A 57,671-nucleotide genomic window follows, 5' to 3' on the forward strand; every position below is an offset into this window, starting at 1 on the left:
GTAAGCTATTTTGTATATAATGAAATTTTTTATCTTACAAATACAGAAGAGATAGATTACAGATCTAGTCAAATTGCAATCCCAATGATTGTAGGTTTAAAAACTAGACTTTATAGAAACTTTGTTTTGGGAGCAGAAGTAGGAATACGATATACCTTTACAGATAATCTAGATGGAAGCAATCCTAAAAACAATAATTTAGCACCGCTTAGATTTGGAAATCTTAACAGTAAAGACTGGTACGTGTTCTCAGGAATTACGTTAACCTATACTTTTGGACAAAACCCTTGTTTCTGCGCAAATTAATTATGAGTATAAAAGAACAAATAGACAACACAAAACTACCCAGTCATTTAGCCATTATTATGGACGGAAATGGCCGTTGGGCAAAACAAAAAGGTCTATTAAGAACTCTTGGCCACGAAAGCGGTACAAAATCAGTAAAAACAACTGTGGAAATTTGTGCCAAACTTGGAATAAAGAATCTAACACTTTATGCTTTCTCTACAGAAAATTGGAATCGTCCAAAATTAGAAGTAGACACCTTAATGAAACTCTTAATTTCTTCATTAAAAAAAGAATTAAAGACATTATCTCAAAACAACATCCGTTTGAATGCAATTGGGAATTTAACAAATTTACCTCTTAAAGTTCAAAAAGAATTAAATGAAGTAATTCAAAAAACTTCCGAAAACACTAGAATGACATTAACTTTAGCCCTAAGTTATGGTGCTAGAGAAGAACTTATTCAAGCTGTTAAAAAAATTTCTGATAAAGTTAAAAATAATATAATTTCTACTAACACTATTGACGAATCAATTATTAATGAGCATCTTTACACGCACAATTTGCCAGATGTTGATTTAGTGATTCGCACCAGTGGTGAACACCGAATAAGTAATTTCTTACTTTGGCAAATTGCATATGCTGAATTTTATTTTATAGATGTCTTATGGCCTGATTTTAGCGAAGAAGACTTATATAAAGCAATAATAAGTTATCAAAGTAGAGAAAGAAGATTTGGAAAAACAAGTGAACAAATTTCATAAGAAAAAAATGTTAAAAAAAGGTTTACAATTACTTTTTACCATTGTGATTATAGGTAATAGTACTAAATTAGTTGCACAAGAAACAAAACTAGAAAACGGAAAAGAATACATATTAGGAGGTGTAGAAGTAACAGGCAAAATTAAATACAGCGAACAAACTGTTGTTACGTTTTCTGGGCTTGAAAAAGGTCAAAGAATCCTAGTTCCTGGTGAAGACATCAGTACAGCTATTAAAAAATTATGGAAGCTAGGTCTTTTTAGCGATGTTAATTTCTATGTAAACACTATTAAAGGAGACAGTATTTTCTTAGAGTTAAACTTAATCGAATCTCCAAAATTATCTGATGTTAAAATCCAAGGAATTAAAAAAGGTAAAGCCGAAGATTTAATCAAAGAAGTTGATTTAAAGAAAGGGAAAGTAGTCAACGAAAATTTAGTGACTACAACTAAAAATTACATCGAAAACAAATACAAAAAAGATGGCTTTTACAATACCAAAGTATTTATTAGCACCACTCCTGATTCTACAGAAACAGAAGTTAAAATGCTTGTTAATATTGACAAAGGTGATAAAGTAAAAGTTAGAAGTATTGCATTTGAAGGTAATTCTGAAATTTCAGATACAAAACTTAGAAAAGCTTTCAAAAATACGAAACAAAGGAATCCAATTCGAATCTTTAAAGCTTCAAAATACATCAAAGAAAAATACAAAGAAGACTTAGTTAATGTTATTGATAAATACAAAGAAAAAGGATATCGAGATGCTCGAATTATTTCTGATTCGGTGACTTATGACAAAGAAAAAAACCTTATCGATATAAAAGTCAATCTTGAAGAAGGTCGCAAATATTATTTTGGAAACATTAGATATTTAGGTAACACGGTTTATACAGACCAACAATTAGCAAGATTACTGGGTATTAAGAAAGGTGACGTATACAATGGCGTACTTTTACAAAAAAGAATTGCCGACAACACAAAACCAGACGCAGAAGATTTAACCAACCTTTATCAAAACAGTGGTTATTTATTTTCAAGTATCAACCCGGTTGAAGTAAAAACTGTTAATGATACTATTGATTTCGAAATTAGAATTACCGAAGGTCCTATAGCTTATTTTAATAAAATTACAGTAGTAGGGAACGATAAAACAAATGACAAAGTTATTTACCGTGAATTACGTACAAAACCTGGAAACAAATACAGTAAAGATGATTTAGTGCGTTCTATTAGAGAAATCGGTCAATTAGGGTTTTTCGACCCAGAATCTATTAAACCCGACTTTAAAAATGTAGATGCTCAAGCAGGAACTGTTGATATTGAATATAATGTTGTAGAAAAAGGAGCTAGTCAAATTGAACTTCAAGGAGGTTATGGTGGTGGTGGCTTCATAGGTACTTTAGGACTTTCTTTTAGCAATTTCTCAGCTAGAAACATTTTTAACAAAGATGCTTACAAACCCTTACCTATGGGAGACGGACAAAAAATGTCTCTGCGTTTACAAGGTAGTTCTTATTTCCAAACGTATAGCTTATCTTTTTCTGAACCTTGGTTTGGTGGAAGAAAACCAGTAAGTTTCTCAACTTCTATTTCACACAGTAAACAATTTTTATACAACTATAGTACAAGAGATGTAACAAGAAATCAAAGTTTCAACATTACTTCTTTAAGTGTTGGAATTGCGAAACAATTAAATGTACCAGATGATTTCTTTGTATTGTCTCAAAGTATATCATTCCAATATTATGATTTAAACAATTATAATACAGGCTTATTTACTTTTGGTAATGGAGCCTCTAGAAACATTGCTTATACAATTGGCTTAAGTAGAAATAGTAAAGGGGTAAACCCAATTTACCCAACGTATGGTTCTGAATTTAGTGTAACCGGTAGATTTACACCACCTTATTCATTATTCAATGGAGTAGATTATGCTAACTTAAAAAACCAAGAGGAATACAAATTAAAATATACAGAATCTAGTGGTATAGTACCTGTTACAAACCTTAGCACCGGAGAGGTAGTATATGAGGGGGATTATATTCGTTATTCTACTATTGATGGTGGCTATATTAAAGCAACTGCAGAAAATGCAGATTTAGACCAAGGAAAATATGACCAAAAAAGATTCAATTGGTTAGAATATTACAAAATAAAATTCAAAGCCGATTGGTATACAAGAATTTATGACAAATTAGTATTACGTTCTTTAGGTGAGTTTGGATTTATGGGAGCGTACAATCAAGACAGAGGTCTAGTTCCATTTGAACGTTTCTACTTAGGTGGAGATGGATTAGCCAATTTTTCACTAGACGGTAGAGAAGTAATTCAATTAAGAGGTTATCCTAACAACTCTCTATCTTCAACAGATGGAGGTACTATTTATAATAAATTCTCTTTAGAATTAAGGTATCCAATAACACTAAAACAAGCAGCATCCATTTATGGATTAACTTTCTTAGAAGCAGGTGCAGCTTACAATGAATTTAAAGACTACAACCCATTTAAAATGCAACGCTCTGCAGGTTTCGGTTTGCGCGTTTTCATGCCTGCATTTGGATTATTAGGTATTGATTTTGCACATGGATTTGACCCTATTCCAGGACAAGGAGTTAAAAGTGGTTGGCAAACCCATTTTATTATTGGACAACAATTTTAGTATTTTTTACGTTTAGTTTAAAATCAAAAGATGAAAACAAAACTTATAAAAACATTTCTTATCTTTCGGACAGTTTTTTGAGTTACATCTGAAAATTAAAAACTAAAAATAAACAACAGATGAAAAAAATATTTTTTATAACGTCATTGGTAATTTCTCTTACGAGCTTTTCGCAATCTGCTAGCGTTCGCATTGGATATATCGACATGGAATATATCTTAGAAAAAGCTCCTGATTATGCAGAAGCAAAAATGCAATTAGAACAAAAAGCTTCGAAATGGAAAGAAGATATTGAAATTAAAAAAAACGAAATAAAAAAATTAAAAGAAAGTCTAGATACCGAACGCGTATTACTTACTAAAGAACTTATTGAAGAAAGAGAAGAGGGAATTGCTTTTCAAGAGAAAGAGCTATTTGACTACCAAGAAAAAAGATTTGGTGCTCGTGGTGATTTAATTATACAAAAATCCATCCTAGTAAAACCAATTCAAGATCAGGTTTTTACTGCAATTCAAGATATTGCAGAACAAAAAAGATACGATTTTATTCTAGATAAATCTTCCGATTTAACTATTTTATTTGCTGATAAAAGACATGATATTAGCGACTTAGTTGTAAGAGCTATTATGCGATCCGAAAGGAGAGAGCAATTGTCTAAAAAAGAATTAAAAGCACAAGAAGCAAAAGAAGCAAAAGAAGATATTCAAGATGAAAATCCAGCCTTAGCAGAAAGACAAAAAGCTTTAGATGAAAAGAAAGCCGCTAGAGAAAAATTAATGGAAGAACGAAAAGCAGCAAGAGAAAAAATTATTGAAGAGCGAAAAAAAGCAGCCCTAGAAAAAAGAAAACAACTCGAAGCTGAAAAAAATGGCACAGTAATTGAAAAAGATAAAACAGACGAAAAAGAAGATAAATAATAACCTAAATAAATTTAAAATAGAAAAATGAAACAATTAAAAACTTTAGCTATTGCATTCGTACTTTTTATTACAGCTCAAGTATCAGCGCAATCAAAAATGGCTCATATTGATGTTAAGGAATTGATGACGAATATGCCAGAAATGAAAGCGGCTCAATCGCAATTAAAAACTATCCAAGATACTTATGATAAAGAATACAAAGGTATGGTTCAAGAGTATCAAACAAAATTACAAAAGTATGAGCAAGAAGCTCCTACAGCTGGAGAAGCTTTAAACGAAACACGTTCTAAAGAAATGCAAGGAATGGGACAACGTATCCAAGAATTCCAACAAAGTGCTAGCAAACAATTACAACAAAAAGAATTAGATTTATTAAAACCTATTATGGAAAAAGCACAAGCTGCAATTAAAAAAGTAGCTACTGCTAAAGGTTATGATTATGTAATTGACGCAACAGAAGGAAGTGGTTTATTAGTAGCTAATGGACCAAACATTCTTGCGGATGTGAAAAAAGAATTAGGTTTCTAATAAAAAACAAAATAAAAGCGCATTTAACTGTTCAAATTATAATTAATTTGAACAGTTTTTTTTTACATTTGTTTTATGAGTAAGGATTACCCTATAGGCCTTTTTGATTCTGGCATTGGAGGCACTTCAATCTGGAAAGAAATTCACGCGTTATTACCTAATGAAAACACCATCTATCTTGCCGATAGTAAAAATGCCCCATACGGTTTAAAAACCAAAGATGAAATTATAGCATTATCCATGAAAAACACAGAATTCTTATTGAATAAGAATGCTAAAATTATTGTGGTAGCTTGCAACACTGCAACTACAAATGCTATAAACGAATTACGTTCAAAATATAAGGTCCCTTTTATAGGTATTGAACCAGCTATCAAACCAGCTGCTAATCAATCTAAGACACAAACCATTGGCATTCTAGCCACTAAAGGAACTTTAAACAGTGATTTATTTCACGAAAAACTTTCTCACTTTACAAACGTTAAAGTAATAGAACAAATTGGCCATGGTTTGGTACAATTAATTGAGAATGGAGACATCAATTCTCCAGAAATGAATGAACTGCTGGAAAGTTATTTAAAACCTATGATTGATCAGAATATTGATTATTTAGTATTAGGTTGCAGCCATTATCCGTATCTTATTCCTCAAATTAAAAAAATAATTCCCGAACATATCCAAATAATTGATTCTGGTGAAGCCGTAGCACGACAAACTAAAAAAGTATTAGAGAAACATGATTTACTTTCTAAGACAACAGAAGCTAGTTGGCAAAAATTTTATACCAATGCTAATCCTCGCGTTTTAGAAAGCATTTTAAATCACGAATATTCTGTATTTGAGAAGGATTTTTAAGTCCAAAAAAACACGAAACTCCCCCTTCTAACCCTGATGGAAGTGATAGCTTTCTAAAATTTATTTTAGAAACTAAAACGCACAGCAGGTACAAGGTCATAAAGTAAGCCCAAAGACTCGTTTCTATTCTTCTTCTTTAAACCACCCGGAATACATTACATAATTATTAGAAATGCGTTCAATTTCACCTGCAAAATCGCTTTCATCGATTGCTTTTACTTTTTTAGCAGGCACACCCGCATAAATGGTTCCCGATTCCACAATGGTATTTTGAGTAACTACAGAACCCGCTGCAATAATTGAATTACTATTTACGACACAATTATCCATCACAATTGCTCCCATTCCAATTAAAACATTGTCTTTAATTTCACAGCCGTGAACGATTGCATTATGACCAATAGAAACATTGTTTCCAATTTTAGTAGGATGCTTTAAATAGGTACAATGAATTACGGCACCATCTTGAATGTTCACCTTATTTCCTATTTCAATTCGGTTAACGTCGCCTCTAATCACAGCATTAAACCATACACTGCATTTTTCACCTAATTGTACATCTCCAACTATAGTTGCATTTTCTGCTACATAACAATCTTCAGGTATCTGAGGAAATTTGCCTCTTACTTCTTTAATAATCATAATAAGTTATATAAAAATGTCCCGAAAAATCGGGACATTAGTTATTTTATATTTTAAGGAATTAATTAACCGCAGGACAGTTACAACTCCATTCTTTCGCTTTACAGAATATATCTATACCTAAAGTAATTTGATGGAAACCACCATTATCAAATTTAATATCTCCAATAATATGAGAATACGTATAAGCAAACATAAACTGTTTGTAATTCACTCCTAAAATTGGAGTAATATATTGTAATTTTTGCTCTCCAATTGCATTTCCATCTAAATATTCCGCTCCATCAAAACTTCTTCTGTATGAAAGACCACCCCATACTCTACCGAATTCAACACCTTTGTAAACTTTTAAGTTTAAATCAATTGCTTTTTCAGTAGTTTCTTGCGTATATTGAAACATAAAAGAAGGTTCCCATAACAATCTATCTTCGTCCCCAAATACCGCACCTGCACTCCACAAGAATTTTCTTAAATTATCAGATTCTATTCCTTCTGTGTAAATTTCTCTTCTGTTGGCTAAAAAGTTTTTAACTGTAACGTGAGTAAAGAAATCTAGAAAATGATATGACATCCCTAAATCAACATTAAAATAAGCATCTTTTTGGTAAATTCCTCCAAAAATAAAAGGGTCAAAAGCTTGATTTGTAAAACTAGTCTCATCTAATTGACTTTGAATAAACGCTGCACTTAATCCAAAAGACAATTGATTTAAGTCAGTCGTTCCTCTTGAAAAACGTAAATGGTGTGCATAAGTTAATTTAGCTCCTCTTTGAGAGTGATAACCATTTTTATCATTAAATACAATAGCTCCTATACCTGATTTACCATCTTGATCAATAGATGTATTAAAACTCAAGGTTTGCAACGAGGGTGCGTCTTCTTGTCCAAACCATTGTTGGCGACCTGTTAAACGTATTTTTCCACAATTTGCAGCACCAGCCATTGAAGGGTGAATTAAATAATAATTATCGGATAGATAATCGGAGTAAACAGCAATTCCTTCTTGGGAAAACGAGAGTTGTGTTAAAAACAACACAATAAATAAGTAACTTTTTTTAAAATCCATTTCTTTTATCAAGATTTTATTTGATTAAATGCCTTTTGTCTAATTTTTCAAAGATATAAATTTTATGTTATTATCAATGGTTTTTACTTACAGATTTAAAAGTTAAATTCTTTTTTACGTTATAAGTTCGTTATCTTTGCAAAAAGATTACTAAATAATGTCAAAAATAACCATAAAAAACACCACTAATCCTTCCATTTTAAAATTTGAATTGGAAGAGACCATCATTAAAGGGCAAAATTTTGAATTTAAAAACATTGACGAGACTAAAAATTCACCATTAGCCATGCAACTGTTTTATTTACCCTTTGTTAAAACAGTATATATTTCAGGTAATTTTATTGCCATAGAAAAATTTTCTATAGTAGAATGGGGAGATGTTCAAGATGCGGTAGCCAATCAAATTGAAGAATTTATCAAAAATGGAGGAGAAATTCTGAAACAAGAAGTTACTTCTGTAAAAAAACAACCTATTACGATTTATGCAGAAACCACTCCTAATCCAGCGGTTCAAAAGTTTGTAAGCAATAAATTATTAACCAAAACCTTAATTGAATGTAAAAATATTGATCAAACCAAGGCTTCTCCTTTAGCTAAGGAATTGTTCCAATTTCCCTTTGTCAAGGAAGTTTTTATTGATGAAAATTACATTTCAATTACTAAATATGAAATTGCTGACTGGAGTGAAATTACAATGGAATTACGCTCTTTTATAAAAGAATATATCGAAAACGGAAATCAAGTAGTCGATGAATCGCAAATTGTAAAGACTGAAACGCATCAAAAACAACAGGAAACCTATTTTGAAAATTTAGATGTAACCTCTCAACAAATTGTAAATATTCTAGAAGAGTATGTAAAACCTGCTGTACAAAGTGACGGTGGAAACATTATGTTTGAATCCTTTGATGCAGATTCCAAAAAAGTAAAAGTAATTTTACAAGGAGCTTGCAGCGGATGCCCTTCTTCTACTTTTACTTTAAAAAATGGAATAGAAAATATGTTAAAGCAAATGCTCAACGACAGCGGAATTGTGGTTGAAGCTACAAATGCATAATACAATAAAAAAGAGCCTTTAAGGCTCTTTTTTATTTTTTATTTTCAACTTGCTTGTTAAACTCTTTAAACAGCTCTAGTAAATTCATAGTCGCTTTTACTAAGTCGTTGGTTTCTAAAAGCAATCCAAAATACAATTTACTGTTTTTCGGACTATTTTCTGTCGTTCTAATTCTTATGATTTGTTTCTGAATTAATTCGGAAATAGATTCCAAAAGATTAGCTTTCTCTTTTAATATTTCATCAATTTGAGAAAAATCTTCTTTTTGGAATGTTACAGTAAGTCTATCAAACAAATGTTTCAATTTATTATCAACTGATTTTAAATCTCTAATTTGATTGAACTTTAATTGTTTGTGATTGTTATTAATATGAGAATGACTATTAACTGTAATATACCCAATAGACTGAACCATATCTTGCAAGTAACCTAAAATAAGAACATAAAACTTACTTGCTTCTAATGAGGTTTCATCTAAATTTTTAATGACATAATACACATTACTTTTTAAGTCATCAATATCTTTTTCTAATTTCTTAAGTTTCTTTTTATTTTCTTTTAGTTTCGCTAAGTCTTGCAATCCTAAGTTATTGATAACATCGGTATACAGTGCATTCGTTTTACGAATCACTTTACCTACTTGAGAAGAACTTTCAGAAATAACTTCTTTAATAGAAAAAATATCTTCTTTCTTTAACTTTATTTCTTCTTCTTTTTCTTTTGTTTTCTTCATGTGTTTTCTAGCACTTCTATACAAAAGAATTCCCACAGTTACCATTAAAGCAAAGAAGGCAAACACTTTCCCAAAGGTTAATAGTACGGCTATGGTTCCTGCCATTAAAAAAGCCACAAATGCCGTTACAAACCAACCTCCAATAACATTGATAACTCCTGCCACTCGATAAACTGCACTCTCTCTGTCCCAAGCTCTATCTGCAAAAGAAGTTCCCATAGCCACCATAAAAGTTACATAAGTTGTAGATAATGGTAATTTTAAAGAAGTACCTATGGCAATTAAGATACTCGCAACCATTAAATTTACTGATGCTCTCACCATATCAAAAGCAGGTTGCTCACTCTTTTTAGAAGTAGGTACAACTTTGGTAAACTGCTTGTCTATTTTAACTTCTAATGATTTTGGTAAAAAACAATTTAATACTTGACCAATATACATAACACCTCTCACAATAACTCTTGATAAATTATTGGCATCAAAACGTTCCGTTCCTTCACTCTGTCTTGATAAATCTACACCAGTAGCAATTACTTCTTTTGCTTTTTTAGAAGTCCAAAGCGTATATACCATAATTCCACCACCTATCAATAACAGCCAAAAATTAGCTTTTAATTCGGAAGATGCTAAAGCCCCCATCAACATTGTAGAATCACTACCACCTGCGATATAAATATCATAGGATTGTAAAGCGGCAATTGGCACTCCAATAAAGTTTACTAAATCATTTCCTGCAAAAGCAAGTGCTAAAGCAAAAGTTCCTATAATAATAATAATTCTAAAAATGTTTACTTTTAAACTGATTAAAACTTGAGATAATAGCGTCCAAAACACAAAACAAACTGCGATAATTAGCATTTGATTAGATTTCATTAACTCTTTCAAATCCGCAGTCATGAAAGAAGAACTTTTTAGACCTTTGAATAAAATAAAGTAAGTGATAGCTGTAATACCTATACCGCCGAAAATAGCACCAAAGTACTTTACTCTTCTTTCATAGTGAAAAGAAAAAATAATCCTAGATAAGTATTGGATTAAAGCCCCAATCGTAAATGAAAGCGCTACAGAAATTAAAATACTCGACACAATTTCTGTAGCTTTCTCTTGATTGATAAAGTCTAAAATCGTGTTCGTATTATTATCATTAGAAATCATTTTATAAACTCCTAAACATACAGCTCCTCCTAATAAAGAAAAAACAACAGAAACTGTAGTAGAAGTTGGCAATCCTAATGAATTAAAGATATCCAATAATAAGACATCTGTAATCATTACAGCCAAGAAAATAATCATTACATCATTGAAGGTAAACATGCCAGGCACAAAAATACCACTACGGGCAATTTCCATCATACCACTAGAAAACAAGGCTCCCAAAGCAATACCGATACTCGCAACTATCATTAAAGTTTTAAAAGATACTGCTTTAGATCCTATTCCAGAATTTAAAAAATTAACGGCATCATTAGCTACTCCTACCATTAAATCTATTGAAGCCAATAATGCTAATGCTACAAGCATTACAAGATATATTTGTTCCATCTACTCTTAAAGTTTTTTCTTTTGCAAAAGTCCTGCAACTATTTCTTTTCAATGTTAAGTTAATGTTATTAATTTCAATTTATAAAAATATATAATTTGCAATTTCTTGATAATTTAACTACCTTTAAATACATTATTAACAACAAAATAAACAAATTATGGCAGTATTAAAAGTTATAGAAATTTTATCCAGCTCAGAAAAAAGTTGGGAAGATGCTACAAAACAAGCAGTTGAGAAAGCATCAAAAACATTGAACAACATTAGATCTGTATATGTTAAAGAACAAAGTGCAGCAGTAAAAAACAATCAAGTAACTGAATTTCGGGTGAATTTAAAAGTCACTTTTGAATTAGATTAGTTTTAATTCTTTACTTACCTTTTAAGCGTTCCTAAAGAACGCTTTTTTTATCCCTATGAACGAACTCCATTTAGAAACAAGCCCCTATCTCCTTCAACATGCTACAAACCCTATTCATTGGAAAGCATGGCATACAGAAACCCTTCAATATGCTCAAAAAAACAAGCAATTAATCATCATTAGTATTGGTTATGCTGCTTGCCATTGGTGTCATGTTATGGAACACGAATCTTTTGAAGATGAACAGGTAGCAGAAGTGATGAATCGTTCTTATGTATCTATAAAAGTAGATCGCGAAGAAAGACCCGATGTGGACGCCATATATATGAAAGCGATTCAAATTATGAGTGGACAAGGTGGATGGCCTTTAAACGTAGTATGTTTACCGGATGGAAGACCTATTTGGGGTGGCACCTATTTTCGTAAAGAAGAATGGACGAATGCATTGGAACAACTCCAAGAACTTTTTGTAAATAATCCGCAAAAAATGGAAGAATATGCTACAAAATTACATCAAGGCATTCAATTGCTAGGTTTAGTTCAAAAACCTAAAGAAAATATTCTTTTCTCCAAAGAAAACATGAGCCTATTAATCGAAAAATGGCAAAGAAGTTTTGACTTAGAATATGGAGGTTATTCTCGAGCACCAAAGTTTATGATGCCTACAAATTTAGAGTTCTTACAACGCTATGGTTTTCAAAATAAAAACCAACAATTGTTAGACTATGTCGACCTTACACTTACAAAAATGGCTTGGGGCGGTTTATTTGATACCGTTGAAGGCGGTTTTTCAAGATATTCCGTAGATAGTAAGTGGCACATTCCTCATTTTGAAAAAATGCTCTATGATAATGCCCAATTGCTTTCTGTATATGCAGATGCCTACAAACGCACAAAAAACGAGTTGTACACAGAAGTTATTGAAAAAACCATTCGCTTTTGTGATAATGAACTTCTAAATATAAAAAAAGGTTATTTTGCTTCACTTGATGCAGATAGCTTAAATGCAAGTCACCATTTAGAAGAAGGAGCCTATTATAGTTGGACCAAAGAAGAATTACAGAGAATTTTAGGAGATGATTTTGAACTATTTTCAATAGTATTTAATATTAATCCTTTTGGATATTGGGAAGAAGAAAAAAAATACGTCTTGATTCAAAATGAAAGCCTAGAAGCTATTGCAAAAAAAGCTTCTGTTTCTGTTGCTTTCGTCAAAGAAAAAAAGAAAATTTGGGAAGAAAAATTGTTTCACATTCGTAAAGAAAGAAACAAACCTCGTTTAGATGATAAAAGTATTACTTCTTGGAATGCTTTGTTGATTAAAGGACTTATAGATAGCTATATCGCCTTAGGAAACAGAGATTATTTGGATAAAGCGGAAGGAATAGCTGCGTTTATACACAACCAACTCACAACCATAAACGGAAGTCTTTGGCATACCTATAAAAATGAAGAAAGCAAAATCGATGGTTTTTTAGACGATTATGCTTTTACTATTCAGGCGTTTATTCGTTTGTATCAAGTTACTTTTAATTTTCATTATTTATCTCAAGCCAAGCAATTGATGGATTATTGCTTCGAGGACTTTTATAATGAAAACGAACTATTTTTCACATTTACTTCCAGAAACTCTCCTGCTTTAATTGCTACTCATTACGAAATAGAGGACAACGTTATTCCTGCATCTAACTCAGTTATGGGTCATAATCTTTATGCATTGAGTATTTACTATGACAATAGTTATTATGAAAAAGTGTACCAAAATATGTTGGCTCAAATTTTACCAACCATTGATTATGCTTCCGCATTTTCCAATTGGCTCTCCTTATGGATGAATACTTTAGAAGAACAAAAAGAACTTGCTATTTGCGGAAATAATGCTGTTGCAAACACTATTGAAGTTCAAAAAAACTACATACCTCAACTTTTAATTGCAGGAACAACGAGTGTAGTTAACCTACCCTTTTTACAGGATAGATTTGACAAAAACCTAGACTTACTGTATCTTTGTAGTAATAAGACGTGTCAAATTCCCGAGACCGAAGTAGAAAACATTATAAACCAAATAAAAAATGAGTAGCGAACAAATCGAAAAGTACACTGAAATTATTATTAAAACCATTGTTGAATATTCTCCAAAAGTTGTAACGGCAATTATCATCTTATTTTTAGGATTGTGGTTAACCAGCATTATTACGAAAACCATAAAAAAAATACTTCTAAGAAGGGAAGTCGATATTACCCTTTCTAATTTTATTGGCAATTTTATCTTTTGGACGCTACGTGTTCTTGTATTTATAACCGTTGTTTCAAATTTAGGTGTACCTACTTCCTCATTTGTTGCCATTTTAGGAGCCGCTGGTTTAGCTGTAGGTTTAGCCTTACAAGGTTCTTTATCTAATTTTGCAGGTGGTATTTTGATTATCTTATTCAAGCCATTTAAATTAGAGGATGTTATTGAAGCGCAAGGCGAAATTGGTACTGTAAAAGAAATCCAAATTTTTAATACCCGACTTTTAACCGCCAACAACCAAACTGTTTATATTCCAAATGGTGCTTTATCGAATGGTGTTATTAAAAATTATACGCAAGAAGGTATTCGTAGAATTGATTTAACCATTGGTGTAGATTACAATTCCGATTTAAAGCAAGTTAAAGAAGTTATTTTAGACGTCTTAAGTAAAAACGAATTGGTTTTAAAAGAACCTGCACCAGCAGTAGTCGTAATGGCTTTAGCAGACAGTTCAATTAATTTAGCGGTGCGACCATGGGCAAAAGCAGAAAACTTTTTAACCGTTCATAGTCAAACTTTAGAACAATGCAAAGTAGCATTCGACAAAGCAGGAATCGAAATTCCTTATCCACATCAAGTAGAAATTCAAAAGAAATAATATTATCTATTTATTTAAAACAAAGTCTTTTAAATAAAACGGTTCAAAATAAGCGACATCAACAAAGTCGCTTTTTTTGTACTTTTCATAGGACAAACTACTCATTTCATTTGCTGAAGGATAGACAATATCGTCATGAAAAACAAAATTACTTTTGGTTAAAATGGCTTTAAATTTAAGCGCACCATCTCCTACTAAGTGCAGGGTTTCCGCTACAGTATTATAAGAATTCGTATCGATAATTTCAGCTTCAGTAGCCCTAATTCTATTGTAATTTTTATCATAAAAAGCCGTATAAACTTCCATTCTTCTCGCGTCAATCATTGGAATTATTATACCTTCTTCGATGGTAATTTGTTTGGCTAACAAAGCCAACGTATCGATAGCAATCAAAGGAACACCCAAGGCATAACACAAGCCTTTCGCAGACGAAACTCCTATTCGCAAACCCGTGTAAGAACCAGGGCCTTGACTTACCGCTATGGCATGAATATCGTTGAAATTATATTGCGTTTCTTCTAAAATTGTTCCAATAAAAACATGCAATTTTTCAGCATGTGAAAAATTTTCAGTTGCAATTTCTTTACAAAGTAATGTTTTGCCTTCTTTGGCTATTGAAACCGAACAATTTTTAGTTGCTGTTTCTATGTTTAAAATGATGGCCATTGTGCTTTTTATATGATTGCAAAAATACAAACTAGTACTTTACTAAAACAAAAAAAAGACGCAAATAAAATTTGCGTCTCAAAAAAATAACCTTAACTATTAACTACTTTTTTGCTTTATCGTCTTTCTTACTTTGAACTTTCACCTTGTCATTGGTGTTCAAGTCTTTCGAAACCATTAAATAAGGTCCGGTAATAATTTCTTCTCCTTTTTTCAAGCCTTCCATAATTTCGATATTGGTATCGTCTTGAATTCCTGTTTTCACAACTCTTAATTTAGCTTTATCACCTACTTTTACAAAAACACATTCAAACTTTTGATCTGGATTATAAGTGCCTTTGTTTTGTTTTTCTTCCTTTTCTAATTCGGCTACTATGTCTTTTTTAGTAGAAGTGGTATCGTCTTTAACTACTACAGCACTAATAGGCACTCCAATTATATTTTGCTTTTTTGTGGTAATAATATCAACCGTAGCAGTCATACCTGGACGAAAAGGAGAATAGTTAGGTGCTTTTCCTTTTAACAAGTCTTCGTAAGATTCTTTTAAAATTCTAACTTTAACTTTAAAATTAGTTACCTGATCTGCTGTTAATGCAGAACTAGCCGAATTGGAAATACTGGTTACAACTCCTTTAAACTCTTTCTTTAAATAAGCATCCACTTCAATTTTTGCAGAATCACCCACAGTAACTTTTACAATGTCGTTTTCATTTACATCCACTTCAACTTCCATGTTATTTAAATTCGCTACACGAAGAATTTCAGTTCCCGCCATTTGTTGGGTTCCTAAAACACGCTCTCCTAATTCTACTGATAATAAGGAAATCGTTCCGTCAGCTGGAGCATAAATGGTAGTTCTACCTAAATTATCGCGCGCTTCTGTTAAAGTAGCTGTTGCACTTTGTACGTTAAAATAAGCCGATTGTTTATTCGCTTCTGCAACTTCATAAGCCGATACAATTCGATCCCATTCCGATTTTGAAATCACTCCTTTTTCAAATAAAGGTTTGTTTCTATCGTAATTTGCTTTTGCTTCTTTTACTTGTGCTTCTGCTTGGCTATAACCCGCTTTGGTAGTTGATAAACTTGCAGCAGTTCTATTTACTCCAGAAACATAAATATCTGGGTTTATTTTTACCAGTAAATCTCCTTTTTTAACTTGTTGTCCTTCTTTAATAGGCAATTGAATAATTTCACCCGATACTTCAGAAGAAATTTTCACTTCTATTTCGGGTTGAATTTTTCCTGTAGCAGAAACAGTTTCTACGATGTTCATTTGGTCTACTTTAGCAACTTCAACCTCTTTGCTATCATCATTATTACCTATAACGCCTCCTTTTTTTAAGGCAACTAAAAGCACGATTAAACCTACAATGCTTCCTAATAAGATGTATATCGATTTCTTTGACATGGTTTATTGTTTTTGAATTAATGGTATTCCGAAATAAAATTCTAGTATCTTGGTTCTAAAAATATAATCATACTTGGTTCTTAAGACTTCAGATTGTGCGTTAATTAACAGCGTTTGTGCTTGATTGAAGTCAAAAACATTCATTAGACCTACTTCATATCTATCTTTAGCATAAGCAAAAGAAAGCTTTCTCGCTTCAAGTGTTACTAAAGCAGCTTCATAACTTTCTTTAGTTGATTTAGTATCTGTATAAGCAGTATACACATTTCGTTCTAAATCTAATTCTTGTTGATTATATGAAAGCTCCGCTCTTTCCAAAGCAACTTTAGTGCGTTCAACATTATTTCGAGTTGCCAGTCCATTGAAAATAGGAACGTTTAGTTGTATTCCAAAGTTTTGACCTTTATTATTGTCAAATTGATCAAAAATTGGTAAAGGTTTTCCTAAAATTGGAGCATAATTAGGTTGCAATACATTTTGATTTGTACCCTCTACAAAACCTATCGTTGAAAATGGATTGGTCGTATTTGCTTCAACACCTACTATTCTATCCGAATTAGAAGCTCTTGTACTAAAACTATAAAAACCCGTTAAACTTGGTAAATAAGCACCTCTAGCAATTGAAATATCTTTTTTAGCTAGTTCAACATTAGATTCTGCAATTTTTAATTCCGTTCTACTCTCTTTGGCTTTTTTGATAATGACATCTGCACTTTCTGAAAGCACTTCACTTTCGAAAATGTCTATATTTTCATCAGAAATATCAAAATTTTGAAAATCATCTAATCGAAGTAATTGAGCTAAACTTAATTTAGAAATTAACAATGCATTCTGAGCAGCAATTAAATTTTGATTATCCGTTGCCACAGTAGCATTCATATCTAATAAATCACCATTTGGAACCACTCCTGCATCAACTAATTCTTTTGTACGCTCCAGTTGTGCTTTGTTGTAGATAACTTGTTGTTCTTGTACTTTTAAATTTTCTTTATTAAACAAAATCTGCAAATAAGCATTGGCTACATTCAAAGCGATATCTTCTTGCATTTTCTTCAATTGATATTGCGTTGAAATTATACTTAAATTAGACTTTCTTAATTGGTTCTGATTTTGCAAACCTCTGAAAATATCAACACTCACATTTAATCCAGCTGAAGTAAATTGTGTCGTCTGATTTTCCAAAAGACCTGTAGTAATATTTTGGTTCAAACCAATATTCCATGAATGAGAAGCTGAAGCACTAACATTTGGCATAAAATTACCAATAGCATCTTTTTTATTAATTTCTGTTGTTTTTAAATCGAGTTCCGATTGTTTTACTGAAATATTATTCTCAATCGCATAGTTGACACATTCTTGCAAGGTCCATTTCTTTTCTTGTGCAAAAATGGGTATCCCTAGGAGTAAGAAAAAAATAAGTATTCTTTTAGTGATCATTTTGGATGAATTATAAATGAATTTCTTATAAGACCAAAAAAAGAAGTTTTTGTTACACTAATCATATAATATTTTATTTTTGTAATCAAATTCTCTGAAAATGAAATATATCCTTAGTCTTATTCTTTTAGTTTCCATCTTATTTTTGATTGTTTCGTGTAGTTCTGCACAAAAAATTGAAGCTTTAAAACCACCTTTATCAGATGATAGTCCGATGGTTTTTAAAAATAAAACTTCTTTTATTTCTTTACCAACCGAAATTACCTTAAAAGATATTGAAACGCTTTTAAATAAGAATATGGAAGGTTTAATTTATGAGGACAATGAGCTTTCGGATGATAATACTGAGATGAAAATTTGGAAAACCGCTCCTATTCGTTTGACAGAAAAAAACGGTGAGATTCTTTCAGTAATTCCTTTAAAAATATGGACCAAAGTAAAATATGGAACCAGTTTCATGGCTTTAAATGATACTAAAGAAATTAATTTAAATGGAACCATTACTTTAAATAGTAAAGCGCATTTATACAATTGGAAACTTACCACTCAATCCTCTATTACAAATTTTGAATGGAGTGAAAGTCCGAATATTGTTATTGCAGGTAAAAAAGTACCTATTACCTATCTCATCAATCCGACAATTTCTATTTTTAAAAATAAGATTGCCAAAACGATTGATGAAGCTATTGATACCTCTTGCGACTTTAAACCTATGGTTTTGGATGCGATGGAAAAAATCAGCACACCTGTCTTAACGAATGATGCATATGAAGCTTGGTTCAAACTAGTACCTGTAGAACTATATGTTACTGAAGCAGCATTAAAAAACAGTAAAATCACTTTAGACATGGGCTTAAAATGTACCATGCAGACGATGATTGGTCAAGAACCTAAAAATACCTTTGATAAAAACAAATTAGTCTTAAAACCTGTTAAAACCATACCCAACGAATTTGAAGTAGCTGTGGCAGCAGTTTCTACTTATGAAAGTGCTTCTAAAGTTATTACAAAGAATTTTCAAGGACAAGAATTTGGTTCAGGAAGCAAGAAAGTAACTGTTGAAAAAGTGAATTTATGGCAAAACGAAGGTAAATTGATTATTGCTTTAGATTTGTTAGGTTCGGTAAATGGTACGATTTATTTATCCGGTTATCCACAGTACAATTCGGTTACCAAAGAAATCTTTTTTGACAAACTAGATTATGTTTTAAATACCAAGAGCGTCCTTTTAAAATCGGCCAATTGGTTAGCTCAAGGGACTATTTTAAGAAAAATACAAGAAAACTGTAGGTATTCCATTCAAGAAAATATGGATGAAGGGAAAAAAAGTATGGCTAGTTATTTAAACAATTACTCGCCTATGAAAGGCGTTTTCATTAATGGAAACATGAGCGATTTTACTTTTGAAAAAGTAGAATTAACCAATAAAGCTATTATTGCGTTTATTTCCACCAATGGGAAAATGAAAATTACTATTGACGGGATGGAATAACCTAAGGAGTAACTTCTTTTTTCTTGGCAAATTTCATTCTGTAAATCGCATAACCAGCTACTGCAACCAAAATGTAAGGAATAACCATTAGATACACAATTCCATCGTTTATGGCTTCTGCTTGCACGCCACTTTCTTCACTTTCTAAAGCAGCTCTACACATGGCACATTGACCTTGAGAAGAAAGAACATAGAAGAAAGAAAAAAGAATGTAAAATGTGCTTTTACTTCTAAAATTTCTTTGCTCTTTGCTCTTTGCTCTTTGCTCTTTACTAAACATAATAAGGTGAAATCATAAGATATACTATAACGCCAGTGATAGCAACATATAACCATATTGGAAACGTAATTTTTGCTATTCTTTTATGCTTATCAAAACGTTGTGCCAAAGCTTTAACATATGTAATTAAAACTAATGGAATAATAGCTATTGATAAAATGATATGCGTAATTAGAATAAACATATACACATAATAAATGAATCCGGTTTCTCCAAATGAAGCAGTCTCAGCAGACATATGATAGGCCACATACATCAACAAAAAAGCAACTGAACAACCAATAGCTGTTTTCATAAGGTTTTCATGCAACTTTCTCTTTCCGTTTTTAATCGCTATTACAGCAATTACTAACAATATTGCAGTAACTCCATTAATCGTCGCATAAATAGGCGGCAAAAAAGTAAATGGTTTTACATCTAATCCTAAACGTTTAAAACTAACTCCAAAAAGAGCTGCAACTGCCAAGGGTATAGCTATTGACAATACCTTTATTAACTTATTATATTTTGTTTCTATTGTAGTATTATTTTCCATTTATGGAATCTTTAAATTGTAAATTTTATTCTTCTAATAATTTCTTGATATCTTCTTGAATGGCAACTACACCTTCATCGGTAGTACCATCATAATATAAAATTGGGTTCCCAAATTCGTCTTTACGACATCGTATATTACCTTCTTTATCTATTAAAGCAAACAAGCCTGAATGTTCAAAACCACCAGCCACATTTTTATTTTCACCAGTATAAATATTAAAGCCTTTATTCGCTAAATTGTAAATATAGTCTTTATCTCCCGTTAATAAATGCCAATTATAATGCTTTACTCCAAGCAAATCCGCATGATCTTTTAAAACTTTAGGTGTATCAAAAGCTGGGTTGATGGTAATAGAAGCAATACCAAATTTAGGATTTCCGTAGAATTCCTCTTGCAACTTCAACATATTTTGATTCATGATGGGGCAAATCGTAGGACAAGTAGAAAAGAAAAACTCTACTACATACACTTTCCCCAAATAATCTTTATTGGTAATTGTTTTATTGTTTTGATCGGTCAATTCAAATGCGGGAACTTCACCCATAGTATGCAAATCTGACTTTTGAAATTTTGCAATAATTTTGGGTACTGCCCAAATTCCAAAAATTAAAACTATAAAGGTTATTCCTATATACGATTTATTCTTCATTTTTATTACTTTTTATCTTGTGAACTTTTTTCAACACCATCTACAATATGGTCTCTAAATTCATCTTTTCGTTTGTTCTTTTTTAAAGCCAAACGGTATTCTCTTAAAATAATCTTGACATCATCTGTCATTTCATTATGCAAATCGGCTGCTGAAGAAGCGTTATAGCTTTCTCTGTATTCTTCTTCTCCTTTTTTATTCTTGCCTTTTCTACCTCTAAGGTTTTTATTCTTATCCAAAATAAATACCTGAGAAGTTCCTTTCGTAGCATCTAAGTCTGTTTTAAAATGAAAGCTATCATAATACCTTTCAATTTCATCTGAAGTCGTAAAAACAAACTTCCAGCCTTTCATATTCTCTGTAATACGATTTAACTCCACTATCATTTTTTCAATTTCGTTTTCCGTTCCACTAGGCGCTATCATTACCATTTGAAAATCCTCAAATCCAAAGTATTTTTGGTATATCTTTTGATTTAAATTAAACATATTAGCTTTAAACTCCTTCATATCGCTTCCTGTAAAGCCTAATATGGTAATTTTGTCTTTCAGTTGTATCTTTTCTTTACTTAAAGTAGTCCACTCAGATGGAATTTCTGCGTTATTTTCAGACAAAACAGGCAAAAACAATGAATTATGCTTAGCGGACGCAAAAATTAAATAGGTTACTATAGGAAAGATGAATAGAATAATAAGGATTATTTTATTTTTCATTAATTACACTTTTAGATCGTATTGACTAGTACAAAAGTAAAAAAAATCCCGATGAAAATCGGGATTTACTATATCTAAACAAAGGTTAAAATATCCATTTTAAGTGACCGTTTTTAAATACTTCATAAATGTAATCACCTTCTACAAGAACAATAAAACATAGATAAAGAATTAAAAACACTAAAGGAGCTACAACTGACCAACGTAAACTAGCTTTTTCACCTTCTAAGTGCATAAAAGCCCACATAATGTAGTATGCTTTTACTAAAGTTAAAATAATGAAAATCCAGTTCAATAAACTAGTTGATAATAAATGTCCTCTGAATAAAAAATCGGGTTTAATAATACCTAAAGCAACTTCAACAGTAGTGATAACTGAAAGTAAACCAAAAACGATCCAGATTCTTTTTGTATTTGATTCGTGTGCGTGTGCCATAACTTTTCTTTTTATATAATTATACTAAGTAGAAGAATGTGAATACAAATACCCAAACTAAATCTACAAAGTGCCAATATAATCCAACTTTTTCAACCATTTCATAACTTCTTCTCTTTTCATATGTTCCTAAAATCACATTGAAGAAAATGATTACGTTAATGATTACTCCTGTAAATACATGGAAACCGTGGAAACCAGTAATAAAGAAGAAGAAGTTAGCGAATAATTTATGACCGTATTCATTTCTAATTAAATTAGCTCCTTCAACTACATATTTAGCATCATTTATTCTTTTTAATGATTCTTCTCTTGACAAAGCTACTTTTTCTTTGTCATGTATTTTTTCAGACAAAATAACTAAGTCTTTTTGAGTTTTGAATCCTTCGATAACTTCGTTAACCGAGTAAGATGGCAAAGAAGATTCTTCCATAAACCAAAAACCTCTGTTACGTGTTAACTGTTCTCTTTCTTCTGGCAATACCAAAGCAAAATCAGCTAAAGCTACTCTTTCAAAATGACCTTCCTTATCCATTTTACCAAATTGCAAAATAGAACCTCCTTTGGTTTCAACAGCACCATATTCACCTTTAATAAAGTTTTTCCACTCCCAAGCTTGAGAACCTAAGAATATTAAACCTCCAATAATGGTTAAAAACATATAGAAAGCCACTTTGCTTTTCTTTAATTGATGTCCAGCATCTACTGCCAACACCATCGTTACAGAAGAAAAGATAAGTATAAAAGTCATTAATGCCACATAGTACATCGGTGCGTCTACACCATGCAAAAATGGAAAGTGTGTAAACACTTCATCGGCAATAGGCCAAGTTTCGATAAATTTAAATCTTGAAAAACCGTAAGCTGCAAGGAATCCTGAAAAAGTTAATGCATCTGATAAGATAAAAAACCACATCATTAATTTACCATAGGTTGCTCCCATTGGTCCTGGTCCTCCGTCTAGCAAAGCGTGATCGTCATGTATAGTAACTGTCGCTCCCATAAAAATTTAATTGTTAAAAAGTTCCCAAATTTATTACTTTTTTTCTATTTGAAAAAATAGAAAAATAAAAACAAATATACCCAAATAAAATCCATAAAATGCCAATACATTGCACTTAGCTCTATACCAAGGGTTTGAGCAGGATTATACTTTTGTTTATAATGATTATAAATTACTGTAAAAAGTGAAATTAACCCTCCAAAAAGATGTGCTACATGCACAATAACAAAAGCATACAAAAAAGAAACACTAACTGTACTTGATGGTCCTGTAGGTACTAATTGCATACTATATAATTCTGAAAATCCATTAAATTGAAAAAACACAAATAAGATTCCCAAAACTAATGTAGTAATTAAGAAAATCATACCTGTAGAATTTAAACCTTTTTTAATTGACTTTTTAGCAAAATAATACGTAAGACTACTAAGAATAATAATGATTGTACTGATAATTAATGAATTTGGCATATTAAAATCAGCTACCCAATCAGGTCTTTTTTTACTCACTATAAAACCACTTGTCAAACCAGCAAAAATCATACAAATGCTTATCATTCCAAACCATAGCAACATTTTGTATGTTTTACCTTTACGAGCTTGTTCTTCTTCCAATGTCATTCTATTTTCCATAACTATCGTAAAAATTTATCTATAACATATATTATTTGTAACAACGAAATATAAGAAACACTAATAATCATTAGTTTTCTAGCTGCTTTTGCATCCATTTCTTTATACAACTTTACTGCATAAAACAACATCCATAATCCCAAAGTGAATACAATTCCTGCTGAAATTTTAGTTAAGAATAATTTTCCTGTAAACCCAAATGCAGGAAGTATAGAAGCTATAATCATCCAAATGGTATACAAAATGGTTTGCAAAGCTGTTTTCTTGTCTCTTTTACCTGTTGGCAACATAAAAAAACCTGCTTTTTTGTAATCGTCATATAAAAACCATCCAATAGCCCAAAAATGAGGAAATTGCCAAAAAAACTGAATGATAAATAACGTTCCTGCTTCGATTCCAAAATGTCCTGTAGCAGCAACCCATCCTAACATGTAAGGTATAGCTCCTGGAAAAGCACCTACAAAAACAGATAAAGGAGTCATTGTTTTTAATGGCGTATATAAACTTACATACATAAAAATAGAAATCGCACCAAACATAGCGGTTTTAGCATTGACATAATATAAAATTGCCAAACCTAAAACAGTAAGCACCACTCCTAAAATAAAGGCATTTTGTTTGCTAATCGTACCTGCTGGTAGCGGACGATTTTTAGTCCTATCCATTAAAGCATCTAAATCCTTTTCAATAATTTGATTAAAGACATTAGAAGCTCCTACCATACAATAACCACCTACCATTAAGAATAGTAAAGTAATCCAGTTTTGACTAGACCAATTAGAAACACCTAATAAATATCCAGCCAAGGTGGAAAAAACTACACTTAAAGCTAATCTAGCTTTGGTAATAGCAACAAAACTTGAAAAAAGTGATGGTTTTGTGATAGTATGATTTAAAGTATCCAAAATGAACAGATATCCTTGTTTAATTGGGCGCAAAGATACAAATAAGATTTTTGATTTATGTGTAATTTTTAAGAGAAAAAAAACCCAAAACTGTTAATAATCAAAATACCAATTAAATAAATCACTTCTTAAACCAATTGAAAACCAACTTGTGTTCATTTTCTGCAGGGTTTCTGTTTGAAGTTTAGGATTAAAATCGCGAAACATGGCATTCGCAAAAACCTTTAAATTAGAAGCAGGATTAACAACATAACCAATTTGTAATTCCCCAATAATTACTGTTGTTTTATTTCCTTGTGCTATAGCTACACCTGAATCAAAAGGTCTATTCTCTTCATAGCTCAAGTAGATATTTCCACCATAATTATAGGTATCTGTTGCCGAATTAAAATCAAAACCTCTTTGTCCATAAGTAAATTTAGCCTCTCCAAAATACCTTGCTTTAGCATAACGAGCAATTCCAACTAATTCTCTAAAATTAGCACCCCATGCATGCCCCATACTTTGGTTATTGTGTCCATAATTAGTCAGCGGATTACTGTGCGAATACACATAAGGTCTCACTTGATTATATTCCAGTTGCAACATGAAGTTTTTTACTCCAAAGGCATCATAATATTTAGCACCAATTTGATAACCAAACTTATTTCTCCAACTCTTATTCCCTTCTTTTACATCGCCAATTGCAAATTCATCTAATAAAAATTGTCCGTAAAAATTAACACTATTGCTCCATTTGTATTTAGCTGTCGCTCCCAATAATGCATTTCCGCTTTTTGAAGAAGAAGAAAACTCTACTGCTCTGTAAAAAATAATAGGATTTACAAAGTTAACATCGAATCCTCTATCGTTAGTATTCGTCCATACGACATTTTCAAACAACCCTATATTCAATCTTTTAGACACATTATAACTTAAATAATGACTTGCCATATATTTGGTTGCGTAAGTCCCTTCTAAACTTGCTTCGGGTCTAACATCTTTCAACCACATATAGGTATTGGTATATTTAATTTTCCAAAAGGTGGTATTAATTTTAAAATAAGGATACGGACTTGTAGCATCACTCTGTAAAAGCGAACGATATCCATCTCCAATAAAATTTCTTCCATAACCCAATTGCAAATCAATAAAGGAATTGGGCTTATATTTCAAATTGGCTTCTGCCATTGGAAAATCAAAAGCATCTTCTTTAAATAACTTTGCAATTCCTACTCCAGGAATGATTGCAGGATTTCCTCCAGATGGTTTTAAACTCACAGCATACGCATTATAATAATCCGCAAATCGCCCTTGACTTTCGTAAATAGACGAAGAAAAAGTTAACGTTTCCCCTAGAGCTCCTTGTACCTGCACTCCTCTTGTATTTACAAATGTATTAGACAAATCACTTCCTGTATCTTTACCAATTCTAAGATCAAAAATTGGATTTACTGTAAACCAATATACATCGCCTTGTATCGCTATTAAATTTTCATTCCATAGCTTTCTTCCCCACCAAGATTCTTTTTGTTTTAGCAACTGTTTTTGAACTGCCTCGAAGTCATAATATTTAGCCACCTCATTATAAGAATAAGGTTTTGTAGCCGTGTGATTATTACTCCCTACTTGATTTAGTGCTGCCTCAAAATTATAATAACTTAAATGGGTAAAAGCGATATTTAAATTACTTCGAAAATTAGGATTATCGAATGGCTTATACGATTTTTCAACGTCCTCAAATTCTGTCAATTCTTTCTCATTATTTGCAACAAGTTTAACTGAATGGTTATTTTCTGCAACAACCAAATCCTCTTGTTTTAGATTGGGATCTACCAAAGGAATTGCAATTTTTAAAGTAAATTTACTGTAGGTTGGTCTTCCAGAATAAGTAGCCGGTTGAATTAATGGTAATTGCTCGAATACATTTTGCGTTTCTTGTCTCAAATCATTGGAAATTGCATCAATATAAAGTGTTTTAAATTGACCAATTGTATCCACTTCAAACACCACAATAACATCTCCTTTATAATTTTCTTCTACAACCTCTTTAGGAACCTTAAACTTAGAATAGATGAAATTTTGCAAGGTTACATAAAAACAATTTTCCTGATTTTCAGAAAGTTCATTTTTACATTCAGAAAAAACTGGAAAGGTTTGTTTTTCAACTTGAGCCAATGCTTGAAACCCCATTAACAAAATAAAAAGACCTATATATATTTTCATTTTTAATACTCGGAATTAGATTCTTTACCTTCAACTATTGCCTTTGCAGCAGAAGTTCCTATTCTTTTTACACCTAACTTAATCATTTCAACAGCTTCTTCATAATTGCGAACTCCACCAGCTGCTTTAACTGGCAATGGAAAAGCATTCTCCAACATGATTTTAACAGTTTCAACAGTAGCTCCATTTGGCAAACCCTCCTGAGTTTGATAAAAACCTGTAGAAGATTTTACAAAAACATAATCATAAAAAGATTCTTTAAAATTGGCAATAATCACATTCTTTATCAAAACACATAATTGAATAATTTGATGGTGAGACAAAGCTGCCACTTCAATAATCCACTTTACAACTTTATTGCTCTCTAAAGCTAACTTTGTACATATTAAGACTTGCTCTTTAATCATTGTTATTTCACCTCTTTTAAAAGCTTCATAATCCAACACAAAATCCAACTCATCAGCACCATCTAGAATCGCTTTTTTAGCTTCTATCACTTTAAATTCTGTAGCATTATCTCCTTTTGGAAAGTCAATAACAGTACCAACACTTAATTTGGACTTCGCCTCTACTATCATCGTTTTAGCTAATGAAACAAATTCAGGTCGAATCATAATTAACTTAAAATCATATTGAATCGCTTCTTGAATATTTTGCTCCACGATGCGTATGTTTTCTTTTTTAGAAATACCCGCTTGTGCAGCAGTTTTTAAGTAAGTAGCATCTAAATATTGTTCGAGAGACATAGTACTTCATTTTGAATATACGGTAAAAATAAAAAAATCCCATTGATATGGGATTCTTTTTTTAGTATTTATTCCAATTAATTTAATCGAAAGGTAATTGGAATTGCGTATTTAATTTTAACATTTTTAGTTCCTTGTTTTGCAGGAATTAACTGAGGAATTTTTTTCACAGCTTTTTCAGCTGCTTTTTTCATATCTTCAGTAGCACGATTGTTCTCTAAAGGTTTAACATTTGTAATGTTCCCGTTTTCATCAATTATAAATTCAATCAGAGCTGTACCTTGTTTTCTATTATCAAAATCTCTCTCTGGGTATACTAAATTTTTAGAAATTGCTTTAGCCAATTGCTCATCAAAACAAGCTTTTTGTTCTGACCTTGCCAGACCCTTACAGGCTTTAAACATAGGCAATTGCTCAACAGTAACTAGCATCATAGGCTCCGTAGTTCCTCCAGTAGCTGTAGCAGTATTTGAAGCAACAGGATTGGTATCAACTGAAGTTTTATCTACTTCAGGTTCGTCTTGAGTACCTAAATCTTGTTTGACAACTTTCTCTTCATCATCTTTGACATCAAATTTGTCAACCAATTCTACTTTTGGTCTTGGTTCGACACTAGCTATTTTCTTAGGAGCAATAGGCTTCACTTTAGTAGGAGCTTCAGGTTCTGCAGGATTATAAACAAAAGTACTATCATAAACAGGTTCCCAAATTGTACCTGTATCTGATTTTTTAATTACCTCTTTGAAATTAGACTCTAAAATAAAAAGGGTAACGACCATGGCTGCGATTAGACCTAATTGAAAATAGATAAAACTATTTTTTGTCTTTCTTTTAAAATCATCTTTTGCTCTCATAATTATATAGTATTTAATGTTAACAGCTTGTTAACAAATACTACACAAATTATATGCCAAAAAAAAATTCCAATCGAAAAGATTGGAATTTTATATATAAGAATTACGTAATTACTGTAATTTAAATGTAATTGGTAAACCGTATTTTACTCTTACTGCTTTACCTCTTTGTTTACCTGGAGTAAATTTAGGTAATTTAGAAATAATACGTTGTGCTTCTTGCTCTAACAATTCAGCATCTTGTTTAATACCTCTTCCTCTTACTTGAATGTCTTTAACAACACCATCTTTATCAATCATGAATTGAACCGCTACAGATCCTTGAGATCCATTTTCAGCTGCTCTTTCTGGATAACTGAAATATTTCTTAATGTGTGCATTCATTTTTTCGTTAAAGCAATCCATTTGTTTGCTCTTTGCTACACCTTCACATCCAGGGAACATAGGAATTTGCTCAATAATAGCAAACGGCATCTCATCTGGAATATCATCTAAACTAGGTCCTGTTTCACCCACTTCAGAAGCTTCAACCACAGTTACAGGTTTATTTTCTTCAATCTCAGTAGTTTCAATTTTCTTTTCTTCTAATTTGATTTCATTCTTAACCACTTCGATTACTTCTGGAGCTGGTGGAGGTGGTGGAGGTAGTCTTTGTACTGGAGGCATTGTTAATACAACATCTTCTTCTTCCAATACTAAATTATCTGTTAATGCAAATTTTTCGTTTTCAACTCTTGGATCTTCAGATTTCATTTCAATACCCAAGTAGGTAAGTACTAAAACAGCTACAAGTCCTATTTGAAAAAACAGTCCGCTGTTTCTTTTAGGGTCAACATTAGGATTTTTCTTTACTTCCATAATTTTGTTTTTGAGGTCGCTAATATAATTAATAAAAAAATAGTTTTAAAATTTTTTTAAGTTTTATTTATTAACAAATCTTAAAAAAACCAAAGCGGTAACAGCTCCAAGAGCGTTTGCCAAAACATCATAGATGTCAGCATGACGGTCCTTGGTAAACATCCATTGAAATACTTCAATAATTATGCCATACACCACTAAAACAAGAACTAATTTTAATTGTCTTTTAAATTCATACACATTTAAAGCCTTTTTCCAAAAGTAAAACAATACAAAATAAAATATAAAATGTACTATTTTATCTTTATGAGGTATACTGACTAAGCCTGGAGTCCCTTTTATTGTTACTAGACATAAGTACATAATAATAGCACTCCACAAAACAGCCAAATATAGAAACTTACGCTCCAATAAGTGCTGCGTAATCTTCACTAGATAATAGTTTTTCTAATTCACTAGCATCTGTAAATTTCACTTTTACCATCCAACCTTCTCCATATGGATCTGAATTTACTTTTTCAGGCTCAGATTCTAAGCTATCATTAAATTCAATTATTTCACCAGTTAAAGGTAGAAATAAATCCGATACTGTTTTAACAGCTTCAACTGTTCCAAAAACTTCATCTTTATCTAAAGTTTGATCTAAAGTTTCTACTTCAACATAAACGATATCTCCTAATTCTTTTTGTGCAAAATCTGTAATTCCAATAGTTGCTATTTCTCCTTCCACAGCAACCCATTCATGATCTTTAGTGTACTTTAAGTTTGATGGTATGTTCATTTTGTGTTATTTTTTAATCTTTATACAAATGTAGTTTTATTAATTTAATTCTAAAATAACTTCACAAATATTTTTAAAAAGATTCTTTATATAAAAAAATCCGCTTGGATGAAGCGGATTTTATTTATAAATGCATTATAATGAATTAGTTACCAAAGTTATAACGAATAGTAAAACCTGTTCGTACATTTGTAATTGGGAAAGACGTTGAAATTACAGCCTTTGAAAACTGATGATCATAGAAGAATATTGCCGTTAAGTTTTTGCTAAAAGAATAATCTGCAGATAACTTGATAGACCATAAATTTTGCCCACCAGCCAACTCATTATTATCATAATCCAAATAACGAACTATAGTATTATTCCTACGTAAAGAAAAATCAGTTTTAATATTGATATCACTTTTAATCACTCCAGTAGGATTATCAGCTAATTTAGAATTGATAATAACGTCTTTGATACGATACCCTAATCCTATTGTATATTCATTACCACTCACTTCAGTTAAGAGATTATTATCAAAACTCATATTTAAAGTTCGGTCTTTTTTCATTTCAGCTAAAATCTTTATGGAATTTTTCATTTCAAAATCTACACGAAGAAGTGGATTAAATTGTTCGCTTAAATTCACGTTTGAAATAATCGTACTTGCATAAAAATTTCCATTAGCATCCACAGGAGTTTCATTCAAATTAGATCGGAAAGAATTGACGTTATAACTTGCTCGATATCCATGTTGCAATGAAAAACGCTTAAATTTATCTTTAAACCATTTGTATCGCATTAAACCTGTATATTTTAAATTCCAATTTGGCAAAGGAATATTTTTAAAAACACCTACCGATTCTTTACCCACATCTTTACCCGAATAAGCAGCTCTAAAAGATGGTAATAGTACTTGCTGGCTATTTTTACCAAAACCTACTGGATATCCGTCCACATCTCTAGGATAATTGTTTGTTCCGTAATGAGCCGTTGCCAATTTATCCGCTACCAAAATACGGTTCGCTCTGAAAGTATTGAAAGATTCTGAGAAATTTTCATCACTTTGACTAAAAGCCGTTTGTATCAATATAGTTGAAATGCTGAAATTACCAAAATTATAAGGAGAACGCGAATTATACTGTCCGTTCGTAACATCATATTGTTCCGAATAATTTTCAGCATACATTCGATCCGCTGTTAAATCTATTTTTACATCCGCAAATGGTTCTACTTGAGCCGTAAAATTCATTTGTTTATTCACTACTTGTGTAAAGTTTTGATTGAAATCTGGAAAAGATGTTAACCAACCTTGTCTCGCTGCTTCATAACGAACATCGGATTGACTTCCAAATACAAATCCTAAAGAAGGTTTTGAAGTTCCAAAGAACCCTAATCCTGGCAAATAACCGGGTAAAACAGTACCACTAGTTTGTGTGTAATTTGCTTGAATATTTTTAACACTAGTAACGATTCCAATTAATCCATTCACAAAAATATTACCTTCATTTTTAGTTGTTTTCCCTTTTGCAGTAATCTTCTGACCTGGCTTTGGTAAGGTTTCTTTTGCTCCTTTATTCGCATCCTTTTTGTTTTTATTCTTACTTTTTTTATTTCCTGTTAAACCTACATAACGGTAGAACAAATCCATGTTAAGAGTAGTATTTAACTTATGCGAATTTGCATTTTGAATGGTATTTCCTAAGTCATACACTTCATCACCCACTTGAAAATCTCTTAAGAAATCTGACGAGCGTTGCCAGTTAAAATCTCCCGTATAACTATAGGTAGACTTTACAAAACTTAAGGCAGGAATTTTATTGATGGGTAAATCATAATTGACAACAATTTGCTGATTATGTTGATTGGACTCCCCAACATTCCAATAGTCATCCCATATATCTAAGCCATCTACAGGCACATCGTTCTCATCTAAATAGTTTCTAACAATGTTATTGGTAGCAGCGGTATAATTGACACGTAGTGATTTCGTAATATTATAATTAAAACCATATTGATAATTAAAAAAATAATTTCTTCTATATAAGGGGTCCAATCCAATACCTTGCACATCAACTAATCTAAATTGCTGTCTATTGAATTGTCTCACAATATTCGAACTAAAAGAAACACTCGCAGGTAAGAAATTAAAATTAAAATCCTTCAACATCTTATAATAGCCACTTTTGGCTAATTTATTAGATTTTTTAAAAGGTTCAATAGTTAAAGGTTTAAAAGCATAAGCATAATCTAGCGAGGTTCTATTTTGCTGATCTACTAAATTTTCAATTTCGTAGTCATGATGTTCCGTTTCGTTAAAAGAATAGGATAACGTTAGATTTTCAACATCATAAAAATGCTGTTTTTGTTCTTCGCCTCGTTCTTTTCTTACTCCTATAAAATTAATACTTGTTCTTTTTGTATAATCGATAGCTCTGTTTTTGATATTATCTTTTTCTGCTTGATCCTCTGTATTATCAATTAGCTGTTGTAGTTCAATATCTTGATAAAAAGGGTCGTATTTTGGTGTAATCGTTTCTTCACCCACTGCATAATTAAATGGTAAAGTTATTCCCCATTTTTTTGGCAATAATTTACCTAAATTCAAATTAGTCACCACATCATATTGAAATACATCTTCTCTACTTCTTTCATTTGGACCTTGTTCAATTCCTCCAAAACCGATGGTACTTACTCTACTTGTAGCCGACAAAGTCGCAAAATCAGCCACATTGGTATCCATATTAGCTACCGCAGCATACCCTCCCTTGTTATCTAAATCAGATAATCGCAATTCATTAAACCAAACTTCTCCTCTAATAATTTGATTGGTATTGTTTTTAACACCAACCATTAATGTTCTTACCAAACCAAAATTAGGATTTCCTTTAATACCTATCGTAAGTTTATTATTGGATGAACCTAAATCTTGCTCATTAATAAAACGAATACCGTTCACGTCAGGCGTAATAGAGTTCGGATCACTAATTATTTTAGACTTTAAAGCCGTTAAAATACTTAACGCTACTTCAATTTCATTTTCAGAAGGCCAAATTGCCTCAGGTGTAGCGGAATTTTGAGCGGAAACCTTTAATGGAATTTCAATTTGATAAAAGTTTTCTGTAAAGTCGTTACCAAAACGAAGAAAAGCTTTCATTTCATTATCCTGTAACGGCTGTGTTTCAGGTGGTGTAGGTAATGACTCAGCATGTAAAAACATACGCAGTTTTTTAAACTGTCTCATATCTACACTTACGTTTTTAAATACCGCACGAGCATCATTTGGTTCTAAACCATCATCATAACCAGAGTCTTTATCATATACACGTAATGATAATGACTGTTCGTTCTGATTAATAACTGTATTATTGTTATACAATTGTTCGCGCGTTACTCCTGGAGGCGAAACATAAGGAATAGGAGTTCTACTTCCGTTTTCTTGAATATTTACCGCTACCACATCAAAACCAGTATTATCATCTGTAGTAACTTGGTCGTTAAAATCTAATGAACTTGCATATCTTCTCCATTCCCCTCTTACTAAATCTAAGGACCCAAAACGCAAGGTAATTTCATCATTAAATCCAGTCATATACATTCTCATAAAACGAATGGATCTAAAATCAGCAATAGAACCCACCACATTATCATTGGTAAACTCTAAAATAGGAATTTTATACTGAATCCATCTTGCAGAAACATTACTACCATTCGGCACGGATTCACTTACCGTTCTAATATCTACTACATAGTCTTGACCCACTTGAGGAGAGGCATTGATTGGTACTTCAAACTTAAAATAAGCGTTAATCGTATTCATAGTTTGATCACGATTCACATCTTCTACATCAGGTTTTGTATCATTCCCACGATTGGTATCGGTAACATTTACTGGTGAATTACCTTCAAAATTATTATAATTCTTATAACGATTAATGATATCTCCAGTAGCACTCAAATAAAATTGATAATTATCTGCAGAAGGATCACTATAACCTGCGTAATCAGTAAATTTTGCAGCCTCACCTGCATCATTTAAACCATCATACCCAACATCTTGAATGGCTCTATTGCCTTCATTAGTATCAAAAGCATACACCAAAGACTGAGCACTTGGAACTTGACCCCAGTTAGTTTGTAAAGCCGGAATAGTAGCACCTACTTCTGGCAATCCATTTTCAAATTGTTTCCTTCCGTCTTTTAAAATATCTTCAGAAATCTCACCAAGATTAATCACTAGTTTTCCAGCATTAGCAGGATTAATAACATCTGGAGCATTTCCGTAGTAGGGATCTAAGACCCAAAACTGCACATACTCTACATTTGATTGCTCAAAATTTGTAGAATTAATCGCCCGCATAATTCCAGCCCAATTATCAGGCGCATCTGTTGCGGAAAATTGATTTGTAGCAGCTATACTTTGATTGTAATTGTACGGACCTCTATCTCTAGGAAAGTACGTTAAATCTAAAGTTGTAATCACATTTGAATTTCCTTGAGCGATATCTACATTTGGATACAATTCTCTACTGTAAATTCTTCTCGTTCTATTTAATGATAAATCATCATTATTAATTCCACTTGGTGCTTGCGTATAGAAAATTGGATCAATAGAATACCAAGAAAGTTTCGCCCTTTTATCCCCTACACTTAAATCATTAGAAGAAGGCTCAGTCGTATCTGGATTACCGTCAAAATTATATTCTAAAGGAACTGATGCCAAATCCCAGGATTGTGGCGAACGCAAATCGATAGAAGATTGAGAGCCTTCAAAATCGTCTACATAAGTAGTTGCTTCTCCATTAAATTGATCTGCTTTAGAAGCTCCAGGTAATAAGTATGCAATTTCTCCTCTAAAAGATAAATTAGAAGGTACATCTGTATCAATATTTGGTAATTTGTTAACCAAACGCGTTAACAAAGGCACTTCTGTTGAGAAATTCGTATTTAAACCAACGATAGTGTTGTTAACAGATTCCTGACCATAATTTGACTTATTAGTAAAAGGGCGTTCTGATAAATTTAAGATGGTTCCACCAACAAGAAAGTTTTTATTGAATTGATGTTCTACATTAACACCCCAAAAACGTCTGGTTTGTTGACCAAAAACAGAGTTGTTTTCAACTGAAATTTCTATAGGTGTATTAGAAGCTTGTAGAGAAGGATCTAATAACTGCACTTTTCCTAACTGATAATTAACGGTATAATCTACTCCTTCAACTAAAATTCTCCCTCCTGATTTAACCACAACTGATCCTTGAGGCACGTTAAAAGCACCAATTGAAATACCATCACCTCCTGAAGATTTAAAACGACCTCTTAATAAGAATTTATTTTTTTCACTTTCTTGTAAAGCAGCAGCTTGCGTAGATTTGTATAATGTTCTAAAAACATACTTATCTTGATTGGCATTATAGGTATTGGGATCATTATAATTTTCTGTAGCTGATGCATTCAATTTATCAAACAACAATTCTCCAAAAGGCTCTTTAGTTGTAAAAATTATCCTACCATATTGTGGATCGATCGTAATTCCTGAAACATAATCGAAAAAACCATCTCCACCTGCTTGTGGATCATTGGTGTAATTCAATTTATCAACATTTAATACTTTCAACAAAGGAGTATCTTTCACATTAGCAGGCAAATCTGGACCTCCTTCAGCTTTTGTTATATAATTTAGAGGTGAAGGATCAGTATATAAAATATTGAATTTAAAATCTTCTTGTTGCAATTGATACCCTCCAGGAATTTGATAAATATTTTTCATCATCAAGTTCCATGTTGGCATGGTTAATTCCTGATTCGGTGTTTTTTGTTTGACCGCGGTTAAATTACTTTTTAACAACTTAACCAATAAGGCTTGAGAAGAAGGAATACCTGAATTATCTACTTGGGTTGCTTCAACCCCATCTGTTCCAAATTCTCCTACTTGATACACCTGATCTCCAATTGTATATTGATAGGCAACCCCTAAAACTTCGTCATTAGCTAAACGCTGGTTTAAGGAAATATAACCCAATTGTGGATGATACGTAAATTCAGAAGCCGTTAATTTTCTAGCATTTTCTAATTTGGCATAATCTAAACCTTCATCTACTCCAATGGTAAAACCATTATTAGCAGTAGCCACTTCACGAATGGCTTGATTTAAAAAACTTGAAGCCGTACCAATTTTATTTGGATCGAATTTATTGTTCTTATTATCTGAAGGACTATCAGGACTAACCGCATTAAAAAAGTTAGGATTACTTGCTAAATTTACTCCAACTACTTCTTGAGGCGCAACATTTGTTAAAGGTCCTTCCCCTATATCTTGTAGCGCAATTAAATTTCTTAAATTATTCTCGATTGAATTGATTCGGTTTTGTTTATTGGTTACCCAAACTTCAATTCTTGTAATTTGAACCCTACTATTGATATAAGGATAGGTTTCTAAGGCTGCATCGTATTTATCTCTAAAAAATTGAGATAAGAAATAGTGCTTATCAGAATCATATTCTTGAGCAAATAATTGAAAGTCTTGCAAGGTACCACCTCCTTGAGAAGTAACGGTCTTAGTCTGTGATTTTTGTTCGGAAAAAACACCTGTTACTGTTGTTTTTCCAAATTGCAATTGTGCTTTTACTCCAAATAAACTCTGAGAACCTCTAATTAAAGAATTTGAAAGCGGAAAACTTACATTACCAACTTCTAATTTTTGAACAATATCATCTTCTGTCGAACTATATTCTAGTTTTATTAAATTTTGAAATGCAAAAGTAGATTGCGTATCGTAATTAATATTAACATTTAATCTTGTTCCTACTTTACCTTGTAATCCAACGCTGATACGTTGATCAAAATCGAAAGTAGTAGTAACTCTATTTCTTGGAGAAAAAGCAGGATTATCTTGTTTTGTATAACGAAGTCCTAAGTCAACTTCAACGGAACCTGTTGGCTTTATATCGATAGTATTACTACCGAAAATACTTTCAAAAAATTTAGAATTTACATAATATCTCGGCAACAAATCTTTTTTCTTTTCCTCACTCCCTTCTTTCTTTCCGTCTACTGCAGCCGATTTTTCGCGATAATATTTACGCATTTCTTCACGTAAAACTAATTCTTGATATTGCTGTGGAGTTAATACTAAAGGATAGTTCACATTAAAACCATCAAAAGTATTCGTATAGATATAACGATCTGTGGTAACATCATAAGTATAAGCTTCTACTATGCTTTTAGGATTAGGTACTTTAATTTTACCTAAATCTGCTCCTGTTTGTATAGAATCATTTTCTTGAGCTTGTCCTTCTATATTAAGGAAAAAAAGAATTCCTAACAATATTCTTTTAACCCCTTTAAATCGCCTACTTAAAATATTCAATTTTAATTTCTTTTCCAAGTCTTATAAGTTTTTTAGTGCTTGTTTAATTAAATTTTCTACACTTGCATTAGGATCTTCTTTGACTATCTTTTCAATAACTTTTTCAGCTGATTTTCTAGCAAAGCCTAACACCTCCAAAGCAGATAACGCTTCTTCTTTATTAGTATTGTTTGAAACCAGAGAAACTTCGTCTAAAGCATACACTTTTAACACTTTATCCTTTAAATCTAAGATAACTCTTTGAGCTGTTTTGGCTCCGATTCCTTTAATACTTTGTACAGTAGCTACGTCATTTGATGCGATGGCTTGAATAATTTGTTGGGGCGCTAATGAGGATAACATTGTCCTTGCAATACTTGCTCCAATTCCTGAAACTGAAAGCAATAATTTAAACAATTCTCTTTCTTGCTTTTCTACGAATCCATAGAGTGTATGGGCATCTTCTTTAATTTGCAAAAAAGTAAACAGTTTAATTTTTTCATCATCTGGTATGAGTGAAAAAGTATGCAAAGATATGTTGACATGATAACCAATTCCGTTACAATCAACTACAACTTCTGTTGGTGTTTTTTCAACTAATCTTCCTTGAATATGAGTTATCATGTTTGTTAATAGTAGTTTTTATAAAAATTATTTTAATATAGCTTGTTTAAATCTTCTTTCTTTTTCTTGAGCATCAACTACAGATACCGCTGCCATGTTCACCATTTCTTCTACACTTGCTCCTAATTGAAAAATATGAACTGGTTTATCCAATCCTAACATAATAGGACCAATAGAATCTGATTTGTTCAATTCTTTCATTAATTTATAGGTAATATTTGCTGCGTCTAAATTTGGAAAAATCAGGGTGTTTACTTTTTTATTGGCTAATTTAGAAAAAGGAAATTTACTTTTTAACATTTCGGGATTTAAAGCAAAATCGGTTTGAATCTCACCATCAATGATTAAATCTGGATAATATTTGTGTAAATATGAAACGGCCTCTCTTACTTTCTTTGGGTTTTCATTTTCTGAGGAACCAAAATTTGAAAAGGAAACCATAGCAATAACAGGTTCCATACCAAACATACGAACGGTCTTAGCTGTCATCAATGCAATCTTAGCTAAATCTTCTGCCGATGGATTTGGGTTAATTGCTGTATCCGAAAGAAAAATAGGTCCTCTCGAAGTCATCATCATATTGGTGGTTGCAATTCGGGTTACACCGGGAGCTTTTTCAATCAATTCCATCACTGGCTTTACAACTGTAGGATAACTTCTCGAATATCCAGTCACCATAGTATCTGCTTCTCCGGAGTTGACCATCATTAAACCAAAATAATTGCGTTCTCTCATCCACTTTTCAGCATCAAGTAAGGTAACTCCTCTTCTTTGTCTTGATTTCCAAAATGCTTTTGCATATTTCTTCCTGCGCTTATCTTCTTCCGCAGTCTTTGGATCGATAATTTCTACATCTGCATCAAAACCAATTTCTACTTTTAATTCTCGTATAATCTCTTGGTTACCCAAAAGAATTGGTTCACCAATACCTTCTTCATGTACAATTTGAGCAGCTTTTAATACATCTAAGTGATCCGCTTCTGCAAAAACAACTCGTTTTGGATTTGTCTTAGCACGATTTACAAGCATACGAATCATTTTGTTATCTGAACCTAAACGCTCTAACAAGTCTAATTCATATTTCTCCCAATCATTAATTTCTATTTGGGCTACCCCAGAATCTATTGCAGCTTTTGCTACAGCAGGTGCTACAACACCAATTAATCTAGGGTCAAAAGGTTTTGGAATAATGTAATCGCGACCAAAATTTAATTTGGTTTCCCCATAAGCGATATTTACTTGTTCTGGAACAGGGCTTTTAGCTAATTCGGCAAGTGCTCTCACCGCAGCCATTTTCATTTCTTCATTAATTTTTTTAGCGCGAACGTCTAATGCACCTCTAAAAATATAGGGAAAACCAAGAACATTATTAACTTGATTAGGATGATCCGATCGACCTGTTGCCATAATTACATCTTCTCGAGTTGCAATTGCTAAATTATAATCAATTTCTGGAACGGGATTAGCCATAGCAAAAACAATGGGATCATGATTCATAGAAAGCAACATTTCAGGAGTAAAAATATTCCCTACAGACAATCCTAAGAACACATCTGCTCCAACAATCATTTCTTTTAATGATTGAGGCTCACAAGATTTAGCATACACTCTTTGCAAACCCAAAAGATCTTCTCTACAAGTGGTTAACATTCCATCTTTATCGAACATAAAAATATGCTCCACTTTTACGCCTAATAAAACATATAAATTGGCGCAAGCTAATGCCGCTGATCCAGCTCCTGAAACAACAACTTTAACTTTATCGATATCTTTTCCTGCTAATTCTAATGCATTTAGTAATGCTGCTGAAGAAATAATAGCTGTTCCATGCTGATCATCATGCATGACAGGTATATTTAATTCTTCCACCAATCTTCTTTCAATCTCAAAAGATTCTGGAGCCTTAATATCCTCTAAATTTATTCCACCAAATGTTGGTGCAATATTTTTAACCGTTTGAATAAATTCTTCAATATTTTTAGTCCCTACTTCTATGTCAAAAACATCAATATCGGCAAAAATTTTAAATAATAATCCTTTACCCTCCATTACTGGTTTTGATGCTTCCGGACCAATATCGCCTAATCCTAAAACTGCAGTTCCATTAGAAATAACGGCAACTAAATTTCCTTTAGCAGTATATTTATAGACATTATTGATGTCTTTTGCAATTTCTAAACAGGGTTCAGCTACACCAGGAGAGTAAGCCAATGACAAATCTCTCTGGGTTGCATATTTTTTTGTAGGTACCACCTGAATCTTTCCAGGGGTAGGTTTCGCGTGGTATAATAAAGCTTCTCTTCGTTTTGTATCCTTGTGCATATAATCACTTTTATATGAACTTACAAAGTTAAAATAAGCAATGAAAGAAAAAAATTTTAAGGCTATTCTTTTATGAAAATCTTATTAAAGATATTTGTATTAAGATTTTTATTATTTTAAAACATTAGTCACAAAAATACTCATCTTTTGTTCTTATCACATTATCAATAGTTTCTTTCTCTTTCCAAAACGCAGCATCTTCTTTAAAAGGAGTATTAATACCAAAATTCAATTTTATGGGTTCTTTAATTATTTCTAAATTTTCAACATCTATATGAGCCGATTTTAATGAATACACATAAAAGTAAACATTTACATAATTTGGATCTTTTTTATTTGTGACTGTATTTTTAACAACTTCTGTAAGTTGGTCTAGAAAACAGCTTCCATTTATATATTGATATGTTACTATAACCTTATATATGAATGCAAAATTATTTCCGGACTTATCTATTAAATCAAATGGTTCTCTTTCTACACAATGTTCAAATTGCAAAACAGCAAAAGTCTCACAATCGATATAAATATAACCCTTAGAGCTCTTTGGCGCTGGATAACCATATCCTGTAGAATAAGATCCTGGAGAAGTATTTACAAAAGAAATTTTATAGGCCTTTTTACCTTTAATCGTTTCAAACCCTTCTTTTGTATAATTATAGGAACTACTTCTATATAAGGCATTTGCTTTTTCAGTGATCAAATCTCTATTCAAGAGCGAAAACAACCCAAAAGAACTAGAAAACCTAAATCTATCTGCTTTATTTGGTGTTTTTTTTAATTTTTCAATCTTACCATAAAATTTAGTATCAGAATTATTGGAGCTATTCAACCCTTTAGGACAATAGAATTTAAGAATGGCTACATCTCCAATATTTTCAATTTCATTTTTAACCCCACTATGTTTATATAAAAAAGTCTGATTAAATGCTTTTTGATAATAATTTTCTTTGACATTTTTTTCCGCTTTTTTTATAATCTCTTTTGCCGATAATTCTTTTTTATTTTTATTCAGCACCACTTCGTCTAAAACAATCCCTCCCATTTTACTTTTAGATAATCGAAAAACGTAGTCTTTTAGGTTACTATTCAATTGAAGCGAATCTGAAGCGTATTCGAAAGCATTTACTTTTAAAAATGTGACTTCATTTGTATTGGGAACTATCATTTCAAAAGTACCATCTTTTTTTGTAATTATTATTCTATCATGTAATACTATTTCTGCATTAGAAATAACATTGTTACTATTTTTATCTACTACCTTACCTATTATCATATAATTTGGCAACTTGACTCTCTTGAAATCACTTTCACCATATTTTCTTACTACTGGTGGATACGATTTCTTAATAAAAACCAGCGCATCAAAACTGGTTTGCCAATTGCCTTTAATGGGCATATTTCCTAATATTGAGCTATAAAAAGGTACTTTATTTTGAACCTCAAACTCAAAAAAAGCTATATCATATTCTGAAAGTTGTTTTTCAATACTGTTCTCAGGTGGCGTTAAAATAGGATAAAGAGTTGAATTAACTATACCATAACTACCTTCGTAAGATGAAAAAGCAATAGTATATATTTTTTCTTTAAAATGCTTCTTCAAAATTTTACCCATTGGAATTCCTCCTTCAAGAAGTTGCTTTCCTTCTCCATCATTATAATCTGAATAACCCGTTGCTTTCTTTTCTAAATCGGATTGTTCACTTAAATAATCTTCTGTTAGATTATCTATTTCTAAATTACTTATTTCTTTTGCGAAATGATACGAAGCACCCCAACCAATAATTTTTTCATTTGGATAATTTTCGGCTAAAAAAATTAAATTCTGAGCCATTTGCTTATCTCTAGGGTTTTGAACGAATATTTTTTGATTTTGTATTTGTGCAATTTCAAAATTAACATTGGCTAAACTACTAGTAAAAACTTGTTTGATGACTTTTTCATCTAAAGTTAGATTATTTATTTTTTCAAATGAGGCAAATATCTCGTCTACATTTTTATAAAAAGCAATTGAATCTGTTTTATTAGTTGCAATTTTTTCTAAATCTTTATAGACAAATGCTTTTTCGATTTCTTCGAATAAAGATGTCTTCATTTTGATGTTCCTATTCTTAAAAACAGTTTTTAAATCATTTATAAAATAGTTTTTAAATAAGACTCCTTCTTGACAATCAAAACCAACGATTCTAATAGTATCATTGTTTTTTGCTCTTTCTTCAATATAAACTAATAATTCCTGAAAAGATTGCGTGTCTGACCAAATTGAAAAAATAGATTGATTATATATGACACTATTTTCTTCTTTATTTAAAAAAAGCTGATAGGCTTTATAATTATCGTACAATCCACTTTCAAAAGCTAGTGCATTATAACCTAATTTTTCATGCAAATATTTAAGCATTGCAACTTTTGTGTCAAATGATGCCCCATCACCATGCGATTGTTCACCTAATAAAACTATATTTTTATTCTTCAAAACGCTGTCTAAAAAAGAATAATTATGGGTATCTGTAATAGGATATAACTCTCCTCTTATTTGAGCTTGAGCAAAAGATAAAACACAATAAAATAGTAGTACAAAATATCTCATAAAAAAATATTTCTTTGAAAAAATTCAAATTTTACTCAAATTTTATCTCTTTAATGAAAAATGGCCTTTTTGCACTCTTCCGTCTATCATATCAATAGTATACCAATAATCAGTAGCAGGTAAATCGACATTGTTAAAAGTACCGTCCCAACCTGGAGAAGAAGAGGAGATTTGCTTAATTAATTTTCCATAGCGATCAAAGATGGAAATCGTAGTTTGACTTCCAAAACGACTGTCAAATCCTTTTACATTCCAAAAATCATTGATTCCATCTCCATTTGGAGTAAAAAATTGAGGTATTCCTAATACACTTATGGATTCATTTGAAATTCCACAACCATTTAAATCATATACATAAACTGTTAGAGTGCCTGGTAGCACATCATAAAAAACAGGACTGTCTTGATAGTTTTCACCATCAATACTATATTGATAGTCTCCATCTCCCGTTACTAGAACTGTAACGGTATTGTTTTCTTCTAAATCTACTATATCAATATCTTCAATAGTTGCAATATTAGATGGATTTACTTGTATTGTTCTTGTGCTAGAGCATCCTAAACTATTTACAACTTCTACACTATAATCACCAATAGTAGTAGCTTGAAAAGTATATTGATTCGCATTAGTAATCGCTTGATTGTCTAAATACCATTGGTAGGTAAAATCATTTATAGTGTTTTCATCAACTAATCCTGCATTTAAGATTACCGAAGAATTTGGATCATCAGTACAAATGACTTCATCCATGCTTTGTGTGTTAATTATTGGTCTTGAATTCACTACAAATGAAAGAACCTCTGTTGTCTCACATGCAGTATTATTACTATTTCTTAACACAACAAGTACATCTTGTGTTCCTGTTTCGTAAGTACCAATAAAATTAGGAATTGGATTATTATTGGTATCAAAATAAGCGATATCCACATTCGTTTGAATACCAATTATTGTATTTTCAAAAGAGGATGTATCAAAAATTTCAATACCATCTTGATTTAAAGGATTTTCCGTTTCACAAGCAACTAATAAGTTAGGATCAACTGGATTAATTATGGGAGTTTCATAAACTATAAATTCTAAAGTTGTCGAAAAAGTACAAGCATTTGGAGTCGAATTTGTCAATGCAACCGTTAGGGTTTGCGAACCCGAAGGAAAGGGATTTGGCAAGGCAGTATATACCACATTATTAGCATCAGTATAAGTTACTGCAACATTTGTATTCGATAATTCGCTTAAAAATTGGCTTTCGACAGTTGTAGTATCAAATTCCACAATACCATCATGATTGTCGTCACAACCTCTTAATATTTTCTCAGTAACTATTGGCAAACCTTCTACCTGTAAAGCTACATATTTACCTAGCCCTACACAATCGTTATTAATATTACTGTCTACTCGTACAAATAGCTCTTGAAAATTAGGACTTGAAGTGTTTGTATAACTTGAAAGATTTGTAATAGCATTTATCTCAGCCAATGCATCGTCAATATTTTCATAAAAAGTTACTTGAACGATTTGACCAGTAAATAAATTTGAAATTTGGTTGCTAGCATTTACTAAGCTAAATTGAGCTATTCCATCATTGTTATCACCAAACGTATCGTCACATTCTGTAATAAGAATAGGATTAAAAGAAGCAGGTACTTGAGTAGCCGCAACTGTTAAATCTAATTGACCCGTTCTATAACACCCATTGCTATTACTTACTCTATAATAAATAGTTTGAACATTTACGGTTTGATTAATAAAATTAATGTCATTTACAATTGGATTTGTATTGTTTTCCGCGTCTGTTAAATTTAAAAAATAGGTAAAAGTCAAACCAGTAATGGAACTACTAATTAACTCATTTGCTTCCGTTAAATTAAAAGCACTAAATCCATCCGTATCATCATCACATTGTTTTAAATTCACTACGTTGTTTATAATTGGTCTTTCCACAACTTCAATACTTAGTTCTGCAATATCAAAACAAGTTCCTTTTTCTACTCTTACATAAAAAGTATGTGTACCAACATTTAAATTAATATTTTGCCAATTTGTAATTGCATTCGAAGAACTTGTTGCTTCTACTAAGCTATTATAATAACTAAAACTGACTGCTTGTCCTCCAGAATATAATTGTGTATTATGAGTACTTAAATTATAATCTATTGAAGCCGTTGCATTATTCTCACAAACAATAGTAGCAAAATCATTAGCTATTATCGCATCAAAAATAACGGTTATGGGTTTAATCTCTGTACATTGTGCAGAAACAGAATTAATTCTAGCATAATAAGTACCCTGACTTATATTAGTTGATCCAATTAACGGATTATTATTTAATGAAGCATCTTGTAAAGAAGCAAAATAAGTAATAAAAAAACCTGGGAAACCACTTAAATAAGAGGCGTCTAAAATAGAAAAATCATATAATTCTATATTGTCATTTCCTTCGTCACATAAAACTACATCCGGAAAAGCTGGAAAATTTAAATTGGCAAAAGGATTTAAAATAGTTGCCGTTCCATTCCAATTTAAAGAAAAAGGAGAACTTCCTACAGGACGATCAATTACAACAAAATAACTTTCTCCTGACAAAACATTTAACTCTCTCACAAAACTATCTCCGCTTGGACCTGGTCCTTCACTTGTATCAAAAGACGAAGCATTCAGTCCTGTATGATTATTTGTTAATCCAGCAGCTGCAGGGTTAGTAGTAGAACAACGAATAGGAGCACCTAAATTTCCACAAGTAGAAGCAGGACCAAACACCCAAAAATCATAATCTTCATTAATACTTCCACTCTGAGGGATAATCGTAAAACCTAGTGTTCCAGGTTGATCGATAGTTACTCTTAACCATAAGGAATTATTTTCTTGACTACTACAAGATGGTGGGTTAATCTCCTGAACACCTGCTCCAGAAACATCAAAAGAAACACTTTGATTGTCACATGCTTGAATATAATTCTGACAATCATTTGGTAAGTTTTGGGCAAAACTTAGTGTTATAAATAGTAGGAAAGTAGTTAAGAAGTAATTATTTTTCACGAGTTTATTTAAATTTTGTCAAATATAAATAATTTACTCCACTATTTCTTCACTTTTTAGTCCTTTAGAAAAGTTACATTTCGTTGAAATCCTTCAAACTTGGTTCTTTTTATCGCTGATTTTTGAAATACTTTATTAAAAGTTTCTTTTGTAATTTCTTCCCAGTCTTTTTTAGTAAAATTCAAAAGCGATTCATTTGGTTGAAAAAGAGGTTCATTGTGAGGTTTTGCAAATCGATTCCATGGACAAACATCTTGACACACATCACAACCAAATGCCCAATCTTGAAACTTACCTTTCATTTCAACTGGCAAGTTATCTTTAAGTTCAATTGTAAAATAAGAAATACATTTACTACCATCTACTACGTAAGGAGCTACAATAGCTTCCGTAGGACAAGCATCGATACAAGCGGTACAAGTTCCACAATAATCTGTTGTAGCGACATCATATTCTAATTCTAAATCAACAATTAACTCTGCAATAAAATAGTACGACCCTACTTTTTGAGTAATTAAATTGGCATTTTTTCCAATCCATCCTAAACCACTTTTTGCTGCCCAAGCTTTATCTAAAACGGGTGCGGAATCTACAAAAGCCCTTCCGCTCACTTCTCCAATTTCACTCTGAATTCCACTTAATAATGCATTTAATTTTTCCTTAATAACAAAATGATAATCTTGGCCGTAAGCATATTTAGAAATTTTATACGAATCTTTTTGTTGTTCTTTTGACACTTCTTCGGCAGGATAATAATTAAGCAACAGTGAAATTACACTTTTAGCATCATCCACTAATAACGTTGGATCCAAACGTTTGTCAAAGTGGTTTTCCATGTAAGCCATTTTTCCATGTCTATTTTGGCTTAACCAATTTTCCAAACGCGGTGCTTCTTGTTCTAAAAAGCCTGCTTTTGAAATTCCGCAAGAGAGAAAACCAATGCGCTTGGCTTCCTGTTTAATAAAAGCTGTATATTTCTCTTTGAGACTCATGTTCTTTTTTTAAATTCTAAAATGGACTCAAAAGGTTTTAAAGTAATTAAAGGCTTTATTTGAATTGGGGATTTCTTCTCCACAATTTCATAATTTTCAACAACACTCAATATTGCTAAAATCATTTCATACATAGCAAAATTATTCCCAATACACATGCGTTGCCCTGCTCCAAATGGATAATAGTTTTTAGAAAACTTTACAGTTTCATCTGAAAAACGTTCTGGAATGAAAGCCTCCGGATTACTCCAAAATTCAGGATGACGATGAATTTCATATACAGAAAACAACAAATTAGAACCTTTAGGCAATTCTAATTCTTGAAAAGAATCTAGTTCTTTATTTACTCTATCAATAAAATAAGCTGGCGGATACAAGCGCATGGCTTCTTGAATCACCCATTTGGTATAAGTTGCATGGTTTATCTTGTCCATTAAATCGAAAGACTCATTTTTATTTTTATGTATTTCCTCCAAAATCTTCGATTGTGCTTGAGGATGTCTTGCTAATAATTCACAAGTAAAAGTCAAAGCATTAGAGGTAGTTTCATGTCCTGCTGCGAATAAAATTAGAATCTCATCTAATAATTGCGTTTCTTCCATAGACGAACCGTCCTCATATTTAGCATCCAAAAGCATATCTAATAAATCGTTGTATCGTATTGCACTTTGTTTTCTTTGGGTTACCAGTTTATGCAAAATCGCTCTAGATTGATCAATTAAATCAATATGAAATTTTATTTTTCCTGATAGTTTAAACCACCAACCCAAATAAGGTTGTCTTAATTCTTTTACAAGCATTTTTTGAGTAATTTCAGTGGTATGCTGTAATTGTTTAATATCAGTATCTTCAATTTCAGAACTAAATAAGGATTTTACAACCGTTTGAAAAGCCAAATCATTAAAGACTGGAAAAATATCAAAAGGGCGATTCGTTGGAATTAGATCTAATTCATTATTTATAGTACTTTGAATTGTTTCAAGTAATTGTACCAATTGGCTTTTATGAAAAGCTGGCTGAACAAGTCTTCTTTGCTTTTGCCATTTTTCACCTTCAGCAGTTAACAGTCCTTTTCCAATATACTTTGCTAAATCTCTAGTTTGTATAGGTGATTTAAGGTAATTCTTTTGATTCTTTTGTAAAACATAACTTAGCAATTCAGCATCTCGTGTAAAAATTACCGATTTTCCAAAACCCACATTTAAACGAAAGGAGTTTCCATATTTATTGAAGTTTGCTTTATGAAATGGAAGTGGATTTCTTAATATAGAAAGCGAATGCCTAATAAATTTTGGCAAGGATACTTCGGGAATTTTTTTTTCAGAACTCATCTCAATTTTTTATTCGAAAAGACCACCTTGAATATTGTTTTTTATTTTTCCTAAATGGCGATACGCTTTTTCAGTTACCTCTCGTCCCCTAGGTGTTCTCATTATAAAACCTTCTTGTATTAGAAAAGGCTCGTAAACTTCTTCTATTGTTTCACCGTTTTCAGAGACAGCAGTAGCTAAAGTAGTTAAACCCACAGGACCTCCTTTAAATTTATCAATAATGGTGGATAAAATTTTATTATCCATTTCGTCCAAACCATTTGCATCCACATTCAGCGCTTTTAATGCATATTTAGTAATTTCGACATCAATTCTACCATTACCTTTAATCTGAGCAAAATCACGTACTCTTCTTAATAATGCATTTGCAATTCGAGGAGTACCTCTACTTCTACCGGCTATTTCAATTGCAGCGTCCAAATCTATTTCAACACGTAAAATGGAAGCACTGCGTTCAATAATTGTAGCTAATAATTCTGTATTATAATATTGTAATCTACTTTGAATACCAAAACGGGCACGCATAGGTGCTGTTAGTAAACCAGAACGTGTAGTAGCTCCAACTAAAGTAAAAGGGTTCAGATTAATTTGAACCGTTCGTGCATTAGGCCCACTCTCGATCATAATATCTATTTTGTAATCTTCCATTGCAGAATACAAATATTCTTCAACAATAGGACTTAAACGATGAATTTCATCTATGAATAAAACATCTCTTTCTTCAAGATTGGTTAACAATCCCGCCAAGTCTCCAGGTTTATCTAAAACAGGTCCAGATGTAATTTTAATTCCTACACCCAATTCGTTTGCCAATATGTTTGCCAAAGTGGTCTTTCCTAGACCAGGAGGACCATGAAACAATGCGTGATCTAGTGCTTCATTTCTTTGATTAGCCGCTTGAACAAAAACTTTTAAATTTTCCAAAACATGATCTTGGCCCGCAAAATCATCAAAAGACAATGGGCGTAATGCTTTTTCAATATCAATTTCCTGTGGGGAAAATCGTTCTTTATTAGGATTTAAATTTTCATTCATGTAGCAAAGATAAGCAAAGTTAAAAACAAAAAACCTTTCCAAATTGGAAAGGTTTTTAATTATATCTATAAAATCTTAATGATGTAATTCTTCTTCTCCATCTTTCATTGGAGTAATCTGAGATACAAAATCTTCATCATGACCTGGTTTACTATAGTCATAAGCCCAACGGTGTACTTCAGGAATTTCACCTGGCCAGTTACCGTGAATATGCTCAACAGGAGTAGTCCATTCTAAAGTATTAGATCTCCATGGGTTTTGAGTTGCTTTTTTACCGTAGAAAATACTATAGAAGAAATTCCAGAAGAAAACTATTTGGAATACAGCTCCTACAATAGCAAAAACAGTAATTAATACATTCACATCAGCTAACTCATCAAATAATGGAAAAGCTGAATTCGTATAATATCGTCTTGGTAAACCAGCCATACCTATGAAGTGCATTGGAAAAAATACTCCATAAGCACAAACAGCGGTTACCCAAAAGTGAACATATCCTAAAGTTTTGTTCATCATTTTACCAAACATTTTAGGGAACCAATGATATACACCCGCAAAGAATCCATATAATGCGGAAATACCCATTACTAAGTGGAAGTGAGCAACTACGAAATAAGTATCATGAACGTTAATATCTAGTGTAGAATCTCCAAGAATAATACCTGTTAAACCACCTGTAATAAAAGTTGAAACTAAACCAATAGAAAACAACATCGCTGGGTTAAGCTGTAAATTACCTTTCCAAAGTGTGGTAATATAGTTAAATGCTTTAACAGCTGATGGTATAGCAATTAAAAGGGTTGTAAATGTAAATACCGACCCTAAGAATGGATTCATTCCAGAGATAAACATGTGGTGACCCCAAACAATTGTTGATAAGAAAGCAATTGCTAATATAGATGCAATCATCGCTCTATATCCAAAAATTGGTTTTCTAGAGTTCGTAGCTATAATTTCTGAAGTAATCCCTAATGCAGGTAACAATACAATATATACTTCAGGGTGACCTAAAAACCAAAATAAATGTTCAAACAATACTGGTGAACCACCTTGATAATGCAATACTTCACCTTGGATGAAAATATCAGACAAAAAGAAAGAAGTACCAAAGCTTCTATCAAAAATCAATAATAATGCTGCAGAAAAAAGAACAGGGAAAGAGATAATACCAATAATAGCAGTAACGAAAAATGCCCAAACTGTTAAAGGTAATCTTGTCATCGTCATTCCTTTTGTTCTTAAATTAATTACTGTAACTACATAATTTAATGACCCCATTAAAGAAGAAGCAATAAATATAGCCATAGAAACTAACCATAAAGTCATACCTAAACCTGAACCAGGAATAGCTTGAGGAAGCGCACTTAATGGCGGATAAATTGTCCAACCTGCAGAAGCTGGACCAGACTCAATAAATAATGAACCTAACATAATTACTGAAGAAATGAAAAACATCCAGTAAGAAAGCATGTTCATAAATCCTGACGCCATATCTCTAGCTCCAATTTGTAAAGGAATAAGTAAATTACTAAATGTACCACTCAATCCAGCAGTTAATACGAAGAAAACCATAATAGTTCCATGTATGGTAACCAAAGCAAGGTAAATATCATTACGCATTACACCTCCAGGTGCAAAATTTTCACCTAAAAGAAATTTAAATATACCAAAAGATTGTTCTGGCCAAGCAATTTGCATACGGAACAAAATAGAAAGTAAAACTCCCACAATTCCCATTATTAAACCTGTAATCAGGTATTGCTTAGCAATCATCTTATGATCTAAACTAAAAATATATTTAGTAATAAATGTTTCTTTATGATGACCGTGTTCGTGTGCTGACATAATCTTATATTATTTTAATATCTTAATCTATTTAATAATTTGTGCTACAACTTTTGTAGTATCTATTACAACTTCCATAGGCTCTGTTAATTCTACTTCTGGGGTTGGAGCGGGTGCTGGCGCATTTGCTTCAGCCCATTGAGAAGAAAGAGTTGGTTTTTCACTTAACCATGTTTTAAAATCTTCAGGTGTATCTACTACAATTTTCATTTGCATATTGTAATGAGAAGCTCCACAAATTTTATTACATAACAGTAAATAGTCAAAAGTGTATGGCTCTAAAGCTTCTTCACCCTTCGCAACTAAATCAATACTCTTTTTAGCTCTAATCTTGTTTATTTTATCAACTTTTGCAATGATTGCTTCGTCTTCACGCATTTCAGCTGTAGTCATGTTAGGTACAAATGCAAACTGAGTTATCATTCCTGGAACACAGTTCATTTGAGCTCTAAAATGTGGCATGTAAGCAGAGTGAAGCACATCTTGTGAACGCATTTTAAAAACTATTTTCTTACCTTTTGGTAAATGCAATTCGTTTACAACTTTATCATCTTGAGCAGCAGGATCTGATAAATCTACTCCTAAAGTGTTTACTCCTTCAATAAACCTAACATTCGCTTTACCTAGCGTATTATCTTCACCTGAATATCTTACTTCCCAACCAAATTGTTTCGCGTAAAGCTCTACATAAATTACTTCTTCTTCATCATCGTAATACATGATGTTATTCCAAGTATATAAACCGTATAAAATTAATCCTGCTAAAACAATTACAGGAATAATTGTCCAAATTGCTTCTAATTTGTTATTATCAGCAAAATACAAAGCTTTTTGTCCTTGCTTACCTCTATATTTAAAAGTAAAATAGTGTAATAAGAATTGAGTTATCGTTTGTACAAAGAAAATTAAGTACATAGAAATAGCCATTAGATTATCTACGTCTGCTCCATGTTCTGAAGCTGGTGTACCTAATACTAAATCACCCCATTTTAATAAGGAATAAATAGTAAAGATGTAGATAAAACCAACAAAAGCAAACATTAAGTATCCATTAATACTATTATCTTTATCATTTGCAACTTCAGAATCACCTGAATTTGAACCTACTTGAGTTAAATCGAATATTTTAGTCAATTGCCAAATTGCAATTCCAATTAAAACTAAAACAAAGAATATCAATAAACTTGTCATTTGTTTATTTCTTTAAATATTAATAATGAAAATGTTTGCTCTCTTCCATCAAAGGATTACCCTTCGCTACTAATGATTCTTTAGATAAAGTAGTAAATACTACAAAAATAAATAATCCTAAAAAGAAAGCTATTGAACCTAATTCAGAAACTCCGATAAACCATTGATCACCTACAGTAGCTGGCATAATCATATTGTAAAAATCAATATAATGACCACATAAAATTACAATACCTGCCATAACTACAATCCATGATAAACGTTTGAAATCTGTATTAATTAAAATTAATAATGGGAATACAAAATTCATAACAAGCATACCGAAAAATGGTAATTTATAGTTTTCAATTCTAAATACAAAATAAGTAACCTCTTCTGGAATATCAGAATACCAAATTAACATAAATTGAGAAAACCATAAATACGTCCAGAATATACTTATACCAAACATGAATTTAGCTAAGTCATGAATATGACTTGTATTTACATATTCTAAATATCCTTTAGATTTTAAATATAAAGTAATTAAAGCAATGGTTGTAATTCCACTTACAAAGAAACTTGCGAATACATACCATCCAAATAATGTACTATACCAGTGTGGATCAACTGACATTATCCAATCCCAAGACATAATAGATTCAGAAACTATAAAGAAAACTAGGAATCCAGCTGCCCATTTAAAATTCTTTTTATAATTGGTAATATCATTAGATTTGTCTTGTGCAAGAGAATTTTTTCTTGAAACATATCTGTAAAGATTCCACCCCCCTAAAAAGATAACAGCTCTAATCAAAAAGAAAGGAACATTTAAATATCCTGATTTAGCTTGCAATAAATGATCTTTAGCAACTACAGTTTCATCCATCCACACAAATAAATGATTCATATGGAAACCCGAAAGAAGTAATACAACAAAAAATATGATAGATCCAGGTAATAAATAACCTGTAATACCTTCCATTACTCTAAACAAGATAGGAGACCAACCTGCTTGAGCTGCTTGTTGAATCGCATAAAAAGCTAAAACCCCAACAGTTAACAACATGAAAAAGATACAAGCAACATAAAACGCAGACCACGGCTTATTTTGTTGTTGATGTAAAACATGATCAATATGAGCATCATGCTCATTTGTTTCATGATTCACCTCAGATTTATGAGTATCATGAGAAGCAGGAGCTGCTTCATGATGTGTTGCATGTGAATCATGAGCTGTTGCTTTTCCATGATGACCATCATGAGCATTTTCTATCATTTCTTTAACTTCTTCTTTATTTGGTACAGTCATAAAACCAATACCAATGCCTATGATTCCTAAAACCATTAGGACAATTGAAAAAGTTTTTAATTTACTTGAAAACGTATACATATTAATAATTTTCAAAAAAGTGTTTTACAATTATAATTCGGACTTCAGTTTTAAAACGTAATCAGCTACCTGCCATCTCTCTTCTTGCGTTAATTGATTAGCATGTGAACCCATAGAATTCAATCCATAAGTTTCTACGAAATAAATACTTCCTTCTGTTATTACTCTATCTTTATAGCTAGGAACCCCTAAGAATTTCTCTCTTTTTACTAAATTTCCTTTTCCATCTCCTTTTTCACCATGGCAAATAGCACAATAAATATTAAATAATGCTTTACCATTTTCTGGATTACGAGATAAAGAATCTAAAGGGGATTTTAAAGTTTCCTTAGCCAAAGCATAACCTTCAGTTGTATTAGGAATTTCAAAAGGAACAAACCCTCGTTTTATGGTACCTGGTGCAGGCAATTGTCCTTCTTTACCATTTTTAAACACTTCATGCTCAGAATACGTTTCATATGGAACGGCTTCATACATGTTTGGAAAAAACTGATAGTTAGGCTTTGCGTCATCATGGCAAGAAGTTACCATGAAAGTAAAACCTGCTATTGCTACTATTTTATATAAGCTTTTCATATCTTGTATTAATGCTTTTCTATTACTTTAACTTCTACAGCTCCAGTTGACTTAAAAAATGAAACCATATCGTCTTCATTTCCGTGAACACCAACTTCCATTAAAAAATGATCATCTGTAGTTCTTACATCAGGATTTTCAGCTTTTTTAAAAGGCCATAATTTACTTCTCATATAAAAAGTAATAACCATTAAGTGAGCTGCAAAAAACACTGTCATCTCAAACATAATTGGAACAAATGCAGGCATGTTATCGATGTAACTAAAACTTGGTTTACCTCCAATATCTTGAGGCCAATCCACAATCATAATGAAGCGCATCATAGTAGTTGCAACCGATAGACCAACTAATCCATACAAAAATGAAGCGATTGCAATTCTTGTTGGAGCTAATCCCATAGCTTTATCTAATCCATGTACTGGAAAAGGTGTGTAAACTTCTTCAATATGATGATGTGCTGCTCTTGTTTGTTTAACAGCATCCATTAAAACATCATCATCATTATATATAGCGTGTATAACTTTATTACTCATGATATTAATGATTATCTGAATGATTATGTCCGTGTTCTTCTCTTTCTCTTTTATAGTTATCACCAGATGATTTTAAGATAGTCTTAACTTCGGCTTGAGCAATAACTGGGAAACTTCTAGAATATAATAAAAACAATACAAAGAAGAAACCAATAGTTCCGATAAAAATTCCTGCATCTACAAATGTAGGTTGGAACATTGTCCAAGATGATGGTAAATAATCTCTGTGTAAGGAAGTAACGATAATTACGAAACGCTCAAACCACATTCCCACATTTACAACAATAGAAATGATAAATGAAAAAGCAATACTAGTTCTCAATTTCTTAGACCACATAAACTGTGGTGAGAATACGTTACAAGTCATCATTAAGAAATATGACCACCAGTAAGGTCCAGTAGCTCTATTCAAGAAAGCATATTGTTCATACTCTACACCTGAATACCAAGCAATAAATAACTCTGTTATATATGCACAACCCACAATTGAACCTGTAATCATAATAATGATATTCATTAATTCAATATGTTGAATGGTAATATATTCTTCAAGATTCGATACTTTTCTCATGATAATCAATAAGGTATTTACCATTGCAAATCCTGAGAAAATTGCCCCAGCAACGAAGTAAGGCGGAAGGATTGTTGTATGCCATCCAGGAATTACTGAAGTTGCGAAGTCAAAAGATACAATTGTATGTACTGAAAGTACAAGAGGCGTAGCCAAACCAGCTAAAACTAATGATACTTCTTCAAAACGTTGCCAATCTTTTGCTCTACCACTCCATCCAAAAGATAAAGTTGAGTAGATTCTTTTTGTAAATGGTGTTATAGCTCTATCACGTAACATCGCGAAGTCAGGTAATAAACCAGTCCACCAGAACACTAATGAAACTGATAAATACGTTGAAATAGCAAATACGTCCCAAAGTAAGGGAGAATTAAAGTTAACCCATAATGATCCAAATTGATTTGGAATAGGTAATACCCAATAACCTAACCATGGACGCCCCATGTGAATAATTGGGAATAAACCAGCTTGCATTACCGAGAAAATAGTCATGGCTTCCGCAGAACGGTTAATTGCCATTCTCCATTTTTGACGGAATAATAATAATACAGCTGAGATTAAGGTTCCAGCGTGACCGATACCAACCCACCAAACAAAGTTAGTGATATCCCATGCCCAACCTACAGTTTTATTTAATCCCCAAGTACCAATCCCTGTAGAGATGGTATAAATCATACAACCTAATCCATAAAGGAAAGCGGTTAAGGCAATTGAAAATACAATCCACCATTGTTTATTCGCTCTACCTTCAACAGGTCTAGCTACATCTACAGTAACGTCGTGGTAAGATTTATTTCCTACTACTAAAGGTTTTCTAATGGGTGCTTCGTAATGAGACGACATAATCCTTTATATTGTTTCTTTAATTAATACTTATTTAACGTTTCTTACTTTAACGTGATAGAATACATTTGGTTTTGTACCAATATGCTCTAGTAAATGATACATTCTTTCGTCTTCAGCTAATTTAGCTACTTGACTCTCTTTATCATTTACATCACCAAATACCATTGCTCCACTAGTACATGCAGCAGAACAAGCCGTTTGGAATTCACCATCTTTTACTAATCTACCTTCACGTTTTGCTTGAAGTTTTGTTGCCTGTGTTTTTTGAATACACATTGAACATTTTTCCATAACACCTCGAGAACGTACGTTTACATCTGGGTTCAATACCATACGACCTAAATCATTGTTCATGTGGTAATCAAACTCACTGTTTTTATTATATAAGAACCAGTTAAAACGTCTTACTTTATACGGACAGTTATTCGCGCAATAACGCGTTCCAACACATCTATTGTAAGCCATATGGTTTTGACCTTCTTTACCATGAGAAGTAGCTGCAACTGGACAAACTGTTTCACAAGGAGCGTGATTACAGTGTTGACACATTACAGGTTGGAAAGCCACTTGTGGATTTTCTGAAGGATCTTCCATATCTGAAAGTGTACTTACAGAATTTAATAAACCAGAAGTACCTTCTTTCAATTCAACATCACCACTGAAGGTCTCTTCATGTGAATAATATCTATCGATACGTAACCAATGCATATCTCTACTTCTTCTCACTTCAGATTTACCTACAACAGGAACGTTATTTTCAGCATGACATGCAATCACACATGCTCCACATCCTGTACAAGCATTTAAATCAATAGACAAGTTAAAATGATGTCCTGTAGTTCTATCAAAAGAAGTCCATAAATCTACTTCAGTAGTAGGAGTTTCCTGATGATCTAAAGATACCATTGGAACTGGGTTCCAAACTTCAGCGTCTTTTGTATTGAATATTTCAAGAGTCGTTTCTTTGATGATATCACCACGACCCATTAATGTTTTTTGTAATTGAACACAAGCAAATTCATGTTCTCCAGCTTCTTTCGTAATCGTAACGATTTGGTTAGCGGTTAAGTTTTTATACAATGTATAAGCATTTACACCTACTTGCATTTCTTGCTTTAAAGCCGCTTTTTTACCATAACCAAAAGCTAATCCTAAAGTACCAACTGCTTGACCTGGTTGCACTACTACAGGAACATTATTTAAAGTTACATTACCTACTTTTAAAGTAACATAATTTCCATTCATTCCTCCATTAGCTACATTCCAATTTTTCAAATCATAACGTTCCGCATCTTTTTTAGAAATCGTAACATAGTTATCCCAAGACACTCTTGTGATTGGATCTGGAAACTCTTGTAACCAAGGATTATTTGCTTGTTGACCATCTCCCATTCCAGTTTTAGTATACAATACTAAATCTAAACCTGAATTTTTAACACTTGTTAATTGAGATACAGCCGCAGAAAAATCAACCGTGTTAGCCACTAATGGTAATGCTTCATTCATTGCGAAACCATCATGAACTATTTGATTCCATGATTTACCACTTACATTTGAAGCAGCAAACCCTTTC

The 57,671-nt window shown here is 32.0% G+C and carries 46 protein-coding genes (2 of these 46 cut by a window edge); 11 read left to right on the forward strand and 35 right to left on the reverse strand.

Annotated elements, in window-relative coordinates:
• The 6 genes from porG to murI form a co-directional block, all read left to right on the forward strand.
• On the forward strand, window positions 1-306 hold the 3' portion of the coding sequence (gene porG / locus FHG05_RS06470; RefSeq protein ID WP_140997200.1) for a type IX secretion system protein PorG. 378 nt of this gene lie to the left of the window's left edge; the window shows 306 of its 684 coding nt (coding positions 379-684); its start codon lies off the left edge, out of view; the stop codon is at window positions 304-306.
• 2 nt (window positions 307-308) lie between these two features.
• Window positions 309-1,049 (forward strand): isoprenyl transferase, encoded by a 741-nt coding sequence (locus FHG05_RS06475; RefSeq protein WP_140997201.1) that lies wholly within the window; start codon window positions 309-311, stop codon window positions 1,047-1,049.
• Window positions 1,050-1,056: 7 nt separating this feature from the next.
• Complete coding sequence (bamA, locus tag FHG05_RS06480; protein WP_140997202.1) at window positions 1,057-3,708, forward strand: outer membrane protein assembly factor BamA; 2,652 nt, start codon at window positions 1,057-1,059, stop codon at window positions 3,706-3,708.
• A gap of 119 nt (window positions 3,709-3,827) precedes the next feature.
• Window positions 3,828-4,625: an OmpH family outer membrane protein gene (locus tag FHG05_RS06485; RefSeq protein ID WP_140997203.1), complete on the forward strand. Its 798-nt coding sequence runs from the start codon at window positions 3,828-3,830 to the stop codon at window positions 4,623-4,625.
• A gap of 27 nt (window positions 4,626-4,652) precedes the next feature.
• The gene (locus FHG05_RS06490; RefSeq protein ID WP_140997204.1) at window positions 4,653-5,156 is read left to right on the forward strand and encodes an OmpH family outer membrane protein; all 504 of its coding nucleotides are present in this window, start codon (window positions 4,653-4,655) and stop codon (window positions 5,154-5,156) included.
• A gap of 75 nt (window positions 5,157-5,231) precedes the next feature.
• Window positions 5,232-6,011, forward strand: a complete 780-nt coding sequence (gene murI / locus FHG05_RS06495; protein WP_140997205.1) for a glutamate racemase — start codon at window positions 5,232-5,234, stop codon at window positions 6,009-6,011.
• A 123-nt stretch (window positions 6,012-6,134) separates the two neighbouring features.
• Here the strand turns inward: murI and FHG05_RS06500 are convergent, their stop codons facing one another.
• Together FHG05_RS06500 and FHG05_RS06505 are read right to left on the reverse strand one after the other, a co-directional pair.
• Complete coding sequence (locus FHG05_RS06500; protein WP_140997206.1) at window positions 6,135-6,653, reverse strand: gamma carbonic anhydrase family protein; 519 nt, start codon at window positions 6,651-6,653, stop codon at window positions 6,135-6,137.
• Window positions 6,654-6,714: 61 nt separating this feature from the next.
• Entirely contained in the window at window positions 6,715-7,719 is a 1,005-nt protein-coding gene (locus FHG05_RS06505; protein ID WP_140997207.1) for a PorP/SprF family type IX secretion system membrane protein, read from the reverse strand.
• Between the two features lie 157 nt (window positions 7,720-7,876).
• On the opposite strand from FHG05_RS06505, the gene FHG05_RS06510 reads away from it, so the two are divergent.
• A complete protein-coding gene (locus tag FHG05_RS06510; protein ID WP_140997208.1) occupies window positions 7,877-8,776 on the forward strand; it encodes a NifU family protein in 900 nt (299 codons plus the stop codon).
• A gap of 31 nt (window positions 8,777-8,807) precedes the next feature.
• Here FHG05_RS06510 and FHG05_RS06515 read toward each other — a convergent pair whose 3' ends face one another.
• On the reverse strand, window positions 8,808-11,051 hold the full coding sequence (locus tag FHG05_RS06515) for an inorganic phosphate transporter (RefSeq protein WP_140997209.1): 2,244 nt from the start codon (window positions 11,049-11,051) through the stop codon (window positions 8,808-8,810).
• A gap of 158 nt (window positions 11,052-11,209) precedes the next feature.
• Here FHG05_RS06515 and FHG05_RS06520 point away from each other — a divergent pair, with 158 nt between their 5' ends.
• From FHG05_RS06520 to FHG05_RS06530, 3 genes are read left to right on the forward strand one after another with little or no spacing between them, the layout of a single operon-like run.
• Window positions 11,210-11,410, forward strand: coding sequence for a dodecin family protein (locus tag FHG05_RS06520; protein WP_140997210.1), 201 nt, complete (start codon window positions 11,210-11,212; stop codon window positions 11,408-11,410).
• A 55-nt stretch (window positions 11,411-11,465) separates the two neighbouring features.
• Window positions 11,466-13,490, forward strand: a complete 2,025-nt coding sequence (locus FHG05_RS06525) for a thioredoxin domain-containing protein (protein ID WP_140997211.1) — start codon at window positions 11,466-11,468, stop codon at window positions 13,488-13,490.
• On the forward strand, window positions 13,483-14,301 hold the full coding sequence (locus tag FHG05_RS06530) for a mechanosensitive ion channel family protein (RefSeq protein ID WP_140997212.1): 819 nt from the start codon (window positions 13,483-13,485) through the stop codon (window positions 14,299-14,301). Before FHG05_RS06525 ends, FHG05_RS06530 begins: the two co-directional genes overlap by 8 nt.
• 6 nt (window positions 14,302-14,307) lie before the next feature.
• On the opposite strand, the gene tsaB is transcribed toward FHG05_RS06530, so the two are convergent.
• From tsaB to FHG05_RS06545, 3 genes are all read right to left on the reverse strand, one after another.
• Window positions 14,308-14,967, reverse strand: coding sequence for a tRNA (adenosine(37)-N6)-threonylcarbamoyltransferase complex dimerization subunit type 1 TsaB (tsaB, locus tag FHG05_RS06535; protein WP_140997213.1), 660 nt, complete (start codon window positions 14,965-14,967; stop codon window positions 14,308-14,310).
• Window positions 14,968-15,070: 103 nt separating this feature from the next.
• Window positions 15,071-16,378, reverse strand: a complete 1,308-nt coding sequence (locus FHG05_RS06540) for an efflux RND transporter periplasmic adaptor subunit (protein ID WP_140997214.1) — start codon at window positions 16,376-16,378, stop codon at window positions 15,071-15,073.
• Window positions 16,379-16,381: 3 nt separating this feature from the next.
• Window positions 16,382-17,815, reverse strand: a complete 1,434-nt coding sequence (locus FHG05_RS06545) for a TolC family protein (RefSeq protein ID WP_140997215.1) — start codon at window positions 17,813-17,815, stop codon at window positions 16,382-16,384.
• Window positions 17,816-17,915: 100 nt separating this feature from the next.
• Here FHG05_RS06545 and FHG05_RS06550 point away from each other — a divergent pair, with 100 nt between their 5' ends.
• On the forward strand, window positions 17,916-19,307 hold the full coding sequence (locus tag FHG05_RS06550) for a DUF4403 family protein (RefSeq protein ID WP_140997216.1): 1,392 nt from the start codon (window positions 17,916-17,918) through the stop codon (window positions 19,305-19,307).
• 1 nt (window position 19,308) lies between these two features.
• Here FHG05_RS06550 and FHG05_RS06555 read toward each other — a convergent pair whose 3' ends face one another.
• From FHG05_RS06555 to FHG05_RS06695, 29 genes are all read right to left on the reverse strand, one after another.
• On the reverse strand, window positions 19,309-19,587 hold the full coding sequence (locus FHG05_RS06555) for a hypothetical protein (RefSeq protein ID WP_157504189.1): 279 nt from the start codon (window positions 19,585-19,587) through the stop codon (window positions 19,309-19,311).
• Entirely contained in the window at window positions 19,580-20,122 is a 543-nt protein-coding gene (locus FHG05_RS06560) for a DUF420 domain-containing protein (RefSeq protein WP_140997217.1), read from the reverse strand. The genes FHG05_RS06555 and FHG05_RS06560 overlap by 8 nt, the downstream gene beginning before the upstream one ends.
• 25 nt (window positions 20,123-20,147) lie before the next feature.
• Window positions 20,148-20,774 carry an SCO family protein gene (locus FHG05_RS06565; protein ID WP_140997218.1) on the reverse strand — a complete coding sequence of 209 codons (627 nt, stop codon included), beginning with the start codon at window positions 20,772-20,774 and terminating at the stop codon, window positions 20,148-20,150.
• 5 nt (window positions 20,775-20,779) lie between these two features.
• Entirely contained in the window at window positions 20,780-21,487 is a 708-nt protein-coding gene (locus FHG05_RS06570) for a hypothetical protein (RefSeq protein WP_140997219.1), read from the reverse strand.
• An 85-nt stretch (window positions 21,488-21,572) separates the two neighbouring features.
• Window positions 21,573-21,923 carry a cytochrome C oxidase subunit IV family protein gene (locus FHG05_RS06575; protein ID WP_140997220.1) on the reverse strand — a complete coding sequence of 117 codons (351 nt, stop codon included), beginning with the start codon at window positions 21,921-21,923 and terminating at the stop codon, window positions 21,573-21,575.
• A gap of 19 nt (window positions 21,924-21,942) precedes the next feature.
• A complete protein-coding gene (locus tag FHG05_RS06580) occupies window positions 21,943-22,926 on the reverse strand; it encodes a cytochrome c oxidase subunit 3 (protein WP_140997221.1) in 984 nt (327 codons plus the stop codon).
• A gap of 44 nt (window positions 22,927-22,970) precedes the next feature.
• Window positions 22,971-23,558 (reverse strand): cytochrome c oxidase subunit 3, encoded by a 588-nt coding sequence (locus FHG05_RS06585; RefSeq protein ID WP_140997222.1) that lies wholly within the window; start codon window positions 23,556-23,558, stop codon window positions 22,971-22,973.
• Between the two features lie 2 nt (window positions 23,559-23,560).
• Window positions 23,561-24,463 (reverse strand): heme o synthase, encoded by a 903-nt coding sequence (gene cyoE / locus FHG05_RS06590; RefSeq protein WP_140997251.1) that lies wholly within the window; start codon window positions 24,461-24,463, stop codon window positions 23,561-23,563.
• Window positions 24,464-24,556: 93 nt separating this feature from the next.
• Window positions 24,557-26,668 (reverse strand): gliding motility protein RemB, encoded by a 2,112-nt coding sequence (locus FHG05_RS06595; RefSeq protein ID WP_140997223.1) that lies wholly within the window; start codon window positions 26,666-26,668, stop codon window positions 24,557-24,559.
• A 2-nt stretch (window positions 26,669-26,670) separates the two neighbouring features.
• Window positions 26,671-27,414: a deoxyribose-phosphate aldolase gene (gene deoC / locus FHG05_RS06600; RefSeq protein WP_140997224.1), complete on the reverse strand. Its 744-nt coding sequence runs from the start codon at window positions 27,412-27,414 to the stop codon at window positions 26,671-26,673.
• Between the two features lie 77 nt (window positions 27,415-27,491).
• Window positions 27,492-28,268, reverse strand: a complete 777-nt coding sequence (locus FHG05_RS06605) for a TonB family protein (RefSeq protein WP_140997225.1) — start codon at window positions 28,266-28,268, stop codon at window positions 27,492-27,494.
• Window positions 28,269-28,379: 111 nt separating this feature from the next.
• The gene (locus FHG05_RS06610; RefSeq protein WP_140997226.1) at window positions 28,380-29,126 is read right to left on the reverse strand and encodes an energy transducer TonB; all 747 of its coding nucleotides are present in this window, start codon (window positions 29,124-29,126) and stop codon (window positions 28,380-28,382) included.
• A 63-nt stretch (window positions 29,127-29,189) separates the two neighbouring features.
• Window positions 29,190-29,489: a VanZ family protein gene (locus tag FHG05_RS06615; RefSeq protein ID WP_140997227.1), complete on the reverse strand. Its 300-nt coding sequence runs from the start codon at window positions 29,487-29,489 to the stop codon at window positions 29,190-29,192.
• Between the two features lie 37 nt (window positions 29,490-29,526).
• On the reverse strand, window positions 29,527-29,907 hold the full coding sequence (gene gcvH, locus FHG05_RS06620; protein ID WP_140997228.1) for a glycine cleavage system protein GcvH: 381 nt from the start codon (window positions 29,905-29,907) through the stop codon (window positions 29,527-29,529).
• Window positions 29,908-30,052: 145 nt separating this feature from the next.
• Window positions 30,053-37,219 carry a T9SS outer membrane translocon Sov/SprA gene (sov, locus tag FHG05_RS06625; protein ID WP_449404237.1) on the reverse strand — a complete coding sequence of 2,389 codons (7,167 nt, stop codon included), beginning with the start codon at window positions 37,217-37,219 and terminating at the stop codon, window positions 30,053-30,055.
• Window positions 37,220-37,279: 60 nt separating this feature from the next.
• On the reverse strand, window positions 37,280-37,861 hold the full coding sequence (ruvA, locus tag FHG05_RS06630) for a Holliday junction branch migration protein RuvA (RefSeq protein WP_140997229.1): 582 nt from the start codon (window positions 37,859-37,861) through the stop codon (window positions 37,280-37,282).
• Between the two features lie 27 nt (window positions 37,862-37,888).
• Window positions 37,889-40,183, reverse strand: coding sequence for an NADP-dependent malic enzyme (locus tag FHG05_RS06635; protein WP_140997230.1), 2,295 nt, complete (start codon window positions 40,181-40,183; stop codon window positions 37,889-37,891).
• A gap of 124 nt (window positions 40,184-40,307) precedes the next feature.
• Window positions 40,308-42,770 carry an erythromycin esterase family protein gene (locus FHG05_RS06640; protein ID WP_140997231.1) on the reverse strand — a complete coding sequence of 821 codons (2,463 nt, stop codon included), beginning with the start codon at window positions 42,768-42,770 and terminating at the stop codon, window positions 40,308-40,310.
• Window positions 42,771-42,812: 42 nt separating this feature from the next.
• Window positions 42,813-45,806 carry a T9SS type B sorting domain-containing protein gene (locus tag FHG05_RS06645; RefSeq protein ID WP_140997232.1) on the reverse strand — a complete coding sequence of 998 codons (2,994 nt, stop codon included), beginning with the start codon at window positions 45,804-45,806 and terminating at the stop codon, window positions 42,813-42,815.
• A 56-nt stretch (window positions 45,807-45,862) separates the two neighbouring features.
• Complete coding sequence (queG, locus tag FHG05_RS06650) at window positions 45,863-46,798, reverse strand: tRNA epoxyqueuosine(34) reductase QueG (RefSeq protein WP_140997233.1); 936 nt, start codon at window positions 46,796-46,798, stop codon at window positions 45,863-45,865.
• On the reverse strand, window positions 46,795-48,129 hold the full coding sequence (locus tag FHG05_RS06655) for a cytochrome P450 (protein ID WP_140997234.1): 1,335 nt from the start codon (window positions 48,127-48,129) through the stop codon (window positions 46,795-46,797). Before FHG05_RS06655 ends, queG begins: the two co-directional genes overlap by 4 nt.
• Window positions 48,130-48,138: 9 nt before the next feature.
• Window positions 48,139-49,164 (reverse strand): Holliday junction branch migration DNA helicase RuvB, encoded by a 1,026-nt coding sequence (gene ruvB, locus FHG05_RS06660; RefSeq protein WP_140997235.1) that lies wholly within the window; start codon window positions 49,162-49,164, stop codon window positions 48,139-48,141.
• Window positions 49,165-49,239: 75 nt separating this feature from the next.
• Window positions 49,240-51,009, reverse strand: a complete 1,770-nt coding sequence (locus FHG05_RS06665; RefSeq protein WP_140997236.1) for a cytochrome c oxidase subunit I — start codon at window positions 51,007-51,009, stop codon at window positions 49,240-49,242.
• A 27-nt stretch (window positions 51,010-51,036) separates the two neighbouring features.
• On the reverse strand, window positions 51,037-52,200 hold the full coding sequence (locus tag FHG05_RS06670) for a cytochrome c oxidase subunit II (RefSeq protein WP_140997237.1): 1,164 nt from the start codon (window positions 52,198-52,200) through the stop codon (window positions 51,037-51,039).
• A 19-nt stretch (window positions 52,201-52,219) separates the two neighbouring features.
• Window positions 52,220-53,572, reverse strand: a complete 1,353-nt coding sequence (locus FHG05_RS06675; protein WP_140997238.1) for a quinol:cytochrome C oxidoreductase — start codon at window positions 53,570-53,572, stop codon at window positions 52,220-52,222.
• A gap of 30 nt (window positions 53,573-53,602) precedes the next feature.
• Entirely contained in the window at window positions 53,603-54,148 is a 546-nt protein-coding gene (locus tag FHG05_RS06680) for a c-type cytochrome (protein ID WP_140997239.1), read from the reverse strand.
• A gap of 8 nt (window positions 54,149-54,156) precedes the next feature.
• Entirely contained in the window at window positions 54,157-54,681 is a 525-nt protein-coding gene (locus tag FHG05_RS06685; protein ID WP_140997240.1) for a DUF3341 domain-containing protein, read from the reverse strand.
• A 4-nt stretch (window positions 54,682-54,685) separates the two neighbouring features.
• Entirely contained in the window at window positions 54,686-56,095 is a 1,410-nt protein-coding gene (gene nrfD / locus FHG05_RS06690) for an NrfD/PsrC family molybdoenzyme membrane anchor subunit (RefSeq protein ID WP_140997241.1), read from the reverse strand.
• A 30-nt stretch (window positions 56,096-56,125) separates the two neighbouring features.
• Window positions 56,126-57,671, reverse strand: partial view of a TAT-variant-translocated molybdopterin oxidoreductase gene (locus tag FHG05_RS06695; RefSeq protein ID WP_140997242.1) — the 3' portion only. 1,490 nt of this gene lie beyond the right edge of the window; 1,546 of the gene's 3,036 nt are visible here — the last part of the coding sequence; its start codon lies beyond the right edge, outside the window — the gene reads right to left on this strand; it ends in the stop codon at window positions 56,126-56,128.

Origin of the sequence: Flavobacterium profundi, assembly GCF_006491645.1 — a bacterium.
Lineage (GTDB): Bacteria > Bacteroidota > Bacteroidia > Flavobacteriales > Flavobacteriaceae > Flavobacterium > Flavobacterium profundi.

Coding starts and splice junctions, on each gene's coding strand:
- FHG05_RS06475 (WP_140997201.1), top strand. CDS start 309: ATGAGTATAAAAGAACAAATAGACAACACAAAACTACCCAGTCATTTA.
- bamA (WP_140997202.1), top strand. CDS start 1,057: ATGTTAAAAAAAGGTTTACAATTACTTTTTACCATTGTGATTATAGGT.
- FHG05_RS06485 (WP_140997203.1), top strand. CDS start 3,828: ATGAAAAAAATATTTTTTATAACGTCATTGGTAATTTCTCTTACGAGC.
- FHG05_RS06490 (WP_140997204.1), top strand. CDS start 4,653: ATGAAACAATTAAAAACTTTAGCTATTGCATTCGTACTTTTTATTACA.
- murI (WP_140997205.1), top strand. CDS start 5,232: ATGAGTAAGGATTACCCTATAGGCCTTTTTGATTCTGGCATTGGAGGC.
- FHG05_RS06500 (WP_140997206.1), bottom strand. CDS start 6,653: ATGATTATTAAAGAAGTAAGAGGCAAATTTCCTCAGATACCTGAAGAT.
- FHG05_RS06505 (WP_140997207.1), bottom strand. CDS start 7,719: ATGGATTTTAAAAAAAGTTACTTATTTATTGTGTTGTTTTTAACACAA.
- FHG05_RS06510 (WP_140997208.1), top strand. CDS start 7,877: ATGTCAAAAATAACCATAAAAAACACCACTAATCCTTCCATTTTAAAA.
- FHG05_RS06515 (WP_140997209.1), bottom strand. CDS start 11,051: ATGGAACAAATATATCTTGTAATGCTTGTAGCATTAGCATTATTGGCT.
- FHG05_RS06520 (WP_140997210.1), top strand. CDS start 11,210: ATGGCAGTATTAAAAGTTATAGAAATTTTATCCAGCTCAGAAAAAAGT.
- FHG05_RS06525 (WP_140997211.1), top strand. CDS start 11,466: ATGAACGAACTCCATTTAGAAACAAGCCCCTATCTCCTTCAACATGCT.
- FHG05_RS06530 (WP_140997212.1), top strand. CDS start 13,483: ATGAGTAGCGAACAAATCGAAAAGTACACTGAAATTATTATTAAAACC.
- tsaB (WP_140997213.1), bottom strand. CDS start 14,967: ATGGCCATCATTTTAAACATAGAAACAGCAACTAAAAATTGTTCGGTT.
- FHG05_RS06540 (WP_140997214.1), bottom strand. CDS start 16,378: ATGTCAAAGAAATCGATATACATCTTATTAGGAAGCATTGTAGGTTTA.
- FHG05_RS06545 (WP_140997215.1), bottom strand. CDS start 17,815: ATGATCACTAAAAGAATACTTATTTTTTTCTTACTCCTAGGGATACCC.
- FHG05_RS06550 (WP_140997216.1), top strand. CDS start 17,916: ATGAAATATATCCTTAGTCTTATTCTTTTAGTTTCCATCTTATTTTTG.
- FHG05_RS06555 (WP_157504189.1), bottom strand. CDS start 19,587: ATGTTTAGTAAAGAGCAAAGAGCAAAGAGCAAAGAGCAAAGAAATTTT.
- FHG05_RS06560 (WP_140997217.1), bottom strand. CDS start 20,122: ATGGAAAATAATACTACAATAGAAACAAAATATAATAAGTTAATAAAG.
- FHG05_RS06565 (WP_140997218.1), bottom strand. CDS start 20,774: ATGAAGAATAAATCGTATATAGGAATAACCTTTATAGTTTTAATTTTT.
- FHG05_RS06570 (WP_140997219.1), bottom strand. CDS start 21,487: ATGAAAAATAAAATAATCCTTATTATTCTATTCATCTTTCCTATAGTA.
- FHG05_RS06575 (WP_140997220.1), bottom strand. CDS start 21,923: ATGGCACACGCACACGAATCAAATACAAAAAGAATCTGGATCGTTTTT.
- FHG05_RS06580 (WP_140997221.1), bottom strand. CDS start 22,926: ATGGGAGCGACAGTTACTATACATGACGATCACGCTTTGCTAGACGGA.
- FHG05_RS06585 (WP_140997222.1), bottom strand. CDS start 23,558: ATGGAAAATAGAATGACATTGGAAGAAGAACAAGCTCGTAAAGGTAAA.
- FHG05_RS06595 (WP_140997223.1), bottom strand. CDS start 26,668: ATGAAAATATATATAGGTCTTTTTATTTTGTTAATGGGGTTTCAAGCA.
- deoC (WP_140997224.1), bottom strand. CDS start 27,414: ATGTCTCTCGAACAATATTTAGATGCTACTTACTTAAAAACTGCTGCA.
- FHG05_RS06605 (WP_140997225.1), bottom strand. CDS start 28,268: ATGAGAGCAAAAGATGATTTTAAAAGAAAGACAAAAAATAGTTTTATC.
- FHG05_RS06610 (WP_140997226.1), bottom strand. CDS start 29,126: ATGGAAGTAAAGAAAAATCCTAATGTTGACCCTAAAAGAAACAGCGGA.
- FHG05_RS06615 (WP_140997227.1), bottom strand. CDS start 29,489: ATGTACTTATGTCTAGTAACAATAAAAGGGACTCCAGGCTTAGTCAGT.
- gcvH (WP_140997228.1), bottom strand. CDS start 29,907: ATGAACATACCATCAAACTTAAAGTACACTAAAGATCATGAATGGGTT.
- ruvA (WP_140997229.1), bottom strand. CDS start 37,861: ATGATAACTCATATTCAAGGAAGATTAGTTGAAAAAACACCAACAGAA.
- FHG05_RS06635 (WP_140997230.1), bottom strand. CDS start 40,183: ATGCACAAGGATACAAAACGAAGAGAAGCTTTATTATACCACGCGAAA.
- FHG05_RS06640 (WP_140997231.1), bottom strand. CDS start 42,770: ATGAGATATTTTGTACTACTATTTTATTGTGTTTTATCTTTTGCTCAA.
- queG (WP_140997233.1), bottom strand. CDS start 46,798: ATGAGTCTCAAAGAGAAATATACAGCTTTTATTAAACAGGAAGCCAAG.
- FHG05_RS06655 (WP_140997234.1), bottom strand. CDS start 48,129: ATGAGTTCTGAAAAAAAAATTCCCGAAGTATCCTTGCCAAAATTTATT.
- ruvB (WP_140997235.1), bottom strand. CDS start 49,164: ATGAATGAAAATTTAAATCCTAATAAAGAACGATTTTCCCCACAGGAA.
- FHG05_RS06665 (WP_140997236.1), bottom strand. CDS start 51,009: ATGTCAGCACACGAACACGGTCATCATAAAGAAACATTTATTACTAAA.
- FHG05_RS06670 (WP_140997237.1), bottom strand. CDS start 52,200: ATGACAAGTTTATTGATATTCTTTGTTTTAGTTTTAATTGGAATTGCA.
- FHG05_RS06675 (WP_140997238.1), bottom strand. CDS start 53,572: ATGTATACGTTTTCAAGTAAATTAAAAACTTTTTCAATTGTCCTAATG.
- FHG05_RS06680 (WP_140997239.1), bottom strand. CDS start 54,148: ATGAAAAGCTTATATAAAATAGTAGCAATAGCAGGTTTTACTTTCATG.
- FHG05_RS06685 (WP_140997240.1), bottom strand. CDS start 54,681: ATGAGTAATAAAGTTATACACGCTATATATAATGATGATGATGTTTTA.
- nrfD (WP_140997241.1), bottom strand. CDS start 56,095: ATGTCGTCTCATTACGAAGCACCCATTAGAAAACCTTTAGTAGTAGGA.